General features: G+C 62.2%; 35 protein-coding genes and 1 tRNA gene (1 of these 36 running past the window's edge). 27 read left to right on the top strand and 9 right to left on the bottom strand.

From position 1 onward, the window contains the following. Positions 1 to 65: 65 nt before the first annotated feature. Together ngg and ACW9IB_RS07600 are read right to left on the bottom strand one after the other, a co-directional pair. Complete coding sequence (gene ngg / locus ACW9IB_RS07605; RefSeq protein WP_457413028.1) at positions 66 to 1,799, bottom strand: N-acetylglutaminylglutamine synthetase; 1,734 nt, start codon at positions 1,797 to 1,799, stop codon at positions 66 to 68. 3 nt (positions 1,800 to 1,802) lie between these two features. Then, positions 1,803 to 3,575 carry an N-acetylglutaminylglutamine amidotransferase gene (locus ACW9IB_RS07600; protein ID WP_457413027.1) on the bottom strand — a complete coding sequence of 591 codons (1,773 nt, stop codon included), beginning with the start codon at positions 3,573 to 3,575 and terminating at the stop codon, positions 1,803 to 1,805. Positions 3,576 to 3,884: 309 nt separating this feature from the next. Here ACW9IB_RS07600 and ACW9IB_RS07595 point away from each other — a divergent pair, with 309 nt between their 5' ends. Continuing rightward, the gene (locus ACW9IB_RS07595) at positions 3,885 to 8,693 is read left to right on the top strand and encodes an NEL-type E3 ubiquitin ligase domain-containing protein (RefSeq protein ID WP_457413025.1); all 4,809 of its coding nucleotides are present in this window, start codon (positions 3,885 to 3,887) and stop codon (positions 8,691 to 8,693) included. A gap of 7 nt (positions 8,694 to 8,700) precedes the next feature. On the opposite strand, the gene mnmC is transcribed toward ACW9IB_RS07595, so the two are convergent. After that, positions 8,701 to 10,674, bottom strand: coding sequence for a bifunctional tRNA (5-methylaminomethyl-2-thiouridine)(34)-methyltransferase MnmD/FAD-dependent 5-carboxymethylaminomethyl-2-thiouridine(34) oxidoreductase MnmC (mnmC, locus tag ACW9IB_RS07590; RefSeq protein WP_457413024.1), 1,974 nt, complete (start codon positions 10,672 to 10,674; stop codon positions 8,701 to 8,703). A 155-nt stretch (positions 10,675 to 10,829) separates the two neighbouring features. Here mnmC and pap point away from each other — a divergent pair, with 155 nt between their 5' ends. The 12 genes from pap to ACW9IB_RS07530 all read left to right on the top strand — a co-directional run bounded on the left by pap (position 10,830) and on the right by ACW9IB_RS07530 (position 23,013). Further along, entirely contained in the window at positions 10,830 to 12,347 is a 1,518-nt protein-coding gene (gene pap / locus ACW9IB_RS07585; protein ID WP_457366020.1) for a polyphosphate:AMP phosphotransferase, read from the top strand. 177 nt (positions 12,348 to 12,524) lie between these two features. Continuing rightward, complete coding sequence (locus ACW9IB_RS07580) at positions 12,525 to 13,709, top strand: thiolase family protein (protein WP_457413023.1); 1,185 nt, start codon at positions 12,525 to 12,527, stop codon at positions 13,707 to 13,709. A 507-nt stretch (positions 13,710 to 14,216) separates the two neighbouring features. Further along, on the top strand, positions 14,217 to 14,738 hold the full coding sequence (locus ACW9IB_RS07575; RefSeq protein WP_457413022.1) for a fimbrial protein: 522 nt from the start codon (positions 14,217 to 14,219) through the stop codon (positions 14,736 to 14,738). A 52-nt stretch (positions 14,739 to 14,790) separates the two neighbouring features. Further along, positions 14,791 to 15,351: a fimbrial protein gene (locus ACW9IB_RS07570; protein WP_457413021.1), complete on the top strand. Its 561-nt coding sequence runs from the start codon at positions 14,791 to 14,793 to the stop codon at positions 15,349 to 15,351. A 17-nt stretch (positions 15,352 to 15,368) separates the two neighbouring features. Beyond that, on the top strand, positions 15,369 to 17,975 hold the full coding sequence (locus ACW9IB_RS07565; RefSeq protein ID WP_457413020.1) for an outer membrane usher protein: 2,607 nt from the start codon (positions 15,369 to 15,371) through the stop codon (positions 17,973 to 17,975). Further along, the gene (locus ACW9IB_RS07560; protein WP_457366015.1) at positions 17,972 to 18,733 is read left to right on the top strand and encodes a fimbria/pilus periplasmic chaperone; all 762 of its coding nucleotides are present in this window, start codon (positions 17,972 to 17,974) and stop codon (positions 18,731 to 18,733) included. The genes ACW9IB_RS07565 and ACW9IB_RS07560 overlap by 4 nt, the downstream gene beginning before the upstream one ends. Positions 18,734 to 18,751: 18 nt before the next feature. Next, positions 18,752 to 19,333: a fimbrial protein gene (locus ACW9IB_RS07555; protein WP_457366014.1), complete on the top strand. Its 582-nt coding sequence runs from the start codon at positions 18,752 to 18,754 to the stop codon at positions 19,331 to 19,333. 10 nt (positions 19,334 to 19,343) lie between these two features. Next, positions 19,344 to 19,838, top strand: a complete 495-nt coding sequence (locus ACW9IB_RS07550) for a fimbrial protein (RefSeq protein WP_457366013.1) — start codon at positions 19,344 to 19,346, stop codon at positions 19,836 to 19,838. 13 nt (positions 19,839 to 19,851) lie between these two features. Further along, the gene (locus ACW9IB_RS07545) at positions 19,852 to 20,331 is read left to right on the top strand and encodes a fimbrial protein (protein WP_457413019.1); all 480 of its coding nucleotides are present in this window, start codon (positions 19,852 to 19,854) and stop codon (positions 20,329 to 20,331) included. An 11-nt stretch (positions 20,332 to 20,342) separates the two neighbouring features. After that, positions 20,343 to 20,888 (top strand): fimbrial protein, encoded by a 546-nt coding sequence (locus ACW9IB_RS07540; RefSeq protein ID WP_457413018.1) that lies wholly within the window; start codon positions 20,343 to 20,345, stop codon positions 20,886 to 20,888. A 128-nt stretch (positions 20,889 to 21,016) separates the two neighbouring features. Next, entirely contained in the window at positions 21,017 to 21,973 is a 957-nt protein-coding gene (locus ACW9IB_RS07535) for a fimbrial protein (RefSeq protein WP_457413017.1), read from the top strand. An 83-nt stretch (positions 21,974 to 22,056) separates the two neighbouring features. Beyond that, a complete protein-coding gene (locus ACW9IB_RS07530; protein WP_457413016.1) occupies positions 22,057 to 23,013 on the top strand; it encodes a DMT family transporter in 957 nt (318 codons plus the stop codon). On the opposite strand, the gene ACW9IB_RS07525 is transcribed toward ACW9IB_RS07530, so the two are convergent. Continuing rightward, positions 23,010 to 24,392, bottom strand: a complete 1,383-nt coding sequence (locus tag ACW9IB_RS07525) for a class II fumarate hydratase (RefSeq protein WP_457413015.1) — start codon at positions 24,390 to 24,392, stop codon at positions 23,010 to 23,012. The two genes, ACW9IB_RS07530 and ACW9IB_RS07525, sit on opposite strands and share 4 nt — an antisense overlap. A gap of 181 nt (positions 24,393 to 24,573) precedes the next feature. Between ACW9IB_RS07525 and ACW9IB_RS07520 the strand changes: the two genes are divergently transcribed. The 7 genes from ACW9IB_RS07520 (at position 24,574) to ACW9IB_RS07490 (ending at position 32,273) form a co-directional block, all read left to right on the top strand. Next, on the top strand, positions 24,574 to 25,092 hold the full coding sequence (locus ACW9IB_RS07520) for a DUF2059 domain-containing protein (RefSeq protein ID WP_457366007.1): 519 nt from the start codon (positions 24,574 to 24,576) through the stop codon (positions 25,090 to 25,092). A gap of 6 nt (positions 25,093 to 25,098) precedes the next feature. After that, on the top strand, positions 25,099 to 25,395 hold the full coding sequence (locus ACW9IB_RS07515) for a BolA family protein (protein WP_185703844.1): 297 nt from the start codon (positions 25,099 to 25,101) through the stop codon (positions 25,393 to 25,395). Positions 25,396 to 25,513: 118 nt separating this feature from the next. Continuing rightward, entirely contained in the window at positions 25,514 to 26,455 is a 942-nt protein-coding gene (trhO, locus tag ACW9IB_RS07510) for an oxygen-dependent tRNA uridine(34) hydroxylase TrhO (protein WP_457366006.1), read from the top strand. 37 nt (positions 26,456 to 26,492) lie between these two features. After that, positions 26,493 to 27,095 (top strand): DsbA family protein, encoded by a 603-nt coding sequence (locus ACW9IB_RS07505; protein WP_457413034.1) that lies wholly within the window; start codon positions 26,493 to 26,495, stop codon positions 27,093 to 27,095. Beyond that, positions 27,088 to 28,908, top strand: coding sequence for an ABC transporter ATP-binding protein (locus tag ACW9IB_RS07500; RefSeq protein ID WP_457413013.1), 1,821 nt, complete (start codon positions 27,088 to 27,090; stop codon positions 28,906 to 28,908). Before ACW9IB_RS07505 ends, ACW9IB_RS07500 begins: the two co-directional genes overlap by 8 nt. A gap of 71 nt (positions 28,909 to 28,979) precedes the next feature. Continuing rightward, positions 28,980 to 31,442 (top strand): EAL domain-containing protein, encoded by a 2,463-nt coding sequence (locus ACW9IB_RS07495; protein WP_457413011.1) that lies wholly within the window; start codon positions 28,980 to 28,982, stop codon positions 31,440 to 31,442. A gap of 78 nt (positions 31,443 to 31,520) precedes the next feature. Then, entirely contained in the window at positions 31,521 to 32,273 is a 753-nt protein-coding gene (locus ACW9IB_RS07490) for a TenA family transcriptional regulator (protein WP_457413032.1), read from the top strand. Between the two features lie 104 nt (positions 32,274 to 32,377). Here ACW9IB_RS07490 and ACW9IB_RS07485 read toward each other — a convergent pair whose 3' ends face one another. From ACW9IB_RS07485 to ACW9IB_RS07470, 4 genes are all read right to left on the bottom strand, one after another. Next, positions 32,378 to 33,304 carry a GGDEF domain-containing protein gene (locus ACW9IB_RS07485; protein ID WP_457366003.1) on the bottom strand — a complete coding sequence of 309 codons (927 nt, stop codon included), beginning with the start codon at positions 33,302 to 33,304 and terminating at the stop codon, positions 32,378 to 32,380. A 308-nt stretch (positions 33,305 to 33,612) separates the two neighbouring features. After that, complete coding sequence (locus ACW9IB_RS07480; RefSeq protein WP_457413010.1) at positions 33,613 to 34,887, bottom strand: MFS transporter; 1,275 nt, start codon at positions 34,885 to 34,887, stop codon at positions 33,613 to 33,615. 53 nt (positions 34,888 to 34,940) lie between these two features. Next, positions 34,941 to 36,095, bottom strand: a complete 1,155-nt coding sequence (locus ACW9IB_RS07475; protein WP_457366001.1) for an acyl-CoA dehydrogenase family protein — start codon at positions 36,093 to 36,095, stop codon at positions 34,941 to 34,943. Between the two features lie 69 nt (positions 36,096 to 36,164). After that, entirely contained in the window at positions 36,165 to 37,022 is an 858-nt protein-coding gene (locus tag ACW9IB_RS07470) for an IclR family transcriptional regulator (protein ID WP_457366000.1), read from the bottom strand. Between the two features lie 258 nt (positions 37,023 to 37,280). On the opposite strand from ACW9IB_RS07470, the gene ACW9IB_RS07465 reads away from it, so the two are divergent. The 3 genes from ACW9IB_RS07465 to ACW9IB_RS07455 are packed head-to-tail and all read left to right on the top strand — an operon-like array spanning position 37,281 to position 40,857. Continuing rightward, complete coding sequence (locus tag ACW9IB_RS07465) at positions 37,281 to 38,066, top strand: enoyl-CoA hydratase (RefSeq protein ID WP_457413008.1); 786 nt, start codon at positions 37,281 to 37,283, stop codon at positions 38,064 to 38,066. Positions 38,067 to 38,068: 2 nt separating this feature from the next. Next, a complete protein-coding gene (locus tag ACW9IB_RS07460) occupies positions 38,069 to 39,598 on the top strand; it encodes a 3-hydroxyacyl-CoA dehydrogenase (protein ID WP_457413006.1) in 1,530 nt (509 codons plus the stop codon). A 26-nt stretch (positions 39,599 to 39,624) separates the two neighbouring features. Next, entirely contained in the window at positions 39,625 to 40,857 is a 1,233-nt protein-coding gene (locus tag ACW9IB_RS07455) for a CaiB/BaiF CoA transferase family protein (RefSeq protein ID WP_457413005.1), read from the top strand. Here the strand turns inward: ACW9IB_RS07455 and lldD are convergent. Further along, complete coding sequence (gene lldD, locus ACW9IB_RS07450) at positions 40,854 to 41,984, bottom strand: FMN-dependent L-lactate dehydrogenase LldD (protein ID WP_457413004.1); 1,131 nt, start codon at positions 41,982 to 41,984, stop codon at positions 40,854 to 40,856. The genes ACW9IB_RS07455 and lldD overlap by 4 nt on opposite strands. A gap of 101 nt (positions 41,985 to 42,085) precedes the next feature. Here lldD and ACW9IB_RS07445 point away from each other — a divergent pair, with 101 nt between their 5' ends. The 4 genes from ACW9IB_RS07445 to ACW9IB_RS07430 form a co-directional block, all read left to right on the top strand. Further along, entirely contained in the window at positions 42,086 to 42,976 is an 891-nt protein-coding gene (locus tag ACW9IB_RS07445) for a LysR family transcriptional regulator (protein ID WP_457413002.1), read from the top strand. A 79-nt stretch (positions 42,977 to 43,055) separates the two neighbouring features. Beyond that, positions 43,056 to 43,131 (top strand) — tRNA-Asn (locus ACW9IB_RS07440). 238 nt (positions 43,132 to 43,369) lie between these two features. Next, positions 43,370 to 45,091 (top strand): ShlB/FhaC/HecB family hemolysin secretion/activation protein, encoded by a 1,722-nt coding sequence (locus ACW9IB_RS07435; RefSeq protein WP_457413001.1) that lies wholly within the window; start codon positions 43,370 to 43,372, stop codon positions 45,089 to 45,091. Between the two features lie 33 nt (positions 45,092 to 45,124). After that, on the top strand, positions 45,125 to 46,807 hold the 5' portion of the coding sequence (locus tag ACW9IB_RS07430) for a two-partner secretion domain-containing protein (RefSeq protein ID WP_457413000.1). The gene runs 5,406 nt beyond the window's last position; 1,683 of the gene's 7,089 nt are visible here — the first part of the coding sequence; it begins with the start codon at positions 45,125 to 45,127; its stop codon lies off the right edge, out of view.

The raw sequence follows: 46,807 nt of genomic DNA, 5'->3' as shown, positions 1-46,807 counted from the left end.
TAACTGTGGGAGCGGGCTTGCCCGCGAAGACGGCGGTACAGGCCACACATTTCTCAAGCGCTCAGCTAACTGTGAGGAAACAACAAATCCACGAACCGCTCAGCCGTCGGCTGCGGCTCATGATTGGCCAGCCCGGCCCGCTCGTTGGCCTCGATAAACACGTACTCGGGTTGATCGGCAGCAGGCACCATCAAGTCCAGGCCCACCATGGGGATGTCGAGGGCGCGGGCGGCGCGGATGGCCGCGTCCACCAGCGTGGGGTGCAGGATGGCGGTGACGTCCTCCAGGCAACCTCCGGTATGCAGGTTGGCGGTACGGCGCACGGCCAGGGTGCGGCCCCGGGGCAGGATGCTGTGGTAGTCGTAGCCGGCCGCTTTGAGCGTGCGTTCGGTCTCGGCATCCAGCGGGATTTTGCTTTCGCCGTCGGTGGCGGCCTGGCGACGGCGGCTCTGGGCTTCGATCAGCGCGCCGATGGAATGATGACCGTCACCGGTCACTTCCGCGGGCCGACGAATCGCGGCGGCGACCACCTCGAAGCCGATCACCAGAATGCGCAGGTCCAGCCCTTCGTGGAAACTTTCCAGCAGCACCCGGCTGTCGAACTGCCGCGCAGCCTCGATGGCCTGTTGCACCTCTTCGATGCTCTGCAAATCCACCGCTACGCCCTGGCCCTGTTCGCCGTCCAGCGGTTTGACGACGATGCGCGCATGCTCGTCGAGGAACTCCAGGTTGTCGTCGGCGCTGCCGGCCAATTGTTGCGACGGCAGTTTCAGCCCGGCGGCCTTGAGCGTCTTGTGGGTCAGGCTCTTGTCCTGACACAGGGTCATGCTGACCGCACTGGTCAGGTCGCTCAATGACTCGCGGCAGCGCACTCGGCGTCCGCCGTGGCTCAAGGTGAACAGGCCGGCATCGGCGTCATCCACCTGCACATCGATGCCACGCCGGTGGGCTTCCTCGACAATGATCCGCGCATAGGGGTTGAACCCCGCTTGCGGCCCCGGGCCGAGAAACAGCGGCTGGTTGATGCCGTTCTTGTGCTTGATCGCAAAAGTGTTCAGCGCCCTGAAACCCAGCTTGGCGTAAAGGCTCTTGGCCTGGCGGTTGTTGTGCAGCACCGACAGGTCAAGGTAGCTCAGGCCACGGCTCATGAAGTGCTCCACGAGGTGGCGCACCAGCACTTCACCCACGCCGGGGCGGGTGCATTGCGGGTCCACGGCGAGGCACCACAGGCTGCTGCCGTTTTCCGGGTCGTGAAAGGCTTTCGGGTGATTGAGGCCCATCACGCTGCCGATCACCGCGCCACTGTCTTCGTCTTCAGCCAGCCAGTACACCGGACCGCCTTGATGGCGAGGGGTGAGGCGCTCGACGTCGACGGGCAGCATGCCGCGCCCCTGATACAACTGATTGACTGCCTGCCAGTCAGCCTCGGTGTGCACCCGGCGGATGCGGAACCCGCGAAACACCCGGGTGGCCGGGCGGTAATCGGTGAACCACAGGCGCAGGGTGTCAGAGGGGTCGAGGAACAACTGCTGCGGGTCGATCCCCAGAATCTGCTGGGGCGCGGCGACGTACAGGGCGATGTCCCGTTCGCCGGCCTGTTCGTTGAGCAGTTCCTCGGCCAGGCTGGCGGGGTCGGGAAAGGTGTGGCCGATCAACAACCGGCCCCACCCGCAGTGCACGGCGATCGGTTCGGCGCTTGAGGGGCTGCCGTCTTCGGCGAGCCGGGCTTGCAGGCGCTCGTACGACGGCGCCTGGCCCTTGAGCAAGCGTTGGCTGTAAGCCGCTGCATGGGGTTTCATCGGTCAGATTCCTTGTTCGCTGAGCCACAGGTTCAGCGCCGCCAGTTGCCACAACTTGGAGCCACGCAGCGGGGTCAATTGGCCTTGCGGGTCGGTGAGCAGGCGGTCGAGCATGGCCGGGTTGAACAGGCCACGATCCTGGCTCGGATCCAGCAGCAGTTCGCGCACCCAACTCAGGGTATCGCCCTGCAGATGTTTGAGACCCGGCACCGGGAAGTAGCCTTTCTTGCGGTCGATGACTTCGCTCGGGATCACTCGGCGCGCGGCTTCCTTCAGGACCTGCTTGCCGCCGTCGGGCAACTTGAACTGGCCGGGCACACGGGCCGACAGCTCCACCAGGCGGTAATCCAGAAAGGGGGTGCGCGCTTCCAGGCCCCAGGCCATGGTCATGTTGTCGACACGCTTGACCGGGTCGTCCACCAGCATCACCGTGCTGTCCAGGCGCAGGGCCTTGTCCACGGCCGCATCGGCGCCCGGCATCGCAAAATGCTCGCGCACGAAGTCGCCGGCGGCGTCGTTGGCGGTCAACCATTTGGGCGCGACGGTGGCGGCGTAGTCGTCGTAGCTGCGGTCAAAAAATGCATCGCGGTACGCGGCATACGGGTCGCCGGCGCCGTCGACTTGCGGGTACCAGTGGTAACCGGCGAACAGTTCGTCAGCGCCCTGGCCGCTCTGTACCACCTTGCAATGCTTGGCCACTTCCCGCGACAGCAGGTAGAAGGCGATGCAGTCATGGCTCACCATCGGCTCGCTCATGGCGCGGAAGGCCGCCGGCAGTTGCTCGATGATCTCGCGTTCGGCGATGCGCAGTTGGTGGTGACGGGTGCCGTAGTGCCTGGCGATCAGGTCCGAGTACTGGAATTCATCGCCACGCTCGCCGCCGGCGTCTTCAAAGCCGATGGAGAAGGTCGACAGGCCTTCCACGCCGACTTCGCGCAGCAGGCCGACCAGCATGCTCGAATCCACTCCGCCGGACAGCAGCACGCCGACATCCACCGCCGCGCGTTGGCGGATGGCCACGGCCTCGCGGGTGCTGTCGAGTACGCGGTCGGTCCAGTCTTCCAGCGTCAGGTTTTTCTCATCCTCATGCGGGCCGTAGGGCAGGGTCCACCAGGTTTTCTGCTCGGTCTTGCCGGTGGCGTCGATGCGCATCCAACTGGCCGGTGGCAGTTTCTCGATGCCGGCCAGCAAGGTGCGCGGCGCGGGCACCACGGCGTGAAAGTTCAGGTAATGGTTGAGCGCCACCGGGTCGAGGATCGGGTTGATATCGCCGCCCTTGAGCAGCGCCGGCAACGCGGAGGCAAAGCGCAGGCGCTGGCCGGTGCGCGACAGGTACAAGGGCTTCACGCCCAGGCGGTCACGGGCGATGAACAGGCGCTGGGCATCGCGCTCCCAGATGGCAAAGGCGAACATGCCATTGAGTTTGGGCAGAAGCGCTTCGCCCCAGGCGTGATAGCCCTTGAGCAGCACTTCGGTATCGCCGCCTGAATAAAAGGCATAGCCCAGGGCTTCCAGCTCTTTGCGCAGTTCCGGGAAGTTATAGATCGCACCGTTAAAGGCCAGGGACAGGCCCAGGTGCGCATCGACCATCGGTTGAGCCGAGCCGTCCGACAGGTCCATGATTTTAAGGCGCCGATGGCCCAGGGCAATCGGCCCCTGGGCATGAAAACCCCAGGCATCGGGACCGCGAGGGGCCAGGTGATGGGTGATTCGCTCAATGGCTGCCAGGTCGGCAGGTTGGGCATCGAAACGTAATTCTCCAGCTAATCCGCACATAAGTTCCTTACCGGTTTTTCCGTTGGGGAGGGTAAACACTCAAAACGCCCAAAGGGCGCATACCCAGAAACTGACACGGGGCTAATCGCGGAGTTTTAGACTGATAAGTTATAAGGCAAAGGGCCGCGACGGCTTTTCGGCGACCCTTTGTCCGGTGCGGGGTGCCCGGAATGGGCGCTAGATAAAGCAGGGTTGCATGCAAGTTCCAGCTTGATCGCAGGCGTCAAGGCCGGGGAATTCGAATCGGTTTTTCAGCACGTCGCGCTTATCGTGAACGGCCATTATTCAACGTAAAGGAAGCCGTTGCCGATGGTGCAAAAACACGATTTGCTTGACGCCGCCAGTCCGGTGACTCAAGCCGAAATGGACGCCGCCCTGCTGGAGATGACCGGCGACCTGGACAAGGCCCGGGCCGTGCAGGCCACACTCCCGCATTGGTTGCTGGATGCCCGGCCGCAGACCTTGCGCGCGATCGAACACACCCACCGGGAGGGCGAAGAGGCGCGTCGGCGGGCAGGGCAATGGCTCGCGCGCCTGCAACCCCTGGACAGGTTCTGCGTCGAGCGCCTGCAAGCCTTTTTGCGCAGTAAGGGCGTCACCGGGGTGGATGTGGAGTGCGACCGCCTGGAGCTGCCCAAACGCAGTCTGTCGGGGGTTGGTGCGGATCTGGGCGGCGCGCTTCAGTCGACCGTGACCGTGACGACCCTTAGCCTGGTGCAGGCGGCGATGCAGAATTTTTCCGCCGACCAGGCCGAACCCGGCGGCATGTCGGCCTCTGCGGTCTTGCGCAGCGCAGCCACCGGACAGCCTATTGTCGGTATGACGGTGAGGGCATTTGTCGGCTACTGCCGCGAGCTCGATCTTGGCTGTGCCTACCAGGCCCACATACGCAACGTGTTCAACCTGCGAGAGCCGAGCGCCGCGATGCAGGCCGATGGTCAGGGGTTCAACCGGGCGGCTTTCGATCTGGGCGAGTCCAGGTGCATCGATCTGCAGATTGAGCTACATATCGCCTATGCCAAGGGGCATGTCAGCGAACCGACCCACGCCGCGTTGCTCAAGGTGATCGAGGCTGACCCGTCGGCGGATGAGTCGTGGAATTGGCAGAGCTTGAATATCGATGGGGTGTGCCTGTGGAGTGTCGTGCTGTTCAGCACGGAGCCTTCCGGTCAGATCCCGGCCAAGCGTGTTGTGGTGTACATGCCCAACGAACCGCAGCGACCCTGGTACGAATACAACTGCCTGGAAGACTTCACGTTGTACCTGACCCTGATGTTCAAGGCCCATTCTTATCGCAAGGTATTCGGGAACTATCTGGATGAGTCAGAACGCCTGGAGTTTTTTCAGCGCTATGACAAGGCCGACAAGGTCGGTCCGGTAGGGGTCATCCCGTTACAGACGCGACTATCGGATTTATTCTTTAAGGCGTGTATCGGCAAGCTCCAGCTCGACGCTCAGGTGTTGGCAGTGCCCAAGGCACAAGTGGATGCCGACGCGTGGCAGCAACGCTTGCAGACCTACCTGGGTATCGGCCTGAACCTGCTCAACGTGGCCGGTTTCGTGGTGCCGGTGCTGGGCCAGTTGATGATGGGGGTGGCGATCGGCCAATTGCTCGGCGAAGTGTTCGAAGGCGTCGAAGACTGGAGCCATGGCGATAACGACGAAGCGCTCAGCCACCTGTTCGATGTGGTGGAGAACATCGCGGGCATGGTGCTGTTTGCGGCAGGCGGCAGGGTAATGGGTACGCTCAAGCGCCAGTTGACCCGTCCTGCGCAGTTCTTTGAAAAAGTCGAGCCGATCAGCCTGGCGGATCAGCGCCCGAAGCTGTGGCGCCCGCGGCTCAATCCGTACAGCCAGCCTGGGCAGGTTTTTCAGCGGGGTTGGCGGGCGGATGCAAGGGGCATTTATCAAGTCAATGGGCAGGCGTATACGAACATCGACGGCGCGCTGTACGCGATCAGCTTTGATCCGGCCATCGGCAAGTGGCGCGCCATGCATCCGCGACGCCCCGACGCATGGCGCCCGCCGCTGGAACATAACCAGCAGGGTGGTTGGCAGCACGTCTATGAACGCCCTCGGGACTGGCTGTCGCCTCTGTATAGCCTCGGGCGAATCGACCCGGCACTGGGCCAGATACCGGCAGACCAATTGAACAGCCTTGCAGCCATCACCGAGCTGGAAGAGGCCGATATACAACGCCTGGCGTTGGAGCATGAGCCACTGCCCGAGCGCTTCCAGAACGCCCTGGCGCGCTTGCGCCTGCACCACAGAATCGGCGAGCTGAGCTATGCCCTGGAGCACGGAATACAGCCCGATGCGTCTACCGCTCGCCTGCAAATGCTGGCCCTGCCGTTCGTGCCGGGCTGGCCTCAGGGGCGTTTTTTCGAGGTGCTCGACGAGCAGGAGAATTTGCTGGAGAGCCTGGCCCACAGCCCGCCCTTCGACTACGAAGACATGAGCATTCACATCACCGAGCAACAGCTCAAGGATGGCCAGGTGATGGACGTCCTGCTGCAAGCGCTCAGCCGTGAAGACCGCGCGCACCTGTTGGGGCAAAACGTTGAAATGGAGCAGGCGCGCACGCTGCTGGAGCAGCGCTTGCTGACGACGCTCAACCGGCAGCATTCGGCGGTACACCAGCGTCTTTATGCGGATTACGAAGGCACGGCCCAGGGGGAGTTGGTGCCGCTGGCCGCGCAGTATCCCCAACTGCCCCGTCGGGTGGCCTGGGAACTGGTGTCCAACGCGCGCACGGTCGATCGCAAGATCATGCGCGAAACCGCCCGCGTGCCGCTGCAATTGGCCCGGCAAACCCGGCGGGTCCTCGACAAACTGCACGAAGACCAGGCGCTGATGGGCCTGTATTGGCCGCAGTTGGCCAATACAGGCACGCGACGTATTGCGCTGGGCACCCTGGAGCGTTTGTCCGGCTGGCCTCGGGACGTCGCGTTCCAACTGCGCGAGGGACGCTTGACCGGGCCTGCGCTGGAGCGCATCGGGCCCGCCGATGCCCGCGTGCGGCGCACCATTGTGCAGTCCGCCGAAGGGTTTCAGACGTTCGACGAGCAAGGGCGCGATCTGGATGCGTTGGCCACAGGCCCGGACGCGTTGTATCAGGCCATTGTCGACGGCCTGTCCCCCGTCCAACGCAACGCCCTGCGCCTGGCCGGTACACACAGTGGTGGCCGTTTACGCAGCCAACTGCGCTTCAAGTGCCAGGACGAGCGCTACCGCGTGCGGGGCTATTTGTGGCCGGAACGAGGCATGCCCGAAGCGGCGCCGTCTTCCTGTATTCAGGCGCAGGTCGGCCCACCGGCTGCGGATCCGCCGGCACTGGTGCGCAGACTCAGAAAGCTGTACCCGCTGTTAAGCGCAGTGGAGATTTCCCGGGTGATCAAAGGCGCCGGCCACGATCACTTGTCCCGCGCCCTCAAGGTGCAGGCGCTGGAAAGCGATTTCGCTTTATTGCACCGCGTGTTGAAAACCTGGAGCAATCAGGCCCCGAGCGATGTGCAGGCCGTCGCGCTGTGGGATCACCGTCTGAGCCGTCATCGCGCCATGAGGCTGATCGAGCAGTGTTGGCGACGCATGACCGTTGCGCGCGACGAGCGTGGCCTGCGCATCCCCGTCCTGGAACTGGACGGCATGCTGCTGGGCGGCCTGCCGACGTTGCCGCCGCAGATTCAGTTCGAACATGTTCAAAAGCTGTCCCTGAGAAACATGCAACTGGGCGATGAAGTGGCGTATTTTCTCAAGCACTTCAAAGGTGTGCATACCCTTGATCTGACGCAAAACCGCCTCACCCGGCTACCCGAAGTGCTTGGGCATATGCCGCAACTGGCGCGCTTGCGCATGGCCAACAATCAGTTGCTGTTGAACGAGTACAGCCTGCGCACGTTGGCCGAACTGCGCACGTTGCGCTCGCTGAACCTGAGCGAAAACCCGCTGATCGATGCACCGCAGGTGGGAAAAATGCTCGACCTGCGCGAGCTGCTGCTGCGCAACTGCAAGCTCACCGGCTTTCCCGGCGGGTGCCAGCGATTGCCCTGGCTGGAGCATGTCGACTTGCGCCAGAACGAAATCACCACCTTGCCCGAGTGGTTGTCCGGCATGCCTCGACGGTTTGCCGAGGCCATCAACCTGCGCCTCAACCCCTTGTCATCCACCAGCCAACTGGCGCTCAAGAACTATCGGCGCAATCACGGTTCGGGCATGGGCTTTCTTGAAGATGACATCGCCCGCCTGAATGAACAGCGGGCCCGGGAGCTGTGGTTGTGCAAGGAAGGGCTGAGCGATTACGTGGAAAAAGAGCGGGTCTGGAAAGGCCTCATGGATGAGCCGGGTTCCGATGGCTTGTTCAAATTGCTCGCCGAGCTGGGTAACACGGCTGATGCGCGCTTTGTGCGCGAGGACCTTGAACGGCGTATCTGGCGCGTGCTGACGGCAGCCTCCGGCGACGAGGACTTGCGCGAAGAAGTCTTTCAGCGCGCCGCCACGCCGCTGCGTTGTGACGATGCGGCGGCCAGCAATTTCAGTGCGCTGGAAGTGCTTACGGAGATCAGCGACAGCACGCGCTTGATCGAGGACCGGGTGATCACCGCCAAACCGTTGTTGAAACTGGCCAAAGGGCTGTTTCGCCTCGACCAACTGGAAAGTATCGCGCGGCGCCACAGTGACAGCAACCCGACGGTAGACCCATTGGAGGTCAGCCTGGCGTACCGTACCGGTCTGGTCGACCGTTTCCACCTGCCGGGTCAGCCCCTGCACATGCGTTTCGCGCGCCTGGGCGGGGTGACGCCCAGCGCGCTGGACAGCGCCGAGGCGCACGTCAGGGCTGCGGAGCTGTCGCCGGAGATGCTGAGTTACCTGGTGGAATTGCCGTTCTGGACCGACTATTTGAAGCGCACGTTCGCTCACCGTTTCGAGCGCCTGAACGAGCCGTTCAACCAGCGGGTGAATGCGGTGTTCGACCAGGGGCTGACCCTGGCCGACGTGGATTATCGCGACCAGATGAGCCTGATCCTGCAAGAGCAAAAGCAGGCGCAGGCGACGGAAATTCGACGCCTGAGCGAGGAGGCCTTGCGCATCGATGATCTGGGCATCTGCTCGTTGCTCTGAGGGCGTGTCAGCCGTTTTTTCCGCGAATCAACGCACGTAGGGCAAAACGGTTCGGATGGCAGGCTTCGGCGATACCGGCCGCCACGGGCAGTGGTTCGTCATTGATCCAGGCCGCCAGTAATTCGCCGCACAGCGGCGCAGTGATCAGGCCGCGCGAGCCATGGCCGCTGTTGACGTACAGGCCGTCGAGCCAGGGACAGGGTGTGTCCGGCACCTGGCGCGCGTCCTTGCCGAGGATGCCGTAGGCGTGGCCGAACGCGTCACGATCGGCCAGCGGGCCGACGATGGGCAGGTAGTCCGGGCTGGTGCAGCGGAAGGCCGCCCGGCCTTGCAGGGTTGCCGGGGCCAGGGTGTCGACAGCCAGGCGCCGGGCCAGGTCGCTGGAGATGTCCTGGAGCAGCGCCAGGTTGCCAAGATGGTCGGCTGTGGTGGGCGTGAGATCGTCGTTGTTGAAGTCGAAGCTGGCGCCCAGGGTGTGTTCCCCCAGGCGTGACGGTGCCACATAACCTTCGGCGCACACCACGGTGGCCAGGGCCCGGCTTGCGTCGGTTTGCGGCAGACGCGTGATCTGCCCGCGAATGCGTTTGAGGGGCAGGTCGGTGAAGCGTCGGACCTCGGCCGCGCCCGCCAGGATCACCACGGGTGCGCTGGCCAACAGTCGCTCACCGTCCCAGGCTTGCCATTGGTCGTCGACCTTGCGCAGCTCAAGCACCTCGTGATGGGGCAGTACCTGGACGCCGGGGTGGCGTGCTTGCCATGCGCACAGCGCCGGCGGGTGCACCCAGCCGCCCTCGGGGTAGAACAGGCCGCCGTGTTCCAGAGCGATACCGGCCTGGGCCTCGGCCTGTTCGCGGTCGAGCAGGTGCAACAACTGCGGCGCAAAGGCTTGTGCCAGCTGGGCCTGGCGCTGGCCTTCCTTGGCATCGAACGCCAGTTGCAGCACGCCGCAGCCATCCCAGTCCACGCCGCGATGCAGGTGTTCCAGCAGGCGGCGGGTGTAGCCGAAACCGGCGACGATCAACTGCGACAAGGCCGTGCCGTGGGCGGACAGCTTCAGGTACAGCACACCCTGCGGGTTGCCCGAGGCTTCCCGGGCCAGTGCGTCATGGCGTTCCAGCACGCTGACCTGCCAGCCCCGTGCGGCCAGGCTGGCCGCGCTGGCGCAACCGGCCAGGCCGCCGCCGATGACCAGGGCCCTGCGCTCGGTGATGGCTGTGCGAGGCCGGGCGAACCAGGGTTTTGCGGCGGCGGGCGGCGGGGTCGCTTCGGGCCAGCCGAGGAATTCACCGCGCAGAATCTCCCACTTGTGGCCGATGCCCGGGGTGCGTTTCATCTTGAATCCGGCGGCATTGATCAACCGCCGTACCCAGCCGGTGCTGGTGAAGGTGCTGATGGTCGAGTGCGGTGCCGCCAGGCGCGCCAGTTCGGCGAACAGCTCGGCGGTCCACATATCGGGGTTCTTGGCCGGGGCGAAGCCGTCGAGAAACCAGGCGTCGACCTGTGCATCCAGTTGCGGCAACTGCTCCAGGGCATCGCCGATCAGCAGGGTCAGAGTCACGCGACCGTTGTCCAGCACCAGGCGCTGGAAGCCCGAGTGAATGGCGATGTACTGCGCCAGCAATGGCTCGGCGAAGGCGTGCAATTCGGGCCAGAGGGCGAGGGCGCGTTGCAGGTCGGCGTGGCTCAGCGGGTATTTTTCCACGCTGATGAAATGCAGGCGCGCGTCGGCTGCGGCGTGTTGTTCGAACAACTGCCAGGCGCAGAGGAAATTCAGGCCGGTGCCGAAGCCGGTTTCACCGATCACCAGCCGCCCGCCCGCCGGCAGGGCGGCAAAGCGTTCCTGCAAGCGGTTCTGTTCGAGGAACACGTAGCGGGTTTCTTCAAGGCCCGACTGGTCGGAGAAGTACACGTCGTCGAACACCCGCGAGTGCGGGCGACCTTGGTCATCCCAGTCGAGCTGGGCGTGGGTGATGGGAGTCATGGGTGGCTCATCGAATAAACGCAGGCAAAGGCAAGGCGGCCATTCTAGCCGATCAAGGGGCATTGAATTGACCCAGGGCAAGCGCCGATGGAATTTCCTCCCGCGTGTTGTTGCCCAATCCGCTAGTCTTGATCCATCTTGAAATGGAGCCGCCCATGTTCGAATCCGCCGAAATCGGTCACGCCATCGACAAAGACACCTACGACGCCGAAGTCCCGGCCCTGCGTGAAGCGCTGCTGGAAGTGCAGTATGAACTGCAACAGCAGAAGCGCTTCCCGGTGATCATCCTGATCAACGGGATCGAGGGCGCCGGCAAGGGCGAGACCGTCAAACTGTTGAATGAATGGATGGACCCGCGCCTGATCGAAGTGCGCACCTTCGACCAGCAGACCGACGAAGAGCTTGCCCGGCCGCCGGCCTGGCGCTACTGGCGGCAGCTGCCGGCCAAGGGGCGCATGGGCATCTTTTTTGGCAACTGGTACAGCCAGATGCTGCAAAGCCGTGTGCATGGGCAGATCAAGGACGCACGCCTGGACCAGGCGATCGCCGGTGCCGAGCGTCTGGAAAAGATGCTCTGCGATGAAGGCGCGCTGATCTTCAAGTTCTGGTTCCACCTGTCCAAAAAGCAGATGAAGGCGCGGCTCAAGGCCTTGGCCGACGATCCGCTGCACAGTTGGCGCATCAGCCCGCTGGACTGGCAGCAGTCCGAGACCTACGACAAATTCGTGCATTTTGGCGAGCGCGTGCTGCGTCGCACCAGCCGGGACTATGCGCCGTGGCATGTGATCGAGGGTGTGGACGCGCATTACCGCGGGCTGACCGTGGGGAAAATCCTGCTGGAAGGCCTGCAAAATGCCCTCAAGGTGGCGAAGGGCAAGGCCAGCGGCATGAACCCGGCGCCGCTGCCCTCGGCGGTGGACCAGATGAGCCTGCTCAACAGCCTGGACATGAGCCGACGCCTGGACAAGGACGATTACGAGGAACAACTGATTACCGAGCAGGCGCGGTTTTCCGGCCTGATGCGCGATAAACGCATGCGCAAGCACGCGCTGGTCACGGTGTTCGAAGGCAACGACGCGGCGGGCAAGGGCGGCGCGATCCGCCGAGTGGCTGCGGCGCTCGATCCACGCCAGTACCGTATTGTGCCGATCGCCGCGCCCACCGAAGACGAGCGCGCGCAGCCGTACCTGTGGCGGTTCTGGCGGCAGATCCCGGCGCGAGGGATGTTCACGGTGTTCGACCGCTCCTGGTATGGCCGTGTGCTGGTGGAGCGCATCGAAGGTTTCTGCACCCCGGCGGACTGGATGCGCGCCTACGGCGAGATCAATGACTTCGAGGAGCAACTGCGCGACGCCGGAGTGATCGTGGTGAAGTTCTGGCTGGCGATCGACAAGGACACCCAGCTGGAGCGTTTCCAGGCTCGCGAGGAAATCCCGTTCAAACGCTTCAAGATCACCGACGACGACTGGCGCAACCGTGACAAGTGGGACGATTACCGCGCCGCCGTCGGCGATATGGTTGACCGCACCAGCACCGAGGTCTCTCCCTGGACCCTAGTGGAGGCCAATGACAAGCGCTGGGCGCGGGTCAAGGTGCTGCGCACCATCAACCGGGCGCTGGAGGATGCATTCGACAAATCCGACAAGCACGACAAGAAGGGCAAAAAGAAATAAACCCGCATGCTCCGTTTTGTAGTGAGCAGGCTTGTCCTGCGCCGGGCAGCGAAGCTGCCCTGACAGGTGCCACAGGGTTGTGTTTGGCATATAGGCCCGATGAATGATCATCGCGGTCGGGCAATCTCGGAACTATCCTCGATCCACCTTCCAATAATCCCGAGATCGAGGTAGTCCATGCGTGAAGTAGTGATTGTCGACAGCGTGCGAACCGGCCTGGCCAAGTCTTTTCGCGGCAAGTTCAACCAGACCCGCCCGGATGACATGGCGGCCCATTGCGTCAACGCGCTGCTTGCCCGCAATGGCATCGACCCGGCGACGGTGGAGGATTGCATCGTCGGCGCCGGCTCGAACGAGGGCGCCCAGGGCTATAACATCGGACGCAATGTGGCGGTGCTCTCGCAACTGGGGACCGGCACGGCGGGCATGACGCTCAACCGTTTCTGCTCTTCGGGCCTGCAGGCGATTGCCATTGCGGCCAACCAGATCGCCTCGGGCTGCAGCGATATCATCGTGGCGGGCGGCGTGGAGTCCATCAGCCTGACCATGAAGAGCGTCAACACCGACAACCTGATCAACCCGCTGCTCAAGGCGCAGGTGCCGGGCATCTATTTCCCCATGGGCCAGACCGCCGAGGTCGTGGCGCGCCGCTACAACGTCAGCCGCGAGGACCAGGACCTCTACGCCCTGCAGAGTCAGCAGCGCACCGCCCAGGCCCAGGCCGACGGTTTGTTCAGCGATGAAATCGTGCCGATGGCGGTCACGTACAAGGTCGAGGACAAAACCACCGGCGAGGTGCAGGTGCTCGAAGGCGTGGTCGACCGCGACGACTGCAACCGCCCGGATACCACCCTGGCCAACCTGCAAAGCTTGAAGCCGGTGTTCGCCGAAGACGGGTCGGTCACGGCGGGCAACTCTTCGCAGTTGTCCGACGGCGCATCGATGACCTTGGTGATGAGCCTGGAGAGAGCCCTGGCGCTGGGGCTCAAGCCCAAGGCGTTTTTCCGTGGGTTCACCGTGGCCGGCTGCGAGCCGGACGAGATGGGCATCGGCCCGGTCTTTTCAGTGCCCAAGCTGCTCAAGGCCAAGGGCTTGAATGTGGCGGACATTGACCTGTGGGAGCTCAATGAGGCGTTCGCGTCCCAGTGCCTGTACGCGCGCAATCGCCTGGAGATCGACAACGCCCGGTACAACGTCAATGGCGGTTCGATTTCCATCGGCCATCCGTTCGGCATGACCGGGTCACGGCAAGTTGGGCACCTGGTGCGTGAACTGCAACGGCGTAACCTGCGTTACGGCATCGTGACCATGTGCGTGGGCGGCGGCATGGGGGCCACCGGGTTGTTCGAAGCGGTGCGCTAGCGATAGACGCTTGTACCGCTGCGGGCCGTCTGTGCCCGGGCATTATCAAAAGGGGAGCGTGCTCCCCTTTTTTGCGCTTGTTGTTCAGCCAAGTTCTTGTCTTATCGTGCATTGATTGCTTAGTTGGAATAACGCTCCAGGCGCTGTTATGTTCTGCGCATGTAATCTTGTTCTTACAGATATAACCTGCTTTAAATTATTCGCATTAACGAACACGTAGTCCATTTCCTTCGGCTGTTTTAAAGAAATCTCAAAATTGCCCTTTATTTCCTGCGCATCTTGATAGGGAACGGCTACATCGTTCATCGAAAAAGACGGCTTACTTCATCGGTTAATCAGTCGACACTTGCCCGGCGTTGAGCAGCTGGCTGAATTGCAATGCAACTAATTGGAAAAATCGAAGTGACATCCTTCGATGACAGTGGCTGCTCAGTCGCTTGTTTAATTCGCCCTGCCTGTACCCGTGACAGGGCAACTTAATGAAACTTGCCAAGTGAGAGTCTGTAGATGAATACCAAACTGAAAACCGTGCTGTTGTCCGTTGGCCTGCTGGCGGGCTCGATGTCTGTTGCAAACGCAGCGGATGGAACGGTGACGTTCCTGGGGTCGGTCCATTCGGGTGCTTGCTCCATCAAGCCGGACTCCGTGGACCAGACCGTTCGCCTGGGGGCGATTGCCAAGCATCAGCTGCAAGCCGGTGGCAAATCCGAAGCCCGCCGCGTGCTGATCGAGCTTGAAGGCTGCGACTTGACCGGGCTCACCGACAACACGGTCACCACGACCTTCACCGGCGCGCCTTCGGCCGTGGTGCCAGGCGCGATCGGCACCGTGGGCGGCGCGGGCGGCGTGGGCATCATGATGACCCACGGCAATGCCCTGGTTGAGCTGGGTAAACCAACCGCCCCGCAGATCATCAGCGCCGGCGACAACACGCTGGAGTTCGGGGCCTACGTCCAGGGCGCCGCGACCGACCCGATCATTCCGGGTGATTTCAGCGCCGTCACCAATTTCACCTTGGCCTATCAGTGAGTTTTGCCCCCGCCACCCTGCGTGGCGGGGGGAAAGCGGGAGGGAGATAGCGGTGAATACATTCTTGAGTCTCGCTGTGGCCTCGTCAGTCTCGTTGCTCATCAGCCCCTGCGCGTTGGCGCAAGGGGGTTCGCAGGGCGAAGGGCTGTTGACGCTGGGCGGGGAGGTGGTGGACTCGGCCTGCGGGCTGGAACTGGCCAGTATCGATCAAACCATCGAGATGCCTCCCGAGCCGGTAGGTCGGCTGTTGCGCAACACGCGGGGGGAGGACCACCCCTTTCAGTTACGCCTGGTGAACTGCTCGCTGACCCGGCCCGATCCGTTGCGTCCGGGTATGAGCCTGCCCGACTGGAAGCACATGCAAGTGACGTTCGAGGGCCCCACCGACAGGGCAGGGCTCTCGTTCGCGGTCTTCGGTGCTTCGCAAGGGGTGGCCCTGCACATCGTCGATTCCGCGGGCCAGGAGAGTGTTCCGGGTGAACGGATGGCACCCGCGCCCCTGTCGGAGGGCGATATGACACTCAACTACGTGCTGTACCTGGTGGGTAACGGACTGCCCTTGGTGGTTGGGGCTCACAGTGCCGCGGTGCGGTTCAAGTTGGAATACTTCTGAATTGATGGGTTGCTTTCATGTTGAATGGGTCGATGGTCAAAAATACCCTGCGCCCCAGCCTTTTTGGTGGGTTGATATCACTGGCGGGCGGTGCAGTGGGGGCATCGGATGTCGAGTTCAATACCGATGTCCTGGATATAAGCGATCGCACGAATATTGATTTGTCTCGGTTTGCGCGCAGCGGTTTCATTCTGCCGGGCACTTACTCGATGACCGTACAAGTCAACGCTCAACCAATGTCTGAACACTCGGTGGCTTTCTATGCGCCCGATGAGGATCCGAAAGGCAGCGAGGCCTGTTTGTCGGCAACCCTCGTGGAACAGTTGGGACTGAAAACGTCCGACGCCGGCAAACTTGCCTGGTGGAAGGACGGCGAGTGCCTGGATATTCAAAGTCTGCCGGGCATGGAAGTCAGTGGTGACCTGGCCACCTCCACCCTGAGTATCAACTTGCCCCAGGCCTACCTCGAGTACAGCGCGATCAATTGGGACCCACCTTCCCGCTGGGATGAAGGGGTGCCGGGACTGCTGCTGGACTACAGCCTGACGGCGCAATCGAACTATCAGAGAGAAGACGGCAACCGCAATAACCTCAGCGGCAATGGCACGGTGGGCGCCAACGCCGGAGCCTGGCGCTTCAGGGCCGATTGGCAGGGGCGTGTCGAGCGTGGTCGACAGGAAGCGGCGGGGCCTCAAAGGCTGGAGTGGAGCCGTTATTACGCGTATCGCGCCATTCCTGCGCTCAAGGCGCGCCTGCTGGTGGGTGAGAACTACCTGTATTCGGACCTGTTCGACAGCTTCCGCTTTACCGGCGCCGCGCTCAATTCGGATGAAAGCCAGTTGCCGCCCAACCTCCGCGGTTATGCCCCGGAAGTGGTAGGCGTGGTCAAGACCAATGCCAAGGTCATCATCAGCCAGCAGGGCCGTGTGCTGTATGAAACCCTGGTGGCGGCGGGCCCCTTTCGCATTCAGGACCTCAATGGCGCGGTGACCGGCAAGCTGGATGTGCGAGTCGAAGAGCAGGACGGCTCGGTGCATACCCAGCAGGTCGATACTGCCGGCGTTCCGTACCTGACGCGTCCCGGGCGCATTCGCTACAAGCTGGCCTCCGGGCGGCCGTCGAATCTGCAGCACGGGTCCGATGGGGACTTTTTTACCACCGGCGAGTTCTCCTGGGGCATCAGCAATGGCTGGTCTCTGTTCGGCGGCGGCATCAGTGACAACAACTACAAGGCCTTGTCCGTCGGGGCAGGGCGGGATTTGCTGGCATTTGGCGCGGTGTCGCTGGATGTGACGCAGTCCCACGCGACGGTCTGGAGCGAGGCGCTCTCGGGCAAATCGTACCGCCTGCAATACTCCAAGAACTTCGAGGAGTACGACAGCCAGGTGACATTCGCCGGCTACCGCTTCTCCGAGAAAAACTTTCTGACCATGACCGAGTACCTGGACGCGCGCTATTACGGGCTCAATGGTGAGCGCGGCGGGCGGGGCGATTACCGTGACAGCGATGAGCCCTGGCAGCCGATCGGGGGCAGCAAGGCGCTGTATACCGTAACGCTCAACAAGCAGTTCCGTGACCTGGGCGCCACGGTCTATGCCAGTTACCACAAGCAGACCTACTGGGACCGGCCCGACACGCACCGCTGGAACCTGTCGTTGTCACGCTATTTCAATGTGGGCAGTGTCAAGAACATGAGCCTGTCCCTGAATATGTACCGCACCCGGGAGTACAGCTATCAGGACAACGGCCTGTCCGTGACCGTCAGCCTGCCGTTGGGGCGCACCGGCACCTTGTCGCTGGATGCGAACCGGGCAGCCGGCAGCAACGGTTTTGCCACGCGCTACAGTGATCGCGTGGATGAGCGCAACAGCTACCAGCTCAGTGCCAGCGACACCTCGGCCAGCGGCTACCTGAGCCATATGGGGGATTACGCCGATGTCGACCTGAGCGCCAGCCGCCAGGAAGGCGGTTACAGCAGCCTCAGTGCCTCGGCCCGTGGCGGCGGCACCTTGACGGCCCAGGGAGGCGCCTTGCACCGCACCACCAGCACCGGCGGTACGCGCCTGATGATCGACACCGGTGGCGTGCCCGATGTACCGGTGCGCGGCTACGGTTCACCGACGCGCAGCAATGTCTTCGGCAAGGCGGTCATTTCCGACATCAGCAGCTACCAGCGCACGGCAGCCAGTGTCGATCTGGAGAGCCTGCCGGGCAATGTCGAAGCTACCCAATCCGTCACCCAACTGACGCTGACCGAAGGCGCTATCGGCTATCGCACGCTGGACGTGATTGCCGGTGAAAAAGCCATGGTGGTGTTGCGTCTGCCCGACGGCAGCGCGCCGCCCTTCGGCGCCACCGTGAAGAACCTCAAACAGCAAGACACCGGGATTGTGAACGACGGCGGCAACGTCTACTTGAGCGGCATTCGTGCCGGCGAGCGGATGGTGGTCAGTTGGGCCGGGCATGGGCGTTGCGAGCTCACGCTGCCGTCCACTCTGCCCGCGGACGGCTTGAGCGATGCCTTGCATCTGCACTGCCAGCGCGTCGCCACAGCACCGTCCTTGCCAGAGCCTGCCACGCTGAGCAGCCAGCAGCCCACCGAAACGGAGAACACATCCTCATGATGCCCGTCACACGCTTCACCCCTCAGGTTTTCACGTTGCTGGTTCTGGGTTGTATCCAGAGTGCCAACGCCGCGGTCGGCCTGGACCGCACCCGCGTGATTTTCGAAGGTGGCAAGGACGCCACCAGCGTGAACATCACCAACAACAATACCCGGTTGCCCTATCTGGCCCAGGGCTGGATCGAGGATGAGTCCGGCAAGAAAATCACCAGTCCCTTGATCGTGCTGCCGCCGGTTCAACGTCTGGAGGCCGGCAAGCAAAGCCAGGTGAAAGTGCAGGCGCTGCCGGCGGCCAAGTCGTTGCCCCAGGACCGGGAGACGGTCTACTACTTCAACTTGAGGGAGATTCCGCCGCGCAGTGATAAGTCCAACACCCTGCAGATTGCCCTGCAAACCCGCATCAAGCTGTTCTACCGGCCACAGGCGATCACACCCAGTCAGCAGGACCTGGCCAACCCCTGGCAGGAGAAAATCACACTGACCCGGGAAGGCAGCCATTACCGGGTCAACAACCCCACGCCTTACTACGTGACGCTGGTGGACGCGCGCAGCAGCAAGGGCGGCAAGACCGTGCCGGGTTTCGTGCCGGTGATGGTGCCGCCCAAGGGCGCGCTGGCTTTGGGGGCATCGGTCAAGGAACTCGGTACGGCGCCGGTGCTGGCCTACGTGAACGATTACGGTGGCCGTCCGCTGCTGGCGTTCACCTGTGCGGGCGACACCTGCACGGTCAGCGCGCAGGCCTTGTCGTCCAATGAGTAAGGGTTGCGGGAGAACGTCATGAAGTCGCACTACGTGAAGGTCGTGGGTGGCCTGCTGTTGGCCCTGGCGGCGAGCGTGCAGGCCGAGGATGAAGAGGACATCGAAGGTCAGGTCGGCAAGTTGAATGTGCTGGGTTCCATGCATGAGTCCCCGTGCAGTCTGGAGATGGCTTCGCTGCATCAGACCGTTGACCTGGGCAGCGTGTCCACCAGCCAGTTGCAGCGCCCCGGTGACCAGGCCACCTCGAAAGCGTTTCAACTGCGCTTCACCGATTGCCTGCGCACCGCCGGCCGCGTCCGCAGCGAACGTTCGGGCAACCTGGTCTGGAGTGCCTACCAACCCGTGCTGTCGGTCGCGTTCAGCGCGCCGGCCGACGCCGATGACCCTCGACTGGTCAAGGTGCAGGGCATCACCGGAATGGGCCTGCGCCTGACCGACGCACTGGGACGGGATGTGCAATTGGGCGCGCGGGGCGAGCCGTTGTTTTTGCCCGTGGGGCGCAACACCCAGGTCTGGAAGGTCCAGCCCACGCGCACCGCCGCCCCCCTCACCAGCGGTGCATTCAGTGCCGTGGTGGATTTCAGGCTCAACTATGAGTAAGGGCAACACCATGTCTAAATCAACCGGCCTGCGGGCCATTCTGATCGCCGCAGGCGTCCTGTTGGGCGGCAGCCAGGCTGTGCAGGCTCAAACCAGCGTGACCATTCGCGCGGTGATCATCGCGCCGCCGCCCTGCGTCATCAACGGTGGCAGCACCCTGAATGTGCCGTTCGGCAATGACCTGCTGACATCCCGGGTGGACGGGGTCAATTACCGGCGTGGCGTGCCCTATACCGTCACCTGTGACTCGCCCTACAGCAACGCCTTGAAACTGGCGCTCCAGGGCACGGGCGCCGCGTTTGACAACCGGGTGCTCTCGACCCGCAAGGCGGACCTTGGGGTCAAGTTATTCGTCAACGGCGCCGACTGGCCACTCAATACGGCAGTGAATTTCACCTATCCCAATTTCCCCGTGGTGCAGGCCGTGCCGGTCAAGCGCGCGGGCAGCCGGCTGACCGGAGGCGCGTTCGACGCCACCGCGACCCTGGTGGTCGATTACCAATGAAGAGGACGGATCCATGACAGTCTTGCAGCCGCAAATGTGGCTCTTCGTGTGCGCGCTTGGCTTGAGTTGCGGCGTGTCGGCCAACCTGACGTTCAGCGGTACGCTGAATGAACCGCCACCCTGCACGATTGATGCGGGAAATGTGATCGAGGTCGATTTTGGCGATGTCGGCGTCAAGCGCGTCGATGGCGTGCGCTATCGCCGCAGCGTCGGTTACGCGATCAACTGTGGCGTCGACACCCTGCCGTGGGCGCTGAAGCTGAGCGTCAACGGTACGCCGGCGGCCTTTGACAACGCCGCAGTGCAGACCAGCGTGCCGGCCTTGGGCATTCGCGTGTTTCAGAATGACCAGCCGTTTTCACTGAATACGCCACTGGACATCAGCCTGTCGTCACCGCCGACGCTGGAAGTGGTCCCCGTTCAACAGCGCGGGGTCGTGTTGGCCCCCGCCAGCTTCAGCGCACTGGCAACGCTGTTGGCTGAGTACCAGTAGGAGCCGAGTCGATGGGACATCTTATTCATGACGCCTGGCCGGTTTTCGTGGCGGCGCTGTTGCTGAGCTGTAGCTCGATCCTTGAGGTCCAGGCAGCGGACAACCTGAAGTTCAAAGGCAAGCTGGTGCGCGAAGCCTGCACGATCCGCCCGGGTGACGACGCCATCACGCTGGAGCTCTGGGACGTCACCAGCAAGCACCTCTATATCAACACGCGCTCCGTGGGCAAACCGTTCAAATTGCACCTGGAGGACTGTGACACCAGCATCGGCAATTCGGTGACCATCACCTTCGGCGGTGCTGAAAACCGCGAGCTGCCCGGCTTGCTCGCGCTGGACGGTGGAAGTGGGGCATCCGGTATCGGCGTGGGCATCGAGACCCCGGGCGATGAGCCGTTGCCCCTGAACACCGTGAGCGACAAACAGCTACTGGTCGCTGGCAGCAACGTGATCGAGCTCAAGGCCTATGTAAAGGGCGAGCCGAGTGCCATTCGTGATCAAAGCATCGGGCACGGTGCGTACACGGCAACCTCGACCTTTACGCTGGACTATCCGTAGCCGTCCTGTTCGAGCCGAAACGGCTTCCTATCCAATCCACACTTTTCCGGGCGGTTTTCAGCGCCACGGTGTCCATGCGGCCTTTGCCCGCAGGGCGACGCCTGGGAGAGGAGCAACGAGAGATCAACATGAAACGACTGCGCGCAGCCTGTGTGCTTCTTGTCCTGACGGGTATCGCGTCGACCGCGCAAGCCGTCGATTGCCGTGTCAATGGCGGCCCCTGGCAAAATGGCAACCCCAACCTGTACGTCCCGGTTACCGTCACCCAGAGCGCAGATCGCACCCGGATCATGCTGGAAGGTGCACGGCTGGAATGTCGCTTTACCTACAGCGGCGGCCCGGCGTGGCATGAGGACTATTGGGTCAGCGGGAGTGCGGCGGGTACCGCCTGGACACCCGGCCCCAAGTTTGTCCGTGAGGGGACCGGTTTACGCATCAATGGGGCGTTCCTGAATACCCCGGTGCCGTCGGGCAGAAACATCCTCACCGTGCCCAACAACGGAGTCTTTTACCCGGTCAATGTCACCCCCTACATTCTGGTGCGCAACTACCCGGCCAACCCCCTGGATATTCGCGTCGGGGATCACCTCGGCGTGCTGCGTCTCACCAGTTCGAACAACTATGACGGCACCCGACCGCAATTGACCGTCACCTACAGCGCTGCCAATAACTTCGTGGTCACCCCGTCGAGCTGCACCATCAACAATAACAACCCGATCGAGATCAACTTCGGCAACGTTCACCAGCGGTCCATCGGCAGCGATCCGCTGAGTACACCCATCGTGAGTAACCGCAGGCTCAGCTATTCCTGCCCGGACGGTGGGGTGAACACGCCGATCACCATCACCTACAAAGGCACACGTTCGTCGTTCGACTCGCGCCTGCTGATGATGACCAATGCCGATGTCGGCACTGCCCTTGTCAGGAACGGCGCGGCGGTGCCGGTCAATGGTTCGTTCCTGACCCGCATCACCAATAGCGTGGGTGCGGACGATGTGACGTTTTCGCTGGTGCGTCGAGCCGGTTCGCTGCCAGCGGCCGGGCCCGTCAGTGGCAGCGGGGTGCTGGTGATGGGCGTGCCGTGAGCGGTGCGTGAGAATGCGGTGTACCCAACGCGCCGCGTTCCCCTAGAATGCCGGTTCCACATCCTCTGGCGTTTGGGGCATTCATGCACATCTCTTCGGGTCGCTGGGTCTACGGTTTTCTGCTGACCCTGTTGACTGCGCTGCTCTGGGGCATCCTCCCGGTCAAACTCAAACAGGTGTTGCAGGTGATGGACCCGGTCACCGTGACCTGGTTTCGCCTGATCGTGGCCGGCAGTTGCCTGTTCGTGTACCTGGCCTTGGCCAGGCGCCTGCCCAGTCGCAAGGTGCTTGGCCCAAGGGGGGGCTGGCTGGTGGGGATGGCCGTGTGCGGGCTGGTGGGCAACTACGTGCTTTACCTGGTCGGCCTGAAGATGCTCAGCCCCGGTACCGCGCAACTGGTGGTGCAGATGGGGCCGATCTTCCTGATGATCGCCAGTGTGTTTGTGTTCAAGGAGCGTTTCAGCCTGGGGCAGGGGCTGGGCCTGGTGGTGCTGATCATCGGCTTCGGTCTGTTCTTCAACCAGCGGCTGGAAGAGTTGCTGACGTCCCTGGGCACCTACACCGCCGGCGTGCTGACCATTTTGCTCGCCACTACCATCTGGGTGTTCTACGCCCTCGGCCAGAAGCAATTGCTGACGGTGTGGAATTCGCTGCAAGTCATGATGGTGATCTACCTGTCGTGCGCCTTGCTGCTCACCCCCTGGGCTCATCCGCTGGAAGCGCTGGACCTGAGCCCGCTGCAAGGCTGGCTGTTGCTGGCCTGCTGCATGAATACCCTGGTGGCCTATGGTGCGTTTGCCGAAGCCTTGGCGCACTGGGAAGCCTCGCGGGTCAGTGCGACCCTGGCGCTCACACCCCTGGTGACTTTTGTTGCGGTGGCCGTGGCGGCCTGGTTGTGGCCCGAGTATGTACAGGCCGAAGAGATCAACGCCCTGGGCTATGCCGGGGCATTGGTGGTGGTGATGGGGTCTGCGAGCGTGGCCCTGGCGCCGTCGCTGATTGCCGGGCTTAAGGCCCGGCGGGTGCGGCTGGCTTCTTAAGCGCCGAGCATGTCTTGCGGGCGAACCCACTGGTCGAACTCGGCATCGGTGAGGTAGCCCAGGTCCAGCGCGGCTTTGCGCAGGGTCAGGCCCTCGGCGTAGGCCTTCTTGGCGATCTCGGCGGATTTGTCATAGCCGATATGCGGGTTGAGCGCCGTGACCAGCATCAGCCCTCGCTCCAGATGCTCCGCCATTTGCACCGGGTCCGGCTCAAGCCCGGCCACGCAGTGTTCCTGGAAGTTGTTGCAACCGTCGGCCAGCAAACGGATGGATTCCAGCAGGTTGTGGATGATCACCGGTTTGTACACGTTCAACTGCAAGTGCCCCTGGCTGGCCGCGATGCCGATGGTCACGTCGTTGCCCAGCACCTGGCAGGCCAGCATCGACAAGGCCTCGCACTGGGTCGGGTTGACCTTGCCGGGCATGATCGAGCTGCCCGGTTCGTTGGCCGGCAACTTCACTTCCGCAAGCCCGGTGCGGGGGCCTGAGCCCAGCAAGCGCAGGTCGTTGGCGATTTTCATCAGCGCCACGGCCAGGGTTTTCAGCGCGCCGTGCAGGGACACCAACGGTTCATGGCCCGAGAGTGCGGCAAACTTGTTCGGCGCCGTGACGAACGGCAAGCCCGACAACGCCGCCAGCTCAGAGGCAATCGCCTCGCCAAAACCATGGGGCGCATTGAGCCCGGTGCCGACCGCGGTACCGCCCTGGGCCAGTTCGCAGACGGCGGGCAGCGCACTGCGCACGGCGCGTTCGGCGTAGTCGAGCTGGGCGATGAACGCTGAAAGTTCCTGGCCGAAGGTGATCGGCGTGGCGTCCATCATGTGGGTGCGCCCGGTCTTCACCAGTTTGATATGCCGCGCCGACACTTCCGCCAGGCCGCCCGAGAGGTTCTTGATCGCCGGCAGCAGTTGCTGGTTCACCGCCTGCACGGCGGCGATGCTCATGGCGGTGGGGAAGCAGTCGTTGGAGCTCTGGGAGCGATTGACGTGATCGTTGGGGTGCACCGGGCTTTTGCCACCACGTTTGTTGCCCGCCAACTCGTTGGCGCGGCCGGCGATCACTTCGTTGGCGTTCATGTTGCTCTGGGTGCCACTGCCGGTCTGCCAGACCACCAGCGGGAACTGGTCATCGTGTTGGCCGGCCAGCACTTCGTCGGCGGCCTGTTCGATCAGGCGGGCGATGTCGGCGGGCAGGTCGCCGTTGCGGTCGTTGACACGGGCGGCGGCTTTCTTGATCAGGGCCAGGGCGTGCAGTACCGGCAGCGGCATGCGCTGCTCGCCGATGGCGAAGTTCACCAGTGAACGTTGGGTCTGAGCGCCCCAGTAAGCGTCATCCGGGACTTGAACGTCTCCCAGGCTGTCGGTTTCGATACGGCTCATCGGGCACACTCCTCAAGGTCTGTTTGCGCAGTTTAGGCCCTGATCGGCGGGGTGGGTTCCCTAAAAGACATTTCATCGGTGAATCCAGGCCCGACAAGGCCCGGGGTTGAGCCACAAGGTTTTTTAGGCGCAGAATGGGCGCCCTTGGGGTCTTACCTCGCCTGCTAGAAAAGGAAACTCGATGACTCGTCTTCGTGCCATCTGTACCGCGGTTGCTCTGGTTTGCGCCAGCGGCCAGGTTCTTGCCGATACCGCCAGCCACAACGCCAGTGCCGAAGCCTTCCTTACCCTGGCCCACGCCGACAAGCTGGGTACCCCGGTGTACATGCAAGTGCAGCAAATGTTCGCCCAGCGTTTCGAACAGACCAAGGCGCCTGCCGCCAAGCAGTCCGTCCTGGACAGCTACCAGGCCAAGGCCAACGCCGCCCTGGACCAGGCCATCGGCTGGCCGAAGCTGAAACCGGACATGGTCAAGCTCTACACCGACAACTTCAGCGAATCCGAGCTCAAGGACCTGGTGGCGTTCTACCAGTCGCCGCTGGGCAAGAAAGTCCTGGAAAAAATGCCGCAACTCACCCAGCAGTCGGCCCAGATGACCCAGGCCAAGCTGGAAAGCGCGGTGCCGGTGGTGAACAAGCTGCTGGAAGACATGACCAACGAGCTGACGCCCAAGGCCGCTGCTCCGGCCAAGAAGAAGTAATCAGGAATGACCATGCAACAGCGTATCGAAACGGCCCTTGCCGCCCTGGGCACCGACCACTTGAGCGTGCTGGACGAAAGCCACATGCACAGTCGCGGGTTGCAGACCCACTTCAAGGCCGTGCTGGTCAGCCCGCAGTTCGAAGGGCTGAACCGCGTCAAGCGCCATCAGAAGGTCTACGCCACCCTGGGTGACCTGATGAGCGAGTTTCATGCGCTGGCGCTGCACACCTACACGCCTGATGAATGGGCAAAAATCGACGCAGCCCCGGCCTCGCCGACCTGCGCCGGCGGGCATGACTGATGACCGGGTGTTTCTGACACCGGGCATTTGTTAGAATCCGCAACGCGCCGCTTAGTCGGCGCGTTTTTTTTGCATCCGGTTCACCCTTTGCGAGGGTAGCCACCTGGAGAGAACACCCATGACTCAACCGATCGTCGTGGCGGCACTGTACAAGTTCGTCACCCTCGAAGATTACGTCGCCCTGCGCGAGCCACTGCTGCAGGCGATGGTCGACAACGACATCAAGGGCACCTTGCTGATCGCCGAAGAAGGCATCAACGGCACCGTTTCCGGCAGCCGCGAAGGCATCGATGGCCTGCTGGCCTGGTTGCGCAGTGACTCGCGCCTGGTCGATATCGATCACAAAGAGTCCTACTGCGACGAGCAGCCGTTCTACCGCACCAAGGTCAAGCTCAAGAAAGAGATCGTGACCCTGGGCGTCGAAGGCGTCGACCCGAACAAGAAAGTCGGTACCTACGTCGAGCCTCAGGACTGGAACGCGCTGATCAGCGACCCGGAAGTGCTGCTGATCGACACCCGCAACGACTACGAAGTGTCCATTGGTACCTTCGAAGGCGCGATCGACCCGAAAACCACCAGTTTTCGCGAATTTCCCGACTACATCAAAGCCAATTTCGACCCAGCCAGGCACAAGAAAGTCGCCATGTTCTGCACCGGCGGCATTCGTTGCGAGAAAGCCTCGAGCTACATGCTGGGTGAGGGTTTCGAAGAGGTCTACCACCTCAAGGGCGGCATCCTGAAGTACCTCGAAGAGGTGCCACAGGAAGAGACCAAGTGGCAGGGCGACTGCTTCGTGTTCGACAACCGTGTGACCGTTCGCCACGACCTGAGCGAAGGCGACTACGACCAGTGCCATGCCTGCCGTACGCCGGTGAGCGTTGAAGACCGCGCGTCCGAGCATTATGTGGCGGGCATCAGTTGTCCACATTGCTGGGATAAGCTGCCGGAGAAGACCCGTCGCAGCGCGATCGACCGGCAAAAACAGATCGAGCTGGCCAAGGCCCGCAACCTGCCGCACCCGATTGGCTACAACTACAAGCAATCACCTTCCGAGGCTTGAGCCCATGTCTGCCCGCCTGCTCTATGTGATGGACCCGATGTGTTCCTGGTGCTGGGGGTTTGCCCCGGTGGCCGAGGCGTTGGTGGAGCAGGCCCGGGCCGCCGGCGTGGAGTTGCACCTGGTGGTGGGCGGCTTGCGCACCGGCAGCGGCGCAGCGCTGGAGCCGGCGACGCGGCGCTACATTCTTGAGCATTGGCAGGCGGTCACGGACGCCACCGGCCAGCCGTTCAACCGCGAAGGGGCATTGCCCGACGGGTTTGTCTATGACACCGAACCTGCGTGCCGCGCCATTGTGACCGCGCGCAGCCTGGCGCCGGACTGCGCCTGGAAACTGCTGGGGCTGATCCAGCGCGCGTTTTATGTCGAGGGGCGCGATGTGACCCACGCCAGCGTGTTGGTGGAACTGGCCGAACAGGCCGGTATCCCGCGCATCGAGTTCGCCGATCTGTTCGACCGTGCCGAGCAGCACACGGCCACGGCGGCCGACTTCACCTGGGTGCAAGACCTGGGCATCGCCGGTTTCCCCACGTTGCTGGCCGAGCGCAAGGGTCAACTGGCCTTGCTCACCAACGGCTATCAGCCGCTGTCCGAGCTATCGCCGTTGCTGGGCCGATGGCTGGAGCGAGCAACCTGTGCATGACCAGCCTGACACCCATGAGCCGTCCAAACGCACTGATCGCCTGACCTGGGCGGAAATTCGCCGCCTGGCCCTGCGGCACAAAAAGTCCCTGTGGATCGCCAACGGCGTTGCCGTGCTGGCGACCCTGTGCAGTGTGCCCATCCCCTTGCTGTTGCCTTTGCTGGTGGACGAAGTACTGCTGGGGCACGGGGACGCCGCGCTCAAGGTGATGAACCACGCGTTGCCCCTGGGGTGGCAGAAAGCCGCTGGTTACATTGGCCTGATGTTGCTGGTGACCCTGGCCCTGCGCGGTGCGGCGCTGGTGTTCAACGTGGTGCAGGCGCGGTTGTTCGCGGGTCTGGCCAAAGACATCGTGTACCGCCTGCGCGTGCGCCTGATCGAACGCCTCAAGCGCATTTCTCTCGGCGAATACGAAAGCCTGGGCGGCGGGACGGTTACCACCCACCTGGTCACCGACCTGGACACCCTGGACAAATTCGTCGGCGAAACCCTCAGCCGCTTTCTGGTGGCCATGCTGACGCTGGTGGGGACCTCGGCGATCCTGGTGTGGATGCATTGGCAACTGGCATTGCTGATCCTGCTGTTCAACCCGTTGGTGATCTACGCCACGGTGCAGTTGGGCAAGCGCGTCAAACACCTGAAAAAGCTGGAGAACGACAGCACCTCGCGGTTTACCCAGGCCCTGACCGAAACCCTGGATGCCATCCAGGAAGTGCGCGCCGGCAACCGCCAGGGTTTTTTCCTCGGGCGCCTGGGCCAGCGCGCTCAGGAAGTGCGGGATTACGCGATCAACTCCCAGTGGAAAAGCGATGCCTCAAGCCGGGCCAGCGGTTTGCTGTTCCAGTTCGGTATCGATATTTTCCGCGCGGCGGCGATGCTGACGGTGTTGTTTTCCGACCTGTCCATCGGCCAGATGCTCGCGGTGTTCAGCTACCTCTGGTTCATGATCAGCCCGGTGGAGCAGTTGCTGAACCTGCAATATGCCTACTACGCCGCCGGCGGCGCGCTGACGCGGATCAACGAGCTGCTGGCGCGGGCCGACGAGCCACAATACGCCGGTGGCGAGAACCCGTTTGCCGGGCGTGAAACCGTGGGTATCGAGGTGCGCGGCCTGGTTTTTGGCTATGGCGAAGATCGGGTGCTCGATCAGTTGAACCTGAGCATCGCCCCCGGTGAGAAGGTGGCAATCGTCGGCGCCAGCGGCGGCGGCAAAAGTACGTTGGTGCAGCTGCTGCTCGGGCTGTATACGCCCCAGGCCGGGACGATCCGCTTTGGCGGTGCCAGCCAGCAGGACATCGGCCTGGAGACCATTCGCGAAAACGTCGCGGTGGTGCTGCAACATCCGGCGCTGTTCAACGACACGGTACGGGCCAACCTGACCATGGGCCGCACGCGCAGTGATCAGGCCTGCTGGCAGGCACTGGAAATCGCGCAGCTGGATGCTACCGTCAAGGCACTGCCCATGGGGCTGGACAGTGTGGTGGGGCGTTCCGGGGTAAGGTTTTCCGGCGGCCAACGCCAGCGCCTGGCGATTGCGCGCATGGTGCTGGCCGAGCCGAAGGTGGTGATCCTCGACGAAGCCACCTCGGCGCTGGATGCCGCCACCGAGTACAACCTGCACCAGGCCCTGGCGCGGTTTCTGAGTGGCCGTACTACACTGATCATCGCCCACCGTTTGTCGGCGGTGAAGCAGGCAGACCGAGTATTGGTGTTTGACGGCGGTCACATTGCAGAGGATGGCGACCATCAGCAACTGATTGCCGATGGCGGGTTGTACGCCAAGTTGTATGGACACTTGCAACAAGTACGTTGATTTGGCCTAGGCTGAGCTATCGGAAGCGGATTTTCGCGTGCGTATCCAGCGGTGCATGTGCAAGGGACTTCATGAAGCAAAAGCGGACTCTCGGAACGCCTCGGCTGTTGGGCATTGTGTGGCCCTTTATCGCCGTCGTGCTGTTCCAGGCATTGTTGGGCTGCATCAGTCTCTACGTGCTTTCAGCGGTGCGCGGCTATGTGGCAGGCGAAAGTCTCTGGTCCAAGGGGCAGAAGGATGCCATCTATTACCTCACGCTCTACGCCGACAACCGCGACGAAGCCACGTACCTCAAGTATCAGCAAGCCATCGCCGTGCCCCAGGGCGGGCATGAACTGCGCATCGCTCTGGACCGCTCCACCCCCGACCTCAGCGCCGCACGCCTGGGCATTCTCAAGGGCGGCAACCACCCGGACGATGTCTCCAGCCTGATCTGGCTGTACCTCAACTTTCGTCATTTCAGTTACCTGGAAAAAGCCATCGAACTGTGGACGGTGGGTGATGGTTACCTCGTACAGTTGGATGATCTGGCCCGGGAGATGCACCAGTCGATCACCCGGGATCAGGTGAGTGCCAACGATGTGCGCCAATGGAAGGCCCATATCATTGCGATCAACGACGGCGTGACGCCGGCGGCCAAGGCTTTCAGCGATGCGCTGGGCGAAGGGTCACGGGTAATTCTGCGGCTGTTGCTGATCACCAACCTGGCCACGGCCTTGGGCCTGATCGTGCTGGCGCTGCTGCGCACCCACAAACTGCTGACCCAGCGCCATGCCTTTGCCGATGCCTTGCAGGAAGAAAAGGAGCGGGCGCAAATCACCCTGGAATCGATTGGCGACGGTGTGATCACCACCGACGTCGACGGTGCCATCACCTATATGAACCCGGCGGCGGAGGCGCTGACCCACTGGAATTCGGCCCAGGCCCAGGGCTTGCCGCTGGCGGCGCTGTTCAAGCTGCTGGACGACAATGCCCAGCCCGATGGCTTTACCTTGATCGAGCACATCGTCAAGGGGCAACTCAGTGGCGGCAGCGAGCATTCGAAACTGATCCAGCGTCTGGACGGCAGTACGGTCTCGGTCACCCTGGTGGGCGCGCCGATCCGCAGTGCCGGCAAGGTCAGCGGCGCGGTGCTGGTATTGCACGATATGACCCAGGAGCGCCAATACATCGCCAACCTGTCGTGGCAGGCGACCCACGATGCGTTGACCGGCCTGGCCAACCGTCGCGAGTTCGAGTTCCGTCTTGAGCAGGTGCTCAATCATGCCGCGCGTCAGGAAGGCGGGCGACATGCGCTGATGTTCCTCGACCTGGACCAGTTCAAGTTGGTGAATGACACCTGTGGTCATGCGGCGGGCGACGAGTTGCTGCGACATATCTGCGCGCTGCTGCAATCTGACCTGCGCGAAGGTGACACCCTGGCACGGCTGGGCGGTGACGAGTTCGGCATCCTGCTGGAGAACTGCCCGGCGCCGGTGGCGGAAAAAATTGCCGAAAGCCTGCGCCATACCGTGCAAAGCCTGCATTTCGTGTGGAAGGGCCGGCCGTTCATGACCACGGTCAGTATCGGCCTGGTGCATATCTCGCAGGCCCCGACCACCCTGGAAACCTCGCTGCGGGCTGCCGACATGGCCTGCTACATGGCCAAGGAAAAGGGCCGCAACCGCGTGCAGGTTTACCACGCCGATGACTCGGAGCTGTCTCTGCGCTTTGGCGAAATGGCCTGGGTGCAACGCCTGCACATGGCGCTGGAAGAGAACCGCTTCTGCCTGTACGCCCAGGAAATTTCACCCCTGGGCCATACCGACGGCGGCGACGGGCACATCGAGATTCTGTTGCGCCTGCATGACGAAGCCGGGCGAATCATCCTGCCCGACAGTTTTATCCCGGCCGCCGAGCGTTATGGCCTGATGACTTCGCTGGACCGTTGGGTGGTGGAAAACGTCTTCAGGATCATTAACCGTTGCATGACCGAGCGCCCGGGGCGCCCTATGGCCATGTGTGCGATTAATCTGTCAGGTATAACAATTGGCGATGATGACTTTCTCGGGTTCTTGCGTGAGAAATTTGAAACTTACACTGTTCCACCGGCGATGATCTGTTTTGAAATTACAGAAACCAGCGCTATTGCAAATTTGGGCAGTGCCATTCGTTTTATTAATGAACTCAAAGCGTTAGGTTGTCATTTTTCGCTGGATGACTTTTGTGCCGGAATGTCCTCATTCGCCTATCTCAAACATTTACCTGTAGACTTCCTGAAGATCGATGGAAGTTTCGTAAAGGATATGCTGGACGACCCGATTAACCGCGCGATGGTCGAAGTGATCAATCACATCGGCCATGTCATGGGTAAGCGCACAATTGCAGAGTTTGTTGAGACACCGCAGATCGAACAGGCGTTACTCGAAATTGGTGTGGATTACGCTCAGGGTTACCTGATTGAACGACCGCAATTGTTTACCTTTGATAGTTTGCAGTGTCGCCCCGTGCGGCCGCAGCCACTGTTATTCAAGGCGCCCGGCACATTCCGGTGAAACATTTACTGGTCTGTACAATCACACTAAAAAAGGAGCCCTACAGTGATCGACACATTCAACAGAACCGGCCCGCTTATGGAAGCCTCGAGTTACCCCGCCTGGGCGCAGCAATTGATCCAGGACTGTAGCGAGAGCAAGCGCCGAGTTGTCGAGCACGAACTGTACCAGCGCATGCGCGACAAGACCCTGCGTCACTACCTGATTGGTGGTTGGCCCGTGGTGGAACAGTTTGCCTTGTACATGGCACAGAACCTCACCAAGACCAAGTTTGCCCGCCATCCTGGGGAGGATATGGCGCGCCGGTGGCTGATGCGCAATATTCGTGTGGAACTCAACCACGCCGACTACTGGGTGAACTGGGCCGCTGCCCATGGCGTCAGCCTGGAAGACCTGCAGGCGCAGAACGTTCCGCCGGAGCTGCATGCCCTGAGCCACTGGTGCTGGCACACCAGCTCGGCGGATTCGCTGATCGTCGCTATCGCCGCCACCAACTACGCCATCGAGGGGGCCACTGGGGAGTGGTCCGCCGTGGTGTGTTCCACTGGCGTGTATGCGGCGGCCTTCCCCGAGGAGGAGCGCAAGCGTGCGATGAAGTGGCTGAAGATGCATGCCCAGTACGACGACGCCCACCCATGGGAAGCCCTGGAAATCATCTGCACCCTGGCCGGCATGAACCCGAGCAAGGCCTTGCAGACCGAGCTGCGCCAGGCGGTGTGCAAGAGCTACGACTACATGTACCTGTTCCTGGAAAGCTGCATGCGCCTTGAAAAAGAAAAAGCGCCGGTAGCCGTGCGTGAGCGCCAGGCACGGGTGGCCAGCGAGGCTTGATGTAATCTCCCTCTATGGCAAGGGGTTTTTGCTATAGAGGGGCTTGATGTGGCGAGCGGGTTCGTGGCAAGCCCGCTTGACACAACCACCTTTACCTTCGGAGTTTACCCCGCCATCGCCAGCCGGTTACGCCCTTCGCGCTTGGCCACGTACAACGCACTGTCCGCGCGGCGCAGCAGGCTTTCGGCCGACTCGGCGGCCAGCAAGGTCGAGCAGCCCAGGCTCACCGTCAATTCGATCCGTGTGCCGTCCGCCCAGTAATCCTTGGCCTGTGCCGCCTGGCGCAGACGTTCGCCGACCATCGCCGCCGCTTCCCGGCCGGTGTTGGACAGCAGGATCAGAAACTCTTCCCCGCCAAACCGAAACACCATGTCCACATTGCGCAACTGGCTTTTGATCGCACCGGCGACCGCACGCAGCACATTATCGCCGGCGGCGTGACCGTGGGTGTCGTTGATGGTCTTGAAATGATCGATATCCAGCATCAGCAGGGACAGCGGACTCAGGTGCCGCCGTGCCATGTCGATTTCCCGTTGCAGGGTCTGGTCCATGGCGATGCGATTGCCGGTTTCGGTCAACGGGTCACGCAGGGCGCTGCGCGTGGCGGCGCGATAGAGCAGGGCATTGCGCATCGGGTAAAGCAGGGTCGCCAGCAGGGATTCCAACTGGCCGAGTTCTTCTTCCACCAGGCGTTGGTTACGGCGAAAGATCAGCTCACCCAGGTGCTCGCCTTCGTGGCTCAGGGTGTAGCTGACCGAGTGGTGGCCGCGATGGCCGAACTCCAGGCGTAAATCGCTGGCTTCATGGCGGTATTGCAAAGCATCCAGTGGCACCAGGCGCTGGATCTCGCGAAAGAACAACCCGAGGATTCGCTCCGGCTCCAGGCTGGTCTGCAATTGCAGGCCCAGTTGCTGGCGAAGCTGGGTCACATTCGTGGGGCGGCGGGGGAGGAGGGACGGCTGTCCGAAGCCCAGGCGTTGCAATTTGGCACTGTCGAAGTCAATTGCGTTGGTCTGGGTCGGTGTTTTCATAAGCTGACGGCCTCTAAGCACTTAACTGTCTTACAGGCTGGATGAGAGTGGCGAGTGCCAAGCGTCTTACTGTTCCGTCAGTTCCGTAAAACATTGGGAAACAGTTTAAACCCCTTTGCCAAAGGTTTATAACCCCTGGCCATCGCCGCACGTCTTGTCATCGCTTTACCTGCTTGAACAGGGTTAGAGCGAGATTCATGCCAAAAGATTTCAAACAAATAAAAAGTCTTATAAATCAAGCGACTGGTTTTATCGCTAATCCCAGTCGCTGAAGGCTGACGTCAGTTATTTGGCAAGTAAGACGTGTCTTACTGTTTTTGCGGGTCGAACTGCTTATCGCGAATCAGCAACGCCGGGATCACTCCGCAGATGAAGTACGCGCCGCCCATCACCAAAAAGCCCATGCCGATCGAGCCGTGGGACGCGAGGAACCCGATGGCCGCCGGCGCCACTGCTGCACCGATACGGCCAATGTTGTAGGCACCGCCCACTGCCGAACCGCGAAACTTCGCTTCGAAGCTTTCGGTCATGTAAGTGGCGTTGACGCCATAGGGAATCCCATACAGGAAGCCGAACACCACCAGCATCCACAAGATGTTCTCGGGACTCTGGAACAGCACGATCACCGGCAGGAAGATCGCAGTGCCCAGGGCGCCGAATGCGAAGACGGCGCGACGGCCCAGGCGGTCCGCCGCCAGCCCTGCGAGGATCTTGCCGAAGATCATCGCCGCATAGGTGCCGACCATGTAGCTGGTCATCGACTTGAAGTTCATCCCCAGCTCGCTTTCAAGGTAGGACGGCATCCAGTTGTTCACGCCGTAGTAACCGAACTGCAGAAAGCCCGCCGTCAGGGCCCAGAGCAGGAACATGCGGCTGGCCTTCGGGTCGCTGAAGATCAGTTTGAACATGCCGTCGGGCTTTTTCTTCAGGGCTTGCGGGGCACCGTTGGCTTTCTCGCGTGCCCGTTCGGCCCGGGCGGTGAGCCAGGCCTGGGGTTCGGGAACCAGGCGTTGCATCAGTACGGCAAGGATCACCGGGATGATGGCCACGTAGAACAGCCAGCGCCAGCCGTGCTCGGGCAGGATCCAGCCGGCCAGCAGGGTGGCGACGATGTAACCCACCGACCAGCCGGCCTGCAGGGTACCCAGCACGGTGGTTCGGTAGCGGGTCGGCACGTATTCGGCCATCAGCGTATTGCACGCCACGTAGAGCGCGCCCAAGCCGAGGGAGGCGAAAAAGCGTGTGGCTGCAAACTGCCAATAGCTGTGGGTCAGGCCCAGCACGGCGGTACCGACGGAGAACAGCGTGATGCTCCACACCACGGTTTTCACACGGCCGAAGCGGTCGCAGGCCCAACCGCCGTAGATCCCCCCGATGGCCATGCCGGCCAGGGTGAAGCTGCCCAGGCTGCCGGCTTCGACGCTGCTCAGGCCGAACTCGGCCTTGAGGCTGCTGAGGCTATAGGACAACAGCATCAGGTCTGCGCCATCGATCAACAGGCCGAGGAAACAGAAAATGAAAACGATAATCCACAATTTGCTTTTTGCGGGCGACAACGCACCCGCCGATGCGGCGACTTCCATAGCGATACCTTTTTGTAGTTGTTGGGGCGCTGGGTAGGGGGGTTGCAATAGTTTTAGCGCTGCGCCGCACGAATCATGTTGCGGGCAATCACCAACTGCTGGATCTGTGTGGTGCCTTCATACAGGCGGAACAAGCGCACATCCCGGTAGAAGCGCTCGATGGCGTATTCGCTGATGTAGCCGGCGCCGCCGTGAATCTGCACGCAGCGGTCGGCAACGCGGCCGCACATTTCGGTGGCGAACATTTTCGAGCAGGAGGCTTCGGTGCCGATGTCCTGGCCTTCATCACGGCGGCGGGCGGCATCGAGCACCATGCAACGGGCGGCGTAGATTTCAGCCTTGCTGTCGGCGAGCATGGCCTGGATCAGCTGGAACTCGGCGATCGGCTGGCCGAACTGCTTGCGTTCGATGGCGTAGTTCAGGGCGTCGCTCAACATGCGTTCGGCGGCGCCGACGCTGACGGCGGCGATATGCAGGCGGCCTTTGTCGAGCACCTTCATGGCGGTCTTGAAACCCACGCCTTCGACGCCGCCGATCAACTGGCTGGCCGGCACGCGCACGTTGTCGAAGATCACATCGCTGGTGTGGGCGCCTTGCTGGCCCATCTTGTGGTCGCGTTTGCCCAGGGACAGGCCTGGCGTGTTGCGTTCGACGATAAACGCGCTGATTCCGCCGGAACCCTTGAGGGTGGCGTCGGTGCGCGCCATGACCGTGAAGATCCCGGCATGGGGCGCATTGGTGATGAAGCGCTTGGTGCCGTTGATCACGTAATGGTCACCGTCGCGCACGGCGGTGGTTTTCAGCGAGGCCGCATCGGAGCCGGAGTCCGGTTCGGTAAGGCAGAACGAGCTGAGCAATTCGCCACTGGCCAGCAGGGGCAGGTAGTGGGCTTTTTGCGCCTCGGTGCCATCCAGCAGAATGCCGATGGAGCCGATGCCATTGTTGGTGCCGAAGTAGGAGCGGAAGGCCGGGGAGGTGCGCCCCAGTTCAAAGGCGATGGTCACCTCTTCTTCCATGGTCAGCCCAAGGCCGCCATAGGCTTCGGGAAGGGTGAGGCCGAACAGGCCCATTTCCTTGAATTGGCTGACGATGTCCGCCGGGATTTCGTCGGTATCGGCGACTTCGTGTTCCCGCGGAATCAGCGCTTCGTTGACGAACTGCGCAATGGCGTCCACCAGGATGTGGAGCGTTTGTGCGTCTCGAATCATGTGCATTCCTCAGCGGCCCGCCCGGCGGGCCTGTTAGCGTCGATCTGCCGAGGCCATGCACCTGCCCGGTCAGCGGGTGGCGGCCTCGATGTTGTGAACCATGTGCTTGAGGCGCGGGCCGATGTCGTCTTCGAGTTTCTCCCGCGAGAGGTGAAAACTCGGTCCGCCACAGTTGAACGCCAGCAAGCCGTGTTGTGCGTGCCGCAGTGGTACGGCGATGGCGTTGACATCGCGATGCCACTCACCGATCGACATGCAATAGCCGTAATCGGTGTAGTCCCGGAAGGCGCGTTCCAGCCCCTTGCGGATCGCCGGCCATTCCTCCAGATGACGCTGGCGGATATGGTCGAGGATGAAATCCCGCTCGTTTTCCGGCATCGCTGCCAGGCAGGCGCGGCCTGCTGAACTCAAGTGCAACGGCAACCGTGTACCGACCTGGCGGCGCATGGTCATGTTCGCCTCGCCCTGGACCACATCCAGGTACACCGCATCCAGACGGTCGCGGGTGGCCATTGCGACGGCGGCCTGGGCGTACCTGGCCATGGTCTCCATCAACGGATGAGCCACGGCGCGGATCGACAGGTTCGACAACATCGCGTAACCGAAGGCCATCACGCCCACATCCAACTGGTACCGGCCTGACTGCGGCAGGTGCTTGAGGTAACCCAGACGGGTCAGCGTGTGGGTCATGCGGGTGATCGTCGGTTTCGGCAGGCCGGTCTTGCGCGCCAGTTCCTGGTTGCCCAGCACGCTCTCGCTCGGCGTGAAACAGCGCAGCAGTTCCAGGCCGCGGGACAAGGCGGTGACGAACTGGCGGTCCTTGTCTTCCTCCTCATCGTTATTCATCGGATCGATCATCACGTGCTCGAAGGCGGTGGTGTCGGCGGGCACTTCGGTGGTGTCCGGGCCCGGGTTTCGACGGCGCATGGTAATCCTCATTTTTTTATAAAATCAACAAAACAAAATAGTATTCCGCACTGCGAAACTAATCAACTTGTTGTTGCTTGATTCTTCGCTTGAATAAATCTCTTTAAAACAGCGAGTTATCCAGCGTTTCAGCAGGCTTTCTGGTTTTTACGTTTACACCCATGGGGCCGGTCCTTATGATTATCTTGAAATACGGAATGTTATTTCGCATAGCGAAACTAGCAATTCACCGATAAGAACAAGGCAGCAGGAGTGAATGTGACCAGCGTTGACCCATCCGTAGTGACCCTCGATGTCCAGGACAACGGCGTGGCCGTGGTCCGTATCCACCGGCCTGAAGTGAAAAACGCGCTGAATACCCAGGTACGTGAAGCCCTCGCCGAGCATTTTCGCGCATTGGCCCGCCGTCAGGATGTACGCGCCATCGTGTTGACCGGTGGCGAGCAGTTCTTCGTGGCCGGTGCGGATATCAAGGAGTTCGCCAGTGCGGGCGCCATCGATATGTACCGCCGCCACACCGAATACCTGTGGGAAGCCATCAGCCGCTGCCCCAAGCCGGTGATTGCCGCCGTTAATGGCTTCGCCCTCGGCGGAGGCTGCGAGCTGGCGATGCATTGCGACTTGATCGTGGCCGGCGAGTCGGCCCGCTTTGCCCAGCCGGAAGTAAAACTGGGCTTGATGCCCGGTGCAGGCGGCACCCAGCGTTTGATACGCGCCGTGGGTAAATTCCAGGCCATGCGCATCGCGCTGACCGGGTGCATGGTCAGCGCACCCGAAGCCCTGGCCATGGGAATGCTCAGTGAAATGGTCAGCGACGACCAGACATTGCCACGTGCCCTGGAACTGGCTGCGCAGATTGCCGCACTGCCGCCGCTGGCGGTGGAGCAGATCAAGGAAGTGATGCTGGGCGGGGCCGACCTGCCGCTGGAAAGTGCGCTGATGCTCGAGCGCAAGGCCTTTCAGTTGCTGTTCGATTCCAGGGACCAGAAGGAGGGCGCTGCGGCGTTCTTCGAGAAACGCACGCCGCACTACCGGGGGGAATAAACATGACCGATACCCTGAATACGATGGGGCTGGTGGGCACGGGGGTGATGGGCGCGGGCATTGCGCAAATTGCCGCCCAGGCCGGTGTGGTGGTGCGCTTGTTCGACGCCCGCGACGGCGCTGCGCAAGCCGCCCGGGACACCCTCGGCGGCACCTTTGCCAAGTTGGTGGGCAAGGGCAAGATCAACCAATCGGTGATGGACGCGGCGCTGGCCAACCTGCAGGTTGCCGAGGTTCTCGATGATTTGGGCGATTGCGATGTGATTGTCGAAGCCATCGTGGAAAACCTCGACGCCAAACGCAGCTTGTTGCAACAGCTGGAAGGCATCGTGAGCCCGGATTGCATTCTGGCGACCAATACCTCATCGCTGTCTGTCACCGCTATCGCCACCGGTTGCCGGCACCCTGAGCGCGTGGCCGGCCTGCACTTTTTCAACCCGGTGCCGCTGATGCGCGTGGTGGAGGTGATCGACGGCCTGGCCACCGCGCCGGCGGTCGGTGATGCGTTATTGGCGCTGGTGGCGCGCATCGGCCATCGCGGCGTGCGGGCCAAGGACACGCCGGGTTTCATCGTCAACCACGCGGGCCGTGCCTATGGCACCGAAGCCCTGAAAATGCTCGAGGAGGGCATCGCCGAGCGGGGTGATATCGACCGCATCCTGCGCGACGGCGCTGGGTTTCGCATGGGGCCGTTCGAGTTGCTGGACCTTACCGGCCTGGACGTGTCCCACCCGGTAATGGAATCGATCTACAACCAGTTCTATCAGGACCCGCGCTACAGACCGTCGACCCTGACCCGGCAGATGCTGACGGGCGGGCGCCTCGGGCGCAAGACCGGGCAGGGCTTCTATCACTATGAAAACGGCCAGCTCATCAACGCGCCCCAACCCCAGGCCGTGCCCACGGTGCAACAACTGCCGCCGGTGTGGATCGCCACTGAAAACAGTGAAGATTACGAGCGCTTGAGTGCCCTGGTGATCGACCTGGGCGCGCACCTGGAACAGACCGCGCAACCGTCGCCCTCGGCGTTGTGCCTGTTGGCGCCTTATGGCCGCGATGCCACCAGCGCCTGCGTGCGTTTCGATACCGATCCCGCGCGCACCTTGTGCATCGACCTGCTGACCGACCTGTCACGCCACCGCACCTTGATGCAAACCCCGTTGACCTCGGCGACCCTGCGCGACGCGGCCCACGCCTTGTTGGCGGCAGACGGCGTGGGCGTCACGCTGATCGGCGACAGCGTGGGTTTCGTGGCCCAGCGTACGCTGGCGATGGTGGTCAACCTGGCCTGTGACATCGCCCAGCAGCGCATTGCCAGCGTCGAGGATATCGACCAGGCCGTGCAACTGGGCCTGGGTTATCCCAACGGGCCGCTGGCCTGGGGCGATGCCCTGGGCCCACGGCGCATTCTCACGATTTTGCAGCGCATGAGCGAACTCACCCACGACCCGCGTTATCGCCCCAGTCCCTGGTTGCGGCGGCGGGCGATGCTGGGGGTTTCCCTGCGCCATGAAGAGCCGGCAATCGGCTGATTTCCCAACCTCACAGGACAAGAACAATGGGTGCATTGACAGGTTTGCGGGTACTGGATTTAAGCCGTGTGTTGGCCGGCCCCTGGTGTGGCCAAGTGTTGGCCGACCTCGGTGCGGAAGTGGTCAAGATCGAGCGCCCTAAAAGCGGCGACGACACCCGTAGCTGGGGCCCGCCATGGATGAAGGCCGAGACCGGCGAATCGTCCGGCGAGGCTTCGTATTATCAGTCGACCAATCGCGGCAAATTATCCGTGGCCATCGACCTGGCCAGCCCCGAAGGCCAGGAATTGATCCGCGCGCTGGCGGCCAGCTCGGATGTCTTGATCGAGAACTATAAAGCCGGCTCCCTGGCTCGCTACGGCCTGGACTACGCGACCTTGGCCGAGATCAATCCGCGTCTGGTGTATTGCTCCATCACCGGCTTCGGTCAGACCGGCCCGCGTGCCGAAGAGCCGGGTTACGACTTCATTATCCAGGGCATCGGCGGCCTGATGAGCATCACCGGCGAGCGCGATGATTTGCCGGGCGGCGGTCCGCAAAAAGTCGGCGTGGCGTTTTCCGACCTGATGACCGGCCTGTATTCCACCGTGGCGATCCAGGCTGCGCTGCTCAGTCGGGAGCGTACCGGCGTCGGTCAGCATATCGATATGGCGTTGCTGGATGTGCAGGTCGCGACCCTGGCCAACCAGAGCATGAACTACCTGGCCTCGGGTAAGGTGCCGCAGCGGTATGGCAATGCCCACGCCAACATCGTGCCTTACCAGGTGTTCCGCGCGGCCGACCGCGATTTCATCATCGCCTGCGGCAACGACAGTCAATTCATTGCGCTGTGCCAGAGCATCGGCCTGCCGCACTTGCCGGAAGACCCGCGCTTTCGGCGCAATGCCGACCGTGTGGCCCATCGCGAAGAAATCGTTGCGTTGCTGTCGGCGCACTTCCTGGAACGCAGTGCCGATGAATGGGTGGCATGCATTCACGCCTCGAAAGTGCCGGTGGGGGCGATCAACTCCATCGCTCAATCCCTGGAAGAGCCCCAGGTGATTGCGCGAAACCTGATGGTGAAAATCCCCCACCCGAAGAACCCGGATTTCGCCATGGTCGGCAGCCCGATCAAGATGTCCGGCACTCCGGTGGAATATGTGCGGCCCGCGCCCATGCTGGGGCAACACACCGACGCTATTCTCGGTGAGCGGTTGGGCTTGTCGCTGGAGCAACTGGCCCAACTCAAGGCGCGCGGGATCGTCGAGCAGCAGGGTTAGACCAGGGTACTGCGGTCGATCTGTTCGATGGCCGTGACCCCGGTGAGGGTCATAGCCACGCGCATTTCCTGGGCGAAGATCTCCAGCATGTTCTCCACACCGGCCTGGCCCTCGGCGGCCAGCGCGTAGACGGTCGCGCGTCCCAGCAGGCACGCCTTGGCACCGAGAGCGAGCATGCGCACCACGTCCAGCCCGGAACGGATGCCGGAGTCGACCAGCACCGTGAGGTCATCGCCCACCGCATCGGCAATCGGCGGCAGGGCTTTGGCGGTGGACAGCACGCCGTCCAACTGGCGGCCGCCATGGTTGGAGACCACGATGCCGTCGGCGCCGAAACTCACGGCATCCTTGGCGTCCTGCGGATCAAGGATGCCTTTGATGATCATCGGGCCTTTCCAGAAGTCACGGATCCACTCCAGGTCTTTCCAACTGATGGACGGGTCGAAGTTGTTCGCCAACCAACCGACGTAATCCTCCAGGGTGGTGGCTTTGCCCAGGTACTTGGAGATGTTGCCCAGGTCATGGGGGCGACCGAGGATGCCGACGTTGAAAGCCCAGTCCGGCTTGGTGGTGGCTTGCAGGATGCGCCGTGACGCCGCAAAGGGGCCGGACATGCCCGAGTGTGCATCCCGGTAGCGCGCGCCGGGGGTGGGCATGTCGACGGTGAACACCAGCGTGGTCACGCCGGCGGCCTGCGCGCGCTCCAGGGCGTTGCGCATGAAGCCGCGATCCTTCAGCACGTAGAGCTGGAACCAGATCGATTGCGGGCTTTGCGACGCCACTTCTTCAATCGAACACACCGACACGGTCGACAGGCAGAACGGAATGCCCTTGGCCGCCGCCGCCTTGGCCGCCTGTACCTCACCACGCCGCGCATACATGCCGGTAAGGCCCACGGGACTGAGGATGATCGGCAGCGCCTGTTCCTGGCCGAACAGCGTGGTCTTCAGGCTGAGGCTGTCGACGTTGCGCAGGATGCGCTGGCGCAGGCTGATCTGCGAGAGGTCGGCGCTGTTGGCGCGCAAGGTGTGTTCGGCGTAGGCGCCGCCGTCGATGTAGTCGAACAGAAAACGCGGCAATTTGCGCCGGGCGGCTTCACGGTAGTCGGATGCGGACGAGATGATCATAAGCGTTGTCTCCACGGGTCAAGGTGGGCTCACGATAGGTAAAGTTGTGTCATGATAAAAACAACTTTTATCGCTACATCCAAGTCGAAAAAGGAATACGGATGAACCTGAGAACACTGCGTGCCTTTGTCGAAGTGGTGCGCCAGGGTGGGTTTTCCCAGGCGGCCGAGGTGGTCTCGCTCACCCAGTCCACGGTCAGCAAGGCGGTCAAGACCCTGGAAGACGAACTGGGCACGCCGTTGCTCAATCGTCTGGGCCACAAGAACGAACTTACCGCTGCCGGCGAAATTGCCTACCGTCGCGCACTGGTGCTGCTGGCCGAGCGCACCGACCTGATTGCCGAGATCAACGACCTGCGTGGCCTCAAGCGCGGCCAGTTGCGCATCGGCCTGCCGCCGGTGGGGTGTGGCGTGTTGTTCGCGGCGATGTTCGCCACTTACCGCAGCCGCTATCCCGACATCGATATCGAACTCACCGAACACGGCAGCAAAAAACTGCGTGAATGCCTGGAAGCGGGGGAAGTCGACCTGGCGGCGCTGTTATTGCCGGTGGACGAAGGATTCGACTACCAGCCGGTGCGCAACGAACCGCTGATGGTGGTATTGCCGGTGAGCCATCCGCTGGCGCGGCGCAAGCGCATCGATTTCACCGGGTTGGCGGACACGCCGTTCATCTTGTTCGAGGCAGGCTTCGCGCTGAACGCCAAGATCCTCGCGGCCTGCGAACGCAAAGGCGTGACCCCGCGCGTGACGGCACGCAGCGGGCAGATCGACTTTATTGTCGACCTGGTATCGGCAGGGCTGGGCGTTGCGTTCTTGCCGCGCATGCTGGCGCACAAGCATCAGCACCCCGGCATTGCCTTGATTCCCCTGGACGAACCCCACACCGACTGGCACATCGCCCTGGCCTGGCGCGCCAGCGCCCACCTGCCACCCGCCGCCCGCGCCTGGCTGGATTTGGCCAAGGAAATGGCCAGCCCGCCGCAGGGGTAGGGACCGACCATCCGGATAATCCACCGAACGTTCAGGTTGCGCTTGACTTGTCCTTTTTAATCAGTAACATACGGCGCATTCCGCGATAGCTCAGTTGGTAGAGCAAATGACTGTTAATCATTGGGTCCCTGGTTCGAGTCCAGGTCGTGGAGCCAGATAGCGACATAAAGAGAAGCCTGCAGCGATGCAGGCTTTTTTTTGCCTTGGATTTTTCCAGGGGGATCAAAGCGCGCAGCGTGACCCGCTGAAACCGGCTCTAATCCTGCGACTCACCGTTAACCACTGCTCAATACAAGGCTGAAACAAATTTGTACATTTTGTTGACGCCATCAAAACGCCACCCTAAGATCGCCGCCCATTAATGGCACGGTGCCATCTAGAGGGATCTGAAAAATGTGGCGTTGTGTACGTCGGACCAGGCTGTGCCTGCTGTCCGCTTTTTTTTGCCTGGGCATTACCGGTCTGGGCCACGCCGCGCCTGCGCAGAACGCACCGGGCATCACCGACCTGATTCGCGACCGCCAGGACCGTCTGCTCGAAGAGCAACAGCGCCGCCTCGAAGAACTCAAGGATCTGCCCGGTAAAACCGCTGCCCCCGCCACGCCAACGGCGCCAGCCGACACCCGTTGCTTCCCCATCAAAACCATCGAGCTCACTGGCGCCGACGCACTGTCTGAAGGCGAGCGTACCAGCCTGCTCAAGCCCTATATGGGCCAGTGCCTGGGCGTGCCGCAGCTCAATGAATTGCTCAAGGTCATCACCGACCTCTATATCGAGAAGGGCCTGGTCACCAGCCGCGCTTACTTGCCGCAGCAGGACCTGTCCAGCGGCCACCTCAAGGTACTGGTGGTGGAGGGCAAGCTGGAAGGGCTGAAAGGCGCGGAGGGCAGTGGCATCACTGATCGCCAATTGGCCATGAGTTTTCCGGGCAAACCGGGTGACTTGCTCAACCTGCGGGAAATCGAGCAGATGGTCGACCAGTTGAACCGTTTGCCGTCGAACCAGGCGCAGATGGAACTGACGCCAGGCAACGCGGTGGGCGGCAGTGAAGTGCTGGTCAAAAACACCCCGCAAAAACCCTGGCGCGTCGGGTTGTCACGGCATAACGGCGGCCAGCGCAGCACCGGCAAACAGCAGTGGGGCGCGAGCCTGGACTGGGACAACCCGCTGGGCCTGGCCGACCAACTGTCCCTGCGCGGCGGCCATGATGCGGTCAGCGATCACCAGAAAACCTCGCGCAATTCGATGCTCAATTACAGCCTGCCGTTTGGCTGGTGGAACCTCACTTACAGCTACAGCGAGTCCGAGTACCGCTCCCTGGCCCAGGCCAGCGGGTTCAACTTCAAGCAGTCCGGCGACAGCCAGAACCACCAGTTGCGCCTGGAGCGGGTAATCCACCGCGACTCGCTGAGCAAGACCTCCCTCAGCACCGGCGTGGCCTACCTGCGCACCAATAACTTTATTGAAGACAGCAAGCTCGCCCTGAGCAGCAACCGTCTCAGCGAAGCGCAGTTCGGCATCAACCATGGACGACGCATTGGCGGTTCTTTCGTCAACATCGACCTGGGCATGCAAGATGGCATCGGCGCGTTCGACGCCCAGGCCAATCACAACCCACGACCGGGCCAGCCGGATGCGCGCTACCGTAAATACACCGCGACGCTGAGCTACCTGTACCCGTTCAAGCTATGGGGCGAGTCATTCAGCTTCAGCAGCCTGATGACCGGCCAGCGCAGCGAAGACGTGCTGTTCAGCCCACAGCGCATGAGCCTCGGCGGGCAGTCGTCGATTCGTGGTTACAAGGACCAGACACTCAGTGGCGACAGCGGCGGCTACTGGCGCAACGATCTGCGCTGGAGCCGTCCGGTGACCTGGGCCTGGGCGCAGACGGTGTTCAGCGAGTACGGCACCAGCCTCGGTTACGACCAGGGCGTGATCAGCCATGGCCGCTACAACGCCGAGCAACATGGGCGCATGAGCAGCAACTCGCTCGACCTGTTCGCCCGTGGCCAGAACGTCGCCGCTACCGTGACCTTCGCACACTCTCTGGAACGACCGGGGCCGATCACCGAGCGTGAAGCACCGATCTATTTCCGCCTGGATTTCTTCCTTTAAATTTTTACCGCCTTCTGGGCATCGAGACATCACATGGACGTTCGCCAGTTCGCCTTCCTCGCGCGCCAACCTTCTGCAGCCCTGAAAAACCGCTCCAACTTCCTCGGGTTGCCCAAGCGCGGGTTGGCATTGGTGCTGGCCAACGCCCTGTTCTGGCAGCCGTTGCTGGCCCAGGCGGACGGTATTGTGGTCAGCGCACCCGGCACCGGTTTGGGCCAGGCGGCGAATGGCGTGCCCATCGTCAATATCGCTGCGCCGAATGGCAGCGGGCTGTCGCATAACCAGTTCAAGGATTACAACGTTGGCGCCAACGGCGTCATCCTCAATAACTCGACGAACCGCACCGAGTCCACGCAACTGGGCGGGATCATTCTCGGCAACAGTAACTTCAACGGTCGCGCCGCCAGCACCATCCTCAACGAAGTCAACGGCGGCAGCCCGAGCCAGTTGCGCGGCTATACCGAAGTGGCGGGGCAGTCGGCCCATGTGATCGTGGCCAACCCCTACGGCATCACCTGCAACGGCTGCGGGTTCATCAACACGCCACAGGCGACGCTGACCACCGGTAAAGCGGTGATTGAAAACGGCCAAGTCGGGCGCTATCAAGTCGATCAAGGCAGCGTCTCCATCGAAGGCGCCGGACTTAACGCCAACAATATCGACCGATTCGAAATCATCACCCGCTCGGCCAAACTCAATGCCGAGATCCAGGCCAAGAACCTGACGATCATCGCCGGCGCCAACGACGTCGATGCCAAGACCCTGAAAACTACGGCACGTGCCGCTGACCCGGCGACCGCACCGCAACTGGCCATCGATTCCTCGGCCCTCGGCGGCATGTACGCGGGGACTATCAAACTGGTGGGTACCGAAGCCGGCGTAGGGGTGAAGCTCGACGGCAAGATGGTTGCCAGCGGTGGCGATATTCAGCTCGACGCCAATGGGCAACTAAGCCTGGTGCAGGCCACGGCGGCTGACGCGGTGGTGATCAAGGCACAGAGCCTGGACGCTCGTGAAGCCATCTACGCAGGTACCCATGTCGACGCGACGACTCAGGACGCACTGATCAATCGCCGTTCCATCGCAGCCCGAGACGGCATCATGCTGGCCAGCAACGGCCAGCTCACCAACCTGGGCTTGATCGAGGCCGGGGTCGCCCCCGACAACAGTCGCAATCAGACCGGCGATGTAACGCTCACCGCCAGGCACATCGATAACCGTGGTCAGAGTGTTATCGCCAGCCGTGACCTCAACGTAACTGCCACCGAGGCCCTCGACAACCGGGCGGGCACGCTATCGGCCAACGCCCGCCTGACGCTTGGCGCGCAGGATCTGGACAACCGTGGCGGCACGTTGACGGGGCAGGGGGCGATCAAGACCACCCTCGGCGGCACGCTCGATAACCGAGAAAAAGGCACGCTCGCCAGCGGCGGGGAGCAAACGCTGAACGCTGCGGTGGTGAAAAACACTGATGGCGTCATCAGTAGCCAGGACACGCTCGGCCTGGATGTCGCCAGCCTCGACAACAGCAACGGCAAGCTCAGCGCCACAGGTGCACTGACCCTGAGCGGCACCGCCGTCGATAACACCAAGGGCCGAATCACCAGTCAGGGAGACATCCTCGCCACAGCCAAAACGTTCAGCCAGCAAGCCGGCAAGTTGATCAGCCAGGGCCGGCTCACGCTGGTAGCCGACACCCTCGATAACAGCAGTGAC

The organism is Pseudomonas sp. SDO524_S393 (assembly GCF_054071875.1).
The sequence above is the reverse complement of the archived record's forward strand: the minus strand, read 5'-3'. Positions and strand labels throughout refer to the sequence as shown.

Bases quoted from the DNA above. Each gene is read 5' to 3' on its own strand.
- ngg (WP_457413028.1), bottom strand. From the start codon at position 1,799: ATGAAACCCCATGCAGCGGCTTACAGCCAACGCTTGCTCAAGGGCCAG.
- ACW9IB_RS07600 (WP_457413027.1), bottom strand. From the start codon at position 3,575: ATGTGCGGATTAGCTGGAGAATTACGTTTCGATGCCCAACCTGCCGAC.
- ACW9IB_RS07595 (WP_457413025.1), top strand. From the start codon at position 3,885: ATGGTGCAAAAACACGATTTGCTTGACGCCGCCAGTCCGGTGACTCAA.
- mnmC (WP_457413024.1), bottom strand. From the start codon at position 10,674: ATGACTCCCATCACCCACGCCCAGCTCGACTGGGATGACCAAGGTCGC.
- pap (WP_457366020.1), top strand. From the start codon at position 10,830: ATGTTCGAATCCGCCGAAATCGGTCACGCCATCGACAAAGACACCTAC.
- ACW9IB_RS07580 (WP_457413023.1), top strand. From the start codon at position 12,525: ATGCGTGAAGTAGTGATTGTCGACAGCGTGCGAACCGGCCTGGCCAAG.
- ACW9IB_RS07575 (WP_457413022.1), top strand. From the start codon at position 14,217: ATGAATACCAAACTGAAAACCGTGCTGTTGTCCGTTGGCCTGCTGGCG.
- ACW9IB_RS07565 (WP_457413020.1), top strand. From the start codon at position 15,369: ATGTTGAATGGGTCGATGGTCAAAAATACCCTGCGCCCCAGCCTTTTT.
- ACW9IB_RS07560 (WP_457366015.1), top strand. From the start codon at position 17,972: ATGATGCCCGTCACACGCTTCACCCCTCAGGTTTTCACGTTGCTGGTT.
- ACW9IB_RS07555 (WP_457366014.1), top strand. From the start codon at position 18,752: ATGAAGTCGCACTACGTGAAGGTCGTGGGTGGCCTGCTGTTGGCCCTG.
- ACW9IB_RS07550 (WP_457366013.1), top strand. From the start codon at position 19,344: ATGTCTAAATCAACCGGCCTGCGGGCCATTCTGATCGCCGCAGGCGTC.
- ACW9IB_RS07545 (WP_457413019.1), top strand. From the start codon at position 19,852: ATGACAGTCTTGCAGCCGCAAATGTGGCTCTTCGTGTGCGCGCTTGGC.
- ACW9IB_RS07540 (WP_457413018.1), top strand. From the start codon at position 20,343: ATGGGACATCTTATTCATGACGCCTGGCCGGTTTTCGTGGCGGCGCTG.
- ACW9IB_RS07535 (WP_457413017.1), top strand. From the start codon at position 21,017: ATGAAACGACTGCGCGCAGCCTGTGTGCTTCTTGTCCTGACGGGTATC.
- ACW9IB_RS07530 (WP_457413016.1), top strand. From the start codon at position 22,057: ATGCACATCTCTTCGGGTCGCTGGGTCTACGGTTTTCTGCTGACCCTG.
- ACW9IB_RS07525 (WP_457413015.1), bottom strand. From the start codon at position 24,392: ATGAGCCGTATCGAAACCGACAGCCTGGGAGACGTTCAAGTCCCGGAT.
- ACW9IB_RS07520 (WP_457366007.1), top strand. From the start codon at position 24,574: ATGACTCGTCTTCGTGCCATCTGTACCGCGGTTGCTCTGGTTTGCGCC.
- ACW9IB_RS07515 (WP_185703844.1), top strand. From the start codon at position 25,099: ATGACCATGCAACAGCGTATCGAAACGGCCCTTGCCGCCCTGGGCACC.
- trhO (WP_457366006.1), top strand. From the start codon at position 25,514: ATGACTCAACCGATCGTCGTGGCGGCACTGTACAAGTTCGTCACCCTC.
- ACW9IB_RS07505 (WP_457413034.1), top strand. From the start codon at position 26,493: ATGTGTTCCTGGTGCTGGGGGTTTGCCCCGGTGGCCGAGGCGTTGGTG.
- ACW9IB_RS07495 (WP_457413011.1), top strand. From the start codon at position 28,980: ATGAAGCAAAAGCGGACTCTCGGAACGCCTCGGCTGTTGGGCATTGTG.
- ACW9IB_RS07490 (WP_457413032.1), top strand. From the start codon at position 31,521: ATGGAAGCCTCGAGTTACCCCGCCTGGGCGCAGCAATTGATCCAGGAC.
- ACW9IB_RS07485 (WP_457366003.1), bottom strand. From the start codon at position 33,304: ATGAAAACACCGACCCAGACCAACGCAATTGACTTCGACAGTGCCAAA.
- ACW9IB_RS07480 (WP_457413010.1), bottom strand. From the start codon at position 34,887: ATGGAAGTCGCCGCATCGGCGGGTGCGTTGTCGCCCGCAAAAAGCAAA.
- ACW9IB_RS07475 (WP_457366001.1), bottom strand. From the start codon at position 36,095: ATGATTCGAGACGCACAAACGCTCCACATCCTGGTGGACGCCATTGCG.
- ACW9IB_RS07470 (WP_457366000.1), bottom strand. From the start codon at position 37,022: ATGCGCCGTCGAAACCCGGGCCCGGACACCACCGAAGTGCCCGCCGAC.
- ACW9IB_RS07460 (WP_457413006.1), top strand. From the start codon at position 38,069: ATGACCGATACCCTGAATACGATGGGGCTGGTGGGCACGGGGGTGATG.
- ACW9IB_RS07455 (WP_457413005.1), top strand. From the start codon at position 39,625: ATGGGTGCATTGACAGGTTTGCGGGTACTGGATTTAAGCCGTGTGTTG.
- lldD (WP_457413004.1), bottom strand. From the start codon at position 41,984: ATGATCATCTCGTCCGCATCCGACTACCGTGAAGCCGCCCGGCGCAAA.
- ACW9IB_RS07445 (WP_457413002.1), top strand. From the start codon at position 42,086: ATGAACCTGAGAACACTGCGTGCCTTTGTCGAAGTGGTGCGCCAGGGT.
- ACW9IB_RS07435 (WP_457413001.1), top strand. From the start codon at position 43,370: ATGTGGCGTTGTGTACGTCGGACCAGGCTGTGCCTGCTGTCCGCTTTT.